Source organism: Kordia aestuariivivens (assembly GCF_014397005.1).
GTDB classification, from domain to species: Bacteria; Bacteroidota; Bacteroidia; order Flavobacteriales; family Flavobacteriaceae; genus Kordia; species Kordia aestuariivivens.
Genome location: NZ_JACGWS010000018.1, coordinates 1 through 57,671, shown reverse-complemented (window position 1 = coordinate 57,671; position 57,671 = coordinate 1). Strand labels below are relative to the sequence as shown.

At 34.5% G+C, this 57,671-nt stretch carries 56 protein-coding genes and 1 pseudogene (1 of these 57 running past the window's edge); 24 read left to right on the top strand and 33 right to left on the bottom strand.

Annotated features, from left to right (window positions below):
- The 6 genes and pseudogenes from H2O64_RS21615 to H2O64_RS21590 form a co-directional block, all read left to right on the top strand.
- A protein-coding gene (locus H2O64_RS21615) for a T9SS type A sorting domain-containing protein (RefSeq protein WP_187564325.1) crosses the window boundary here: on the top strand, nt 1-599 show its 3' portion. Its footprint begins 334 nt before the window's first position; 599 of the gene's 933 nt are visible here — the last part of the coding sequence; the start codon falls outside the window, past its left edge; the stop codon is at nt 597-599.
- Nucleotides 596-1,585, top strand: a complete 990-nt coding sequence (locus H2O64_RS21610; protein ID WP_187564324.1) for a hypothetical protein — start codon at nt 596-598, stop codon at nt 1,583-1,585. The genes H2O64_RS21615 and H2O64_RS21610 overlap by 4 nt, the downstream gene beginning before the upstream one ends.
- Before the next feature lie 27 nt (nt 1,586-1,612).
- On the top strand, nt 1,613-2,185 hold the full coding sequence (locus H2O64_RS21605) for a hypothetical protein (RefSeq protein ID WP_187564323.1): 573 nt from the start codon (nt 1,613-1,615) through the stop codon (nt 2,183-2,185).
- A gap of 3 nt (nt 2,186-2,188) precedes the next feature.
- Nucleotides 2,189-5,230, top strand: a complete 3,042-nt coding sequence (locus H2O64_RS21600) for a type IV secretory system conjugative DNA transfer family protein (protein ID WP_187564322.1) — start codon at nt 2,189-2,191, stop codon at nt 5,228-5,230.
- Between the two features lie 69 nt (nt 5,231-5,299).
- A complete protein-coding gene (locus H2O64_RS21595; RefSeq protein ID WP_187564321.1) occupies nt 5,300-6,784 on the top strand; it encodes a recombinase family protein in 1,485 nt (494 codons plus the stop codon).
- A pseudogene (locus H2O64_RS21590) lies at nt 6,769-6,945 on the top strand (single-stranded DNA-binding protein); the annotation flags it as partial. The gene H2O64_RS21595 and the pseudogene H2O64_RS21590, both read left to right, overlap by 16 nt.
- A gap of 93 nt (nt 6,946-7,038) precedes the next feature.
- Here H2O64_RS21590 and H2O64_RS21585 read toward each other — a convergent pair.
- A complete protein-coding gene (locus H2O64_RS21585; RefSeq protein ID WP_187564320.1) occupies nt 7,039-7,725 on the bottom strand; it encodes a hypothetical protein in 687 nt (228 codons plus the stop codon).
- A 211-nt stretch (nt 7,726-7,936) separates the two neighbouring features.
- On the opposite strand from H2O64_RS21585, the gene H2O64_RS21580 reads away from it, so the two are divergent.
- Nucleotides 7,937-9,619, top strand: coding sequence for a CotH kinase family protein (locus H2O64_RS21580; RefSeq protein WP_187564319.1), 1,683 nt, complete (start codon nt 7,937-7,939; stop codon nt 9,617-9,619).
- A 530-nt stretch (nt 9,620-10,149) separates the two neighbouring features.
- Here the strand turns inward: H2O64_RS21580 and H2O64_RS21575 are convergent.
- Complete coding sequence (locus tag H2O64_RS21575; RefSeq protein ID WP_187564318.1) at nt 10,150-10,827, bottom strand: Crp/Fnr family transcriptional regulator; 678 nt, start codon at nt 10,825-10,827, stop codon at nt 10,150-10,152.
- A 107-nt stretch (nt 10,828-10,934) separates the two neighbouring features.
- Between H2O64_RS21575 and H2O64_RS21570 the strand changes: the two genes are divergently transcribed.
- The 9 genes from H2O64_RS21570 to H2O64_RS21530 all read left to right on the top strand — a co-directional run bounded on the left by H2O64_RS21570 (nt 10,935) and on the right by H2O64_RS21530 (nt 20,981).
- A complete protein-coding gene (locus H2O64_RS21570; protein ID WP_187564317.1) occupies nt 10,935-13,307 on the top strand; it encodes a heavy metal translocating P-type ATPase in 2,373 nt (790 codons plus the stop codon).
- Nucleotides 13,308-13,722: 415 nt separating this feature from the next.
- Nucleotides 13,723-13,893 (top strand): cbb3-type cytochrome oxidase assembly protein CcoS, encoded by a 171-nt coding sequence (gene ccoS / locus H2O64_RS21565; RefSeq protein ID WP_187564316.1) that lies wholly within the window; start codon nt 13,723-13,725, stop codon nt 13,891-13,893.
- A gap of 24 nt (nt 13,894-13,917) precedes the next feature.
- Nucleotides 13,918-16,125, top strand: a complete 2,208-nt coding sequence (gene ccoN / locus H2O64_RS21560; protein WP_187564315.1) for a cytochrome-c oxidase, cbb3-type subunit I — start codon at nt 13,918-13,920, stop codon at nt 16,123-16,125.
- A 5-nt stretch (nt 16,126-16,130) separates the two neighbouring features.
- Nucleotides 16,131-16,319: a CcoQ/FixQ family Cbb3-type cytochrome c oxidase assembly chaperone gene (locus H2O64_RS21555; protein ID WP_187564314.1), complete on the top strand. Its 189-nt coding sequence runs from the start codon at nt 16,131-16,133 to the stop codon at nt 16,317-16,319.
- On the top strand, nt 16,316-17,260 hold the full coding sequence (locus H2O64_RS21550) for a cbb3-type cytochrome c oxidase N-terminal domain-containing protein (RefSeq protein ID WP_187564313.1): 945 nt from the start codon (nt 16,316-16,318) through the stop codon (nt 17,258-17,260). Before H2O64_RS21555 ends, H2O64_RS21550 begins: the two co-directional genes overlap by 4 nt.
- A gap of 15 nt (nt 17,261-17,275) precedes the next feature.
- Complete coding sequence (ccoG, locus tag H2O64_RS21545) at nt 17,276-18,700, top strand: cytochrome c oxidase accessory protein CcoG (protein WP_187564312.1); 1,425 nt, start codon at nt 17,276-17,278, stop codon at nt 18,698-18,700.
- A 303-nt stretch (nt 18,701-19,003) separates the two neighbouring features.
- On the top strand, nt 19,004-19,450 hold the full coding sequence (locus H2O64_RS21540) for a FixH family protein (protein WP_187564311.1): 447 nt from the start codon (nt 19,004-19,006) through the stop codon (nt 19,448-19,450).
- Between the two features lie 9 nt (nt 19,451-19,459).
- Complete coding sequence (locus tag H2O64_RS21535; protein ID WP_187564310.1) at nt 19,460-20,161, top strand: sulfite exporter TauE/SafE family protein; 702 nt, start codon at nt 19,460-19,462, stop codon at nt 20,159-20,161.
- 73 nt (nt 20,162-20,234) lie between these two features.
- Nucleotides 20,235-20,981, top strand: a complete 747-nt coding sequence (locus tag H2O64_RS21530) for a hypothetical protein (RefSeq protein ID WP_187564309.1) — start codon at nt 20,235-20,237, stop codon at nt 20,979-20,981.
- Between the two features lie 130 nt (nt 20,982-21,111).
- Here the strand turns inward: H2O64_RS21530 and H2O64_RS21525 are convergent, their stop codons facing one another.
- Both H2O64_RS21525 and H2O64_RS21520 read right to left on the bottom strand, forming a co-directional pair.
- Entirely contained in the window at nt 21,112-22,245 is a 1,134-nt protein-coding gene (locus tag H2O64_RS21525; protein WP_187564308.1) for a M14 family metallopeptidase, read from the bottom strand.
- 20 nt (nt 22,246-22,265) lie between these two features.
- Entirely contained in the window at nt 22,266-24,128 is a 1,863-nt protein-coding gene (locus H2O64_RS21520; RefSeq protein WP_187564307.1) for a CBS domain-containing protein, read from the bottom strand.
- 121 nt (nt 24,129-24,249) lie between these two features.
- On the opposite strand from H2O64_RS21520, the gene H2O64_RS21515 reads away from it, so the two are divergent.
- Nucleotides 24,250-24,669, top strand: a complete 420-nt coding sequence (locus tag H2O64_RS21515) for a CBS domain-containing protein (RefSeq protein WP_187564306.1) — start codon at nt 24,250-24,252, stop codon at nt 24,667-24,669.
- Between the two features lie 40 nt (nt 24,670-24,709).
- Nucleotides 24,710-25,537 (top strand): universal stress protein, encoded by an 828-nt coding sequence (locus tag H2O64_RS21510; RefSeq protein WP_187564305.1) that lies wholly within the window; start codon nt 24,710-24,712, stop codon nt 25,535-25,537.
- A gap of 23 nt (nt 25,538-25,560) precedes the next feature.
- On the opposite strand, the gene H2O64_RS21505 is transcribed toward H2O64_RS21510, so the two are convergent.
- The 6 genes from H2O64_RS21505 to hemN all read right to left on the bottom strand — a co-directional run bounded on the left by H2O64_RS21505 (nt 25,561) and on the right by hemN (nt 30,148).
- Complete coding sequence (locus H2O64_RS21505) at nt 25,561-26,073, bottom strand: GNAT family N-acetyltransferase (protein WP_187564304.1); 513 nt, start codon at nt 26,071-26,073, stop codon at nt 25,561-25,563.
- Between the two features lie 46 nt (nt 26,074-26,119).
- Nucleotides 26,120-27,154: a hypothetical protein gene (locus tag H2O64_RS21500; RefSeq protein WP_187564303.1), complete on the bottom strand. Its 1,035-nt coding sequence runs from the start codon at nt 27,152-27,154 to the stop codon at nt 26,120-26,122.
- 101 nt (nt 27,155-27,255) lie between these two features.
- Complete coding sequence (locus tag H2O64_RS21495) at nt 27,256-27,573, bottom strand: type II toxin-antitoxin system RelE/ParE family toxin (protein WP_187564302.1); 318 nt, start codon at nt 27,571-27,573, stop codon at nt 27,256-27,258.
- A complete protein-coding gene (locus tag H2O64_RS21490) occupies nt 27,574-27,795 on the bottom strand; it encodes a hypothetical protein (RefSeq protein ID WP_187564301.1) in 222 nt (73 codons plus the stop codon).
- Nucleotides 27,796-27,934: 139 nt separating this feature from the next.
- Nucleotides 27,935-28,768: a universal stress protein gene (locus H2O64_RS21485; protein ID WP_187564300.1), complete on the bottom strand. Its 834-nt coding sequence runs from the start codon at nt 28,766-28,768 to the stop codon at nt 27,935-27,937.
- A gap of 18 nt (nt 28,769-28,786) precedes the next feature.
- Nucleotides 28,787-30,148 carry an oxygen-independent coproporphyrinogen III oxidase gene (gene hemN, locus H2O64_RS21480; protein WP_187564299.1) on the bottom strand — a complete coding sequence of 454 codons (1,362 nt, stop codon included), beginning with the start codon at nt 30,146-30,148 and terminating at the stop codon, nt 28,787-28,789.
- Between the two features lie 201 nt (nt 30,149-30,349).
- On the opposite strand from hemN, the gene H2O64_RS21475 reads away from it, so the two are divergent.
- Nucleotides 30,350-30,910, top strand: coding sequence for a hypothetical protein (locus tag H2O64_RS21475; RefSeq protein WP_187564298.1), 561 nt, complete (start codon nt 30,350-30,352; stop codon nt 30,908-30,910).
- A 181-nt stretch (nt 30,911-31,091) separates the two neighbouring features.
- Here the strand turns inward: H2O64_RS21475 and H2O64_RS21470 are convergent, their stop codons facing one another.
- From H2O64_RS21470 to H2O64_RS21450, 5 genes are all read right to left on the bottom strand, one after another.
- A complete protein-coding gene (locus H2O64_RS21470) occupies nt 31,092-32,204 on the bottom strand; it encodes a metallophosphoesterase (protein ID WP_187564297.1) in 1,113 nt (370 codons plus the stop codon).
- Nucleotides 32,205-32,344: 140 nt separating this feature from the next.
- The gene (locus H2O64_RS21465) at nt 32,345-33,412 is read right to left on the bottom strand and encodes a linear amide C-N hydrolase (RefSeq protein ID WP_187564296.1); all 1,068 of its coding nucleotides are present in this window, start codon (nt 33,410-33,412) and stop codon (nt 32,345-32,347) included.
- A 189-nt stretch (nt 33,413-33,601) separates the two neighbouring features.
- Nucleotides 33,602-34,189 carry a hypothetical protein gene (locus H2O64_RS21460; RefSeq protein ID WP_187564295.1) on the bottom strand — a complete coding sequence of 196 codons (588 nt, stop codon included), beginning with the start codon at nt 34,187-34,189 and terminating at the stop codon, nt 33,602-33,604.
- Between the two features lie 54 nt (nt 34,190-34,243).
- Nucleotides 34,244-34,543 (bottom strand): type II toxin-antitoxin system RelE/ParE family toxin, encoded by a 300-nt coding sequence (locus H2O64_RS21455; RefSeq protein WP_187564294.1) that lies wholly within the window; start codon nt 34,541-34,543, stop codon nt 34,244-34,246.
- Nucleotides 34,536-34,787: a type II toxin-antitoxin system ParD family antitoxin gene (locus H2O64_RS21450; RefSeq protein ID WP_187564293.1), complete on the bottom strand. Its 252-nt coding sequence runs from the start codon at nt 34,785-34,787 to the stop codon at nt 34,536-34,538. Before H2O64_RS21450 ends, H2O64_RS21455 begins: the two co-directional genes overlap by 8 nt.
- 151 nt (nt 34,788-34,938) lie before the next feature.
- Here H2O64_RS21450 and H2O64_RS21445 point away from each other — a divergent pair, with 151 nt between their 5' ends.
- Nucleotides 34,939-35,637, top strand: coding sequence for a peptidoglycan DD-metalloendopeptidase family protein (locus H2O64_RS21445; protein WP_187564292.1), 699 nt, complete (start codon nt 34,939-34,941; stop codon nt 35,635-35,637).
- Between the two features lie 475 nt (nt 35,638-36,112).
- Here H2O64_RS21445 and H2O64_RS21440 read toward each other — a convergent pair whose 3' ends face one another.
- From H2O64_RS21440 to H2O64_RS21375, 14 genes are all read right to left on the bottom strand, one after another.
- Nucleotides 36,113-36,604, bottom strand: coding sequence for a DKNYY domain-containing protein (locus tag H2O64_RS21440; RefSeq protein ID WP_187564291.1), 492 nt, complete (start codon nt 36,602-36,604; stop codon nt 36,113-36,115).
- A gap of 24 nt (nt 36,605-36,628) precedes the next feature.
- Complete coding sequence (locus H2O64_RS21435; protein WP_187564290.1) at nt 36,629-37,057, bottom strand: VOC family protein; 429 nt, start codon at nt 37,055-37,057, stop codon at nt 36,629-36,631.
- 3 nt (nt 37,058-37,060) lie between these two features.
- Nucleotides 37,061-37,720: a hypothetical protein gene (locus tag H2O64_RS21430; RefSeq protein ID WP_187564289.1), complete on the bottom strand. Its 660-nt coding sequence runs from the start codon at nt 37,718-37,720 to the stop codon at nt 37,061-37,063.
- Between the two features lie 58 nt (nt 37,721-37,778).
- The gene (locus H2O64_RS21425; protein WP_187564288.1) at nt 37,779-38,525 is read right to left on the bottom strand and encodes a hypothetical protein; all 747 of its coding nucleotides are present in this window, start codon (nt 38,523-38,525) and stop codon (nt 37,779-37,781) included.
- Nucleotides 38,526-38,635: 110 nt separating this feature from the next.
- The gene (locus H2O64_RS21420; protein ID WP_187564287.1) at nt 38,636-39,499 is read right to left on the bottom strand and encodes an Lcl domain-containing protein; all 864 of its coding nucleotides are present in this window, start codon (nt 39,497-39,499) and stop codon (nt 38,636-38,638) included.
- A gap of 244 nt (nt 39,500-39,743) precedes the next feature.
- Nucleotides 39,744-40,226 (bottom strand): hypothetical protein, encoded by a 483-nt coding sequence (locus H2O64_RS21415; protein ID WP_187564286.1) that lies wholly within the window; start codon nt 40,224-40,226, stop codon nt 39,744-39,746.
- Between the two features lie 32 nt (nt 40,227-40,258).
- Nucleotides 40,259-40,915, bottom strand: a complete 657-nt coding sequence (gene trhA, locus H2O64_RS21410) for a PAQR family membrane homeostasis protein TrhA (RefSeq protein WP_187564285.1) — start codon at nt 40,913-40,915, stop codon at nt 40,259-40,261.
- 270 nt (nt 40,916-41,185) lie between these two features.
- A complete protein-coding gene (gene serA, locus H2O64_RS21405; protein ID WP_187564284.1) occupies nt 41,186-43,078 on the bottom strand; it encodes a phosphoglycerate dehydrogenase in 1,893 nt (630 codons plus the stop codon).
- Between the two features lie 185 nt (nt 43,079-43,263).
- Nucleotides 43,264-43,563 (bottom strand): type II toxin-antitoxin system RelE/ParE family toxin, encoded by a 300-nt coding sequence (locus H2O64_RS21400; protein ID WP_187564283.1) that lies wholly within the window; start codon nt 43,561-43,563, stop codon nt 43,264-43,266.
- A gap of 6 nt (nt 43,564-43,569) precedes the next feature.
- Nucleotides 43,570-43,791, bottom strand: a complete 222-nt coding sequence (locus H2O64_RS21395) for a hypothetical protein (protein ID WP_187564282.1) — start codon at nt 43,789-43,791, stop codon at nt 43,570-43,572.
- Between the two features lie 115 nt (nt 43,792-43,906).
- Nucleotides 43,907-45,022: a 3-isopropylmalate dehydrogenase gene (gene leuB / locus H2O64_RS21390; protein WP_187564281.1), complete on the bottom strand. Its 1,116-nt coding sequence runs from the start codon at nt 45,020-45,022 to the stop codon at nt 43,907-43,909.
- Between the two features lie 2 nt (nt 45,023-45,024).
- The gene (gene leuD / locus H2O64_RS21385; protein WP_187564280.1) at nt 45,025-45,609 is read right to left on the bottom strand and encodes a 3-isopropylmalate dehydratase small subunit; all 585 of its coding nucleotides are present in this window, start codon (nt 45,607-45,609) and stop codon (nt 45,025-45,027) included.
- 9 nt (nt 45,610-45,618) lie between these two features.
- Nucleotides 45,619-47,010: a 3-isopropylmalate dehydratase large subunit gene (gene leuC / locus H2O64_RS21380; protein ID WP_187564279.1), complete on the bottom strand. Its 1,392-nt coding sequence runs from the start codon at nt 47,008-47,010 to the stop codon at nt 45,619-45,621.
- Nucleotides 47,010-48,182, bottom strand: coding sequence for a 2-isopropylmalate synthase (locus H2O64_RS21375; protein WP_187564278.1), 1,173 nt, complete (start codon nt 48,180-48,182; stop codon nt 47,010-47,012). Before H2O64_RS21375 ends, leuC begins: the two co-directional genes overlap by 1 nt.
- Before the next feature lie 159 nt (nt 48,183-48,341).
- Between H2O64_RS21375 and H2O64_RS21370 the strand changes: the two genes are divergently transcribed.
- The gene (locus H2O64_RS21370) at nt 48,342-49,886 is read left to right on the top strand and encodes a hypothetical protein (protein WP_187564277.1); all 1,545 of its coding nucleotides are present in this window, start codon (nt 48,342-48,344) and stop codon (nt 49,884-49,886) included.
- Between the two features lie 108 nt (nt 49,887-49,994).
- Here the strand turns inward: H2O64_RS21370 and H2O64_RS21365 are convergent, their stop codons facing one another.
- From H2O64_RS21365 to metG, 3 genes are all read right to left on the bottom strand, one after another.
- Nucleotides 49,995-50,717, bottom strand: coding sequence for a hypothetical protein (locus H2O64_RS21365; RefSeq protein WP_187564276.1), 723 nt, complete (start codon nt 50,715-50,717; stop codon nt 49,995-49,997).
- A 209-nt stretch (nt 50,718-50,926) separates the two neighbouring features.
- A complete protein-coding gene (locus H2O64_RS21360) occupies nt 50,927-51,442 on the bottom strand; it encodes a ferritin (RefSeq protein WP_187564275.1) in 516 nt (171 codons plus the stop codon).
- A gap of 93 nt (nt 51,443-51,535) precedes the next feature.
- On the bottom strand, nt 51,536-53,584 hold the full coding sequence (gene metG / locus H2O64_RS21355) for a methionine--tRNA ligase (protein WP_187564274.1): 2,049 nt from the start codon (nt 53,582-53,584) through the stop codon (nt 51,536-51,538).
- A 230-nt stretch (nt 53,585-53,814) separates the two neighbouring features.
- Between metG and H2O64_RS21350 the strand changes: the two genes are divergently transcribed.
- Nucleotides 53,815-54,705 carry a S66 peptidase family protein gene (locus H2O64_RS21350; RefSeq protein WP_187564273.1) on the top strand — a complete coding sequence of 297 codons (891 nt, stop codon included), beginning with the start codon at nt 53,815-53,817 and terminating at the stop codon, nt 54,703-54,705.
- A 263-nt stretch (nt 54,706-54,968) separates the two neighbouring features.
- Here the strand turns inward: H2O64_RS21350 and H2O64_RS21345 are convergent, their stop codons facing one another.
- Nucleotides 54,969-55,757 carry a class I SAM-dependent methyltransferase gene (locus H2O64_RS21345; protein WP_187564272.1) on the bottom strand — a complete coding sequence of 263 codons (789 nt, stop codon included), beginning with the start codon at nt 55,755-55,757 and terminating at the stop codon, nt 54,969-54,971.
- Between the two features lie 160 nt (nt 55,758-55,917).
- Here H2O64_RS21345 and H2O64_RS21340 point away from each other — a divergent pair, with 160 nt between their 5' ends.
- Together H2O64_RS21340 and H2O64_RS21335 are read left to right on the top strand one after the other, a co-directional pair.
- Nucleotides 55,918-56,277, top strand: coding sequence for a YraN family protein (locus H2O64_RS21340; protein WP_187564271.1), 360 nt, complete (start codon nt 55,918-55,920; stop codon nt 56,275-56,277).
- 83 nt (nt 56,278-56,360) lie between these two features.
- Nucleotides 56,361-57,020, top strand: coding sequence for an aspartate kinase (locus tag H2O64_RS21335; protein WP_187564270.1), 660 nt, complete (start codon nt 56,361-56,363; stop codon nt 57,018-57,020).
- Nucleotides 57,021-57,671 lie beyond the last annotated feature (651 nt).

Below are 57,671 nucleotides of genomic sequence, written 5' to 3'. Positions count from 1 at the left end.
TCACTTCGCAAGCTATAAATAACTGGGAATTGCAGTTTGATAATTTAGATGGCGGAGAATACTATCTCTACATAATGATTCAAGATATTCCTGAAACTATATTTCAAAAAACCTTTATTCTCAACATTGACGAACCAGAGCCTTTAGAAATTGTGAATAGAATAGCAAACAACGGCAATAGTTTTCATATAGATTTCATTCACGGAACAACTCCATATACGATAACAATCAACGGAGAAGTTATTGGTACAACCAGTGATTCAAGTTTTAACTTTGAAGGGAAACATGGAGATGTTTTAGAAATAACATCCTCAAAAGCCTGTGAAGGAAAATATACAGAAATATTAAACGTATCTGAGATAATTACGCTGTATCCGAATCCAACAAAAAAAATGCTATTCTTTTCAATGCCTGCTTCATACAAAGAAAACGATATCAACATTCAGCTCTTTGATATCAATGGAAAACAAGTTGGAAACTTTACACCAACCATTCAAGACGGAAAAACTAACATTAATATCGAATCACTTCCATCGGGCGTATACATTGTTAAAATCCCTTCGGTTAATAACCAAACGTTCAAAATTATCAAGCAATGAGAAAATTGTTATACATATTCGTAATTGCAATATTTGTGTCTTCATGTACTGATGATGAAATAGAAAACAATAACGTTGCGCCGAATCCACCAAGCTTAATATTACCAAGTAATAATTCAACAGTTTTACAACAATACGAAGATCAAGAAGTGTTTTTTGAGTGGACAAACGCAACCGATCCAGATGATGATATTGTAGGCTATCGTTGGTATAGTGACACAGATCCAAATTTCAATAATCCGTATCATCATTTTACAACCACAAACAGTACAACGGCATATTTTTACCCAAATCAAACGTACTATTGGAAAGTCCGAACCATTGACAGTAATGATAACATGAGTAATTACAGTCAAACATGGTCATTTTATTTAGATGGTTACAACGATCCACCATTTGAACCCATGCTCATTTTTCCAATTAATGAAACAGAATGTTCAAACAGTTATCTTACTTTTCAATGGAATAATGTGAATGATCCACAAGGAGATGCGGTAACATATAAATTACACATCGATACATCCCCACAATTTGATGATTCACCTGATATATATAATACATTTGGGAATAATAATTACACTTTAAATTTACCACAAGGAACGGCTCTGTATTGGAAAGTAGAAGCTTTTGATGGACAAGAAAGTTCTTTCAGCGAAGTGCGAAGTTTGTATACACAAGGAAATGGTGTAGTGAATTCAATTCCACAACTTCAATACCTAAGTCCTCAAGATGAAGCTGTCATTAATGGAAACTCAATAACACTTTCATGGATAGGAAGTGACCTTGAAACCAGCAACTCAAATCTTATATATAGAGTATATGCTTCTGAAATAGGAACAAGTTTAGTTTTACTCCAAGAAAGCAACAACATACAATATACACTTGGTAATCTCTCATCTGGCTCAGACTACCAATGGTTGATATATGTCACCGATGAAGATGGAGCTACCAATGTTGGAGAAATACGAACATTTAGTGTGCAATAAAAAATAACTAAAAACTACAGTAGCCTTATGTTTTCAATAATATACCTATTACAGAATATTCTCTTTATACTCATAATCATTGGAATTTTCCGACTCATTTTTGGAAAAGCCATAAGAGAATATCATTCCAATTGGAGTACGCTCATTGACGGCTTCAAATACTCATCAGAAGATTTTTACGACAAGGTAAAAAAAGAGTTGTTATCTAAAGAAATTCAAGGCATTTCTACAACCTATATTTATCGTAACATTGGTGGATTGACATCAGGACAAAGAAAGTATTTAAGAGTTATGTGGAAAGAGTATGAATATGATATATGTGCATCTCCTTTTGGAACAGGCTTCTTTATCTCATGGTGGTTATTAACTAAAGACTCTTTGGCAAATAGACTCATAAAACGTATTCCGTTTGTGGGTAATTTTTTAGCTGACAAGCTATACCCAAAAACCTATTACAAAATAGATACGGCTTCCATGTTTATGACCTACGCAAACGCAACCGTTCAAAAAATAATTAAAGACATTTTGAATGAAAAAGGAGTACGTGCCTTAACCGAACTTGAAAAGCAACCGGTACTCAACAACATATTCAAACGCTAGTGAATGCTGTCTTTAAGCGAACAAGCAACCCTTAATTTCTATCAATGGGAGTATCAAGGTCGTGGTTACTACCTCTTTGGCACTCCCGTTCATATAGAACCGCGATATCTCCCTTTTCATCATGCTAATCTTTCACATGATGAATATATTGACGATGGTGAAATTCCTTCTCTATTTAATCAGATAGTAAGTATTTTTGATACACCAAAACAAAAGAAACAAACAAAGGAGGTTATCATTGAAGCCAACTTTCTGTCGGTAGATGAAGTTCCTAATCTGTGTGGAATTTCAGTATCATTTCCCAAAGGTTACGACATATCATCAGCCATTACTACTGAATTTCTCAATATGCTTTCATTTAGTGAGCATAACATTTCATTTGAAATAATTGGTACTTACGACAGTATCAGCATTCAAATTGTAAGTAGTATTAATGATATGGTTCGCATCGAATCTCAACTCAAAGCATATTTTCCTCTTGTAATACTCAAACCCATTGATACTAATAACCTTGGATTTGATGATACCCAAACTATCGCAATATGTGACTTTGGATTACAGAATGAATTTGTTCGTCCAATTCAAATATCTCAATCATTCAGTATTGACCCTTTAACGTCAATCATTGCTAGCTTAGACACACTGAAAACAAATGACGTTGTTGTCTTTCAAATAATATTTAAAGGAGTAACCGCTCCGTGGTCACATGACATTCCCTATGCGGTAAGTGATGGAAGTGGAGGATCATTTTTTTCTGATAGTCCTGAAATGGTAAGCTGTGCAAAAGAAAAAGTGTCACAACCATTGTTTAGTGCCGTCATGCGTATTGCGAGTCAAGGAGCTGATGACCATCGAAGTCAGTACCTAGCAAGTGAGTTTGCTCGAAATATTTCTAGCGTGTCTCGTTCCAATTTCAACAGCTTGATTCCAATCTCCAATGAGGGATACGACTATGATTTTCATAAATATAACTTATTAGATAGAATAAGTAACCGATTTGGGATGATTCTCAATAGTAAAGAGTTAAGCACCTTTGTTCACTATCCGAATAAGACAGTGGTTTCTTCAAAACTTGGTATTCAAGGAGGAATGACCAAGCGAGTTCCACAGGAATATATTAATGGAAAATATATTCTTGGAGTTAATCATCATCATGGAGAATCAAATATTGTTGGACTAAATGACCAAGCACGATTACGCCACACACATATTATTGGTTCAACAGGAGTTGGTAAATCGACACTCATTGCTAACATGATGATTGAAGACATGAAGCACGGAAATGGCTGTTGTCTTTTTGATCCGCACGGAGATATTATTGAAGATATTTTACTTAGAGTTCCTGAACACCGAAAAGATGATGTGATCCTCATTGATCCATCAAATTTTGATTTTCCGATAGGATTCAATTTACTGCACGCAACGACTGAGGCGGAGAAAATGGTCTTGAGTTCTGATTTAGTTTCTGCTTTCAAACGTTACGCAACCTCATGGGGCGATAATATGAGTGCAGTACTTTCTCAAGCGGTTAATACATTCCTGGAAAGTTCTCATGGAGGAACGCTCATTGAATTAAAACGATTTTTACTTGAAGATAATTTTAGAAGAGATTTTTTAGAGCATGTTGACGATCCATCAATTCACTATTATTGGAATAACGAATACCAATTTGTGAGAAAAGGCATTGCACCATTGCTTACTCGTATTGATACGTTCCTGCGTCCAAAGATTATTCGCTACATGTTTGCTCAAAAACAAGGCGTTGATTTTAAAGCCTGCATTGAACAAAAAAAGATAGTCCTTATCAAACTATCACAAGGACTTATTGGAGAAGATAACAGCTATCTCTTAGGTTCGTTATTCCTTTCTAAGTTCAACCAAGTAGCACAAGGCAGGCAACAGCTTTCAAAAGAACAAAGGCATCCGTATTACATCTATCTTGACGAGTTTCAAAACTTCATGACCAAATCAATTACATCGATATTAAGTGGAGCGAGAAAATATGGCTTGGGATTAATATTAGCACATCAAGAACTAGCGCAAATTGACGATCCTAAAATACTCAATTCGGTTATCTCTAATCCCTATGTGAGAATCTGTTTTCGATTGGGTGATCGTGATGCGAAACAATTAGAAAATGGTTTTTCTTCTTTTGAAGCATCAGATCTTCAAAGCTTAGGAATCGGACAAGCCATTATACGTATTGGCAGTTCACAACATGATTGTAATCTTGCTACTGAAAGACTATCAGAGACGAGTGATATATCCAATATCATTCGCCAATCAATCATTGAGCATTCTCAAAAAACGTATGGTAAACCAAGAAAAGAGATTGACGAACTATTAGAACGTCTGCTTCCTAAAAAAGGATCTAATCACAAAGACAAAGTTGTAACAAAGACTCAAAAAGAAGAGGTTAAAGAGGGTTCACAACCGCAAGTGACTAAGGAACAAACCACAGTAATAAAAGATGATGAGAATGATCGCAATGATATAACGAGAACAAGTATTTCTGAAGCAGAAAAAAAGAAATTAATAGAAGACGAAGAGGTTTCAATGCGAAATAGAGATCATAGCTATTTACAAAATCTCATCAAAAAAATAGGACAGGAGCGTAACTTTATTTCAACCATTGAAAAAGAAACAAAAGAAGGCGGAAGAATTGATATTACCTTAGAAAAAGGTGCGGTACGAATTGCTTTTGAAATATCCATAACCAATACGCCTCAATATGAAGTGAAGAACATCAAAAAATGTCTAAACAATGGATATCTTCCTGTGGTTATGATTTCAAAGAATAAACATCACTTGGATAAGATTGAAGCATTGGCAAAGCAAAAGCTCTCTGTAAAAGATTTTTCACACGTATTATTTATCCAGCCTGATAGGATTGCTGAGGTACTTGATGGTATTGATGTGAATACGCAACCAAGACAGGAAGTAATCAAAGGATTTAGAATCACAACTGAAGTAAATGCCGCACCATCAACTGATGGAAAAAGTATTAGAGAACAGATTGTGAAGCTTCTTTCCAAGAAAAAATAAAAACAAAATATTCCCTTGGATTCGTTTCGGAGTCTTTGTAAATTGATGTAAACGTAAAATAACGATAATATGAACGTAGGTATATATGTACGTGTCAGCATTATTGACACAAAGAATCAAGAAAGCCCCGAAATACACGAAAACAGAGGGCGAAAATACGCCGAATCAAAAGGATGGAACGTAACGAAGGTGTACATACTTCCAAGTATCTCAGGAAAGTCCACACTCAACCATAGCGAAACTCAGCGAATGCTTGAAGATATAAGAAACGGAACTATTCAAACGCTTATCTTCAGCAAGCTTGCACGATTGGCTCGTAATACTCAGGAGTTAATTCACTACTCAAATTATTTTCAGAAGTATGAAGCCAATATGGTTTCCTTGGGAGAACATATTGATACGTCAACGGCAAGTGGAAGATTATTCTACACCATGATTGGAGCGATGGGACAATGGGAACGAGAAAACAATTTGGAGCGTATGATGGCTTCTATTGAAACGAGGCGAGAAATGGGAAAGTTTGTAGGTGGTAATGTATCGCATGGGTATAAACTTGAAAACGCATTCATCGTGATTAACGAAGAGGAAGCACCCGTAAGAAAACTTATTTACGAACTATTTCTTGAACACAAACGAAGAAGTGTTGTTGCTCGCATACTCAATGAACGTGGGTATCGAACTCGAAAGAATAAAAAGTGGTCAGATATTACGGTTACTCGATTAATAAAAAACTCTGATGCGAAAGGTATTCGTAGATCAAATTACACAGGAAAACGTACTTCAGAAAACCCAAGTGGATTAAAGCCTAAATCCGAATGGATATTTGATCCATGTCCAGCTATTGTTTCTGAGGAATTATGGGAATCATGTAATGCCATTTTACGAGAACAAGAAGCAAAGAATAAACAAACAAAACCCCTCAATCAAAAAGTCCATTTATTTACAAGTTATTTATATTGTCATAACGATCACAAAATGTCGTTAACACGAAAAACAAATAAGTATACCTGTGTACAATGTAAAGTCAGAATTGATAAAGATGATCTAGAAGAAATATTTAAAACACGACTTGAACAATTTATCATTTCCGAAGAAGAAGTGAACAAATATTCTCAATCAAGTAACGAAGAAATTCAATTGAAAAAAGATGAAATTGAATTTGCGGAAAACAATGCAAAAAAGATTGATGAGAAAATGGATCGATTGCTAACGCTTAACATTGAAGGAGAAATTCCGATAAAAGGATTCAAGAAACACTATGAGCAACTATTAGAACAGAAAGATCAAATAGAATTGAATATCCAAACCTTGCAAAGAGAACTCCAAGAAATGTTAGATGCTAAGAATTCCTTCTCAGAAGTGTTACATCAATCAAAAGATTTATACAGTAAATGGCATACGCTTGATCGTCCAGAGAAACGATACATCGTACAATCAGTAGTCAATCGAATTGAATTCGATGGCAAGAATATAAACTTCAACTTAAAGCAAATAGCTCCGCTATCTTCTTTGGAATTAAGTCAAAATGGTCAACGTAGTGGCACAATATCGTAGTTCGTGGTGCACTTGTGAAAATTGTTGAAGATTATGTGCTTAAAGGAAAAGAAATTGCGATCGAAGGAAAGCTAACAAACCGTTCGTATGAAACACAAGAAGGCGAAAAGCGGTACGTTACGGAAATTATCGTGAATGAATTATTAATGTTGGGGAGATAGATTTGGGAAATCTACATGTGGGTTTGTGAAGCGGTTGATTCTTTGGAGTCAATCGCTTTTCTACATACTAAAACCTACCTATTTTATATTGAATTACTCCTTCTTCTCCAAATCAAAAATCTTTGAAGTATCGATGCTTTCTGGATCAAACTCTAAATAAAAACCATGCATATTTGTAGCTTCATTCATAATTTTTGAATGAAATTTATCAAATGTGATAGAATCACCTTTAATGGTCATCGAAGTAGCACAGAAATTCGATAATTCTTTTTGTAAATTATCATACTTAATATACGTATCTGCATTTTGATCAATGCTTATTTTTTGCTCAAAAGTACTCAATGACAATCCAAAGAAAGAAGCCAATGCTGTAAAGCTTAGAAATACTGTTTTGACAAAATAGGATGTGTTTTTCCAACCTTCTTGCGTAATTACAAATAATGCCATTGCAGACAGAATAGAAAAGATTAAAAACAACGTTGAAGACGTAAAATGATAGGTATACAATTTCAAAAAAGTAATCTCATGCTGCTCCTTATATTTTTGTAATTGACTATTTAAAGTGATCAACCGATCTGCCTGCATTTCCGTAATATTTACACAATTTTTAATGCCTTTATCAGCGTAAATACGACTCGCTTCGTCCATCGGATTCATCAATTCACGTCCTTCTTTCGATGCATGATTCCTCAAAAAATAAAGTCCTATAGCGGTAAGTATAGTGATTACGATAATGATCGCAATGTTTTGCTTTAATTGCTGTTTTTTAGTAGCTTCCATAACAGTTTGTCTTCAATTTGTAGAATTAAAGGTAATAAAAAGATTAAAAACTATACTCAAAAACATTTCAAATAGAACAGCATACACTTCTTATTCGTGTATTTTAGTGCTATTTCAAATCCAAGTAGAAACACCTGTTATTGATTGATTTTCAGATTCTTACTGTTAATTTCATTTTTTTTCTTCTATATTTAAAACTTAAACTTATTTTATGAAACTTTCATTTCCTTCTATTTTTCCGGTCTTACTAAGCTTTGTTTTTATAACACTAAGTATATCATGTAAACAAACTGAACCAAAACTATCATTTTATACAGAGTATAGTATTGCTGCCGATTCTACATCTATAATTGATGCTGATCATACCATCGTAAATATCAAATTGACAGATCTAGCGGATTATTCACATTACACATACACGTTGAGTAATGATTCAGGGAAAATACATTCAAATGATACACTTCAATTGTCAAAGGAAATTTCAATTGATTTAAAAAATACGCCACAACTTAAAAAATATCAAAACCAAGAGTTAGATGTAAACCTAACGTTACTTGGTGACGGAATTAGTAAAACTATCGAGCATGATGTTAAGTACCTGTTTGATGCGACTTCACCAATACCGTATGTAAACATTACGACCAAAGATGGAAAAATGCCGAAAAATGATAAAATTAAAGTAGATGCTGATTTTGCTTTCTATGATGTTCCTATGGAAGATGGATGGTATAGCATGTCTGGAGAATATCAATCGGGCAAAGGAACAATTCATGCTAGAGGACAAGGAAGTTTGGGTTTCCCAAAGTTGAGTTTTGCGCTGAATTTAGGAAAAGACAATCCAATCTCAATCATGGGAATGCCAGCGAGTCACAAATGGATCATGATTGGAAACTGGATAGATACATCGCACTTATGCAACAAAGTATCGTACGATACGTATGCCGAAATGGGTCACTATGGTCCGCAAAGTCAGCATGTTCAAGTTTTTATAAATAATAAATATTGGGGATTATACACGTTTGGTGAAAAAGTACAAAGAGGGAAAGAACACGTAGATACAAAAAAGAAAAGTAAAGGTGGTTTTATCGTAAAAGAAGTCGATAACGATTTTCCAAATTTTAGAACGCTAACTGGAAGAAGATTCGATTATGAATATCCAGATTATGAAGAAGTAACGGATGAGCAAAAAGCGGATATTCAAGAAAAAATAAACCTGTACGAAGCGAAAGTTAAAAAAGGGTTAGATTGGCAAGAAAATGTAAATGAAGAAGCGGAAATAGACTATTTTATAGTAACCGATGTCTTTGCAAACCCCGATAGTTATTACAATGGGAAAAATGTCTTTTACTTTTACAATAGAGACAACGAGTTAGAGCCTGTCATTTGGGATTTTATATGGTCATACGGAACTCCATACTATGTATGCACAGGCAACAATCCTTGGTGTTATATTTATTCACCTGTTGGTTATGGTTATTGCAAACCTGATATGCCTTGTTCTTCGTGGGCAATCAATGTACCACCAGCTAGCGAACTGATGTACGGAAATGCAAAATACAGCGATCATATAGGTTACAATCGATTTCTACTGATGGAAGATTACATGAAGAATGCCCAAAATGTAAACATGTTTAAAGATAGATACAACGATTGGCGAACTGGTAAAGATGGAAAAAATGCAGTATTATCAGACACGGAAATTCTATCTAGAACAGATGCTTTAATCAAAACCTTACGATCTGGTGGGATCTATAAAAAAGATAGCCTAAGATGGCAAGGTGAAGATTCATATCAGTACGGAATGCGCTTTACACCTGAACAAGTAAGAACCAAAATAAAAGAACGCTTACTATTTATGGATACAGCTGTGAAAGCGGTGGAAGTGCAAAAATAAATGGTACAACAATTCAAAAAACTATTCTCGATACAATTTTCTGTCTATTTCGACTGCGCTCAATATGACAGAAAATCACTCGAATTGACGTTTTTTGAATTCGAATCACCCAAGATTTAGATAATTACCTTGAGTTCGATATAAAAATTATAGGCGTGAACTCTTTTTCCGCAGTATAGCAATCATTTTACGTTAAGAATTTTCGAAGCCTTGGAGAAAATTTAGTAAAATGATTGCGGTTTTAACTTTTCGATAGAGAAAGTTAAAAATACCTCTGGAAATCGAAGATTCATGAATACTTTAGTTTAAAATAGAAATGCATGAACTAAAAAGCGCATTTTCTTTTGTTTCTTTTCTTTGTGCGAGCAAAGAAAACGAAAATAAATAATTGAAAAATAAATATTTAGATATAATTTTTCAAAAAAATACTCAAATTTTAATCTTTTGAAAGTTATATCTAACTCACCTTAATTAAAAAAACAAAAAAAGCGAGCTAAGCCTGTCGAAAAGCTAGCAGAGCGAAGTCGAAGCTATTCCACACGCTTCAAACCATTCATATTCTCAATCCTAATTTGTTTTCCTTTAGTAGAAATAAAACCATCTTTCTTAAACTGTGATAAAATCCGAATGGCAGATTCGGTGGCGGTTCCCACAATATTTGCATAATCTTCGCGAGAAAGAATAACCGAAAGCATGTCTTCATCGGTTGTACCAAATGTAGTATGAATATATACAAGGGCTTCCGCCAAACGCTGCTTTACAGATTTTTGCGCCATATTTACAATCACGTTATCGGCTTCTTTCAAATCTTTTGCCATTTGTTGCAAAACGTCCATCGTGAAATTCGGATTCTTCTGTAAATCTCTCATAATTTCATGCTTTGGAATAAAACAAACTTCCATGTCGTTTAAAGCTATTGCGCTTAAATTAGTGACTTCATCGCTAACTAACGATCTTTGCCCGAGCAAATCACCTTTCACCACCAACTTCACAATCTGATCCTTTCCATTGGCACTCAACTTAGTCAACTTGCAAACGCCATCTTTCACACAAAAAACACCATTTATATTTTCTCCTTCATTAAAAATTAATTCGCCTTTCTTGATGGTTTTTGAAGTTTTGCAACCCGAAATACGAACCAATTCATCTCTCGTCAAAGCTTTTAAAGAATTAAACTGTCGTATGATACATTGTTCGCAATTACTCATCGTTGTTGTTTTTTGAAGTACTGTAAAACTAATCAAAGCATGACAAATATCATATTTTAAAATCAATTCATTTGTAACCTTTGTTACAGGTATAAATGAGCAATACTATGAAACAAACTACATGTTTTCATTGTGGTGATGCGTGCGAGTCAGAAATCATTCAACTAGAAGAAAAATCTTTTTGTTGTTTTGGATGCAAAACGGTGTACGAATTATTTTCGGAAAACGATTTGTCGTGCTACTACGATTTACAAGCGTCTCCAGGTGCAATTCCAAAAGAAATAGCAGGGAAATATGACTTCCTAACACAACAAAATATCATTGACAAGCTGCTGGAATTTAATGATGAAACTACGCAAATAGTCACGTTGTACATTCCGCATATTCATTGCAGTTCGTGTATATGGATTTTGGAAAACTTACACAAACTCAATCCAGAAATCTCAACTTCACAAGTCAATTTTGGCAAAAAAACAGTCCGAATCACCTACAATGCAACGACTTTTTCACTAAAAGAAGCCGTTTTATTACTGAGCAAAATAGGCTACGAACCGTACATAAGTTTGGACGATTATGCAACTGGAAAAAACAAAATCAACCGTACGCTCATTTACAAACTTGGAATTGCCGGATTTGCGTTTGGAAATGTGATGTTTCTATCATTTCCCGAATATTTTCAAGTCAGCGGATTTTGGATAGAACAATACAAACCACTTTTCCGTTGGTTAATGTTTGCCTTTTCGCTTCCTGTAGTTTTCTATGCTGCGCAAGATTATTTTATCTCAGCCTACAAAGGCTTGCGCGCAAAATTGCTCAACATTGATGTGCCGATTGCGTTGGGAATTTTTGTGTTATTCATAAGAAGTGCTGTGGAAATCATATTTGATCTCGGTTCAGGTTTTTTTGATAGCCTTACGGGATTGGTCTTTTTTCTATTACTGGGTAAATTTTTCCAACAAAAAACATACACATTTCTATCCTTTGAACGTGATTACAAATCGTACTTTCCAATTGCAGTCACGAAAATTTTGAACGGAAAAGAAACGCCAATTCAAGTCTATGATATTGAAAAAGGCGATCGGATACTCATCAGAAACGAAGAACTCATTCCTGTAGATGGAATCCTGATTAATGGAAATGCTTCTATCGATTACAGTTTTGTCACGGGCGAATCGGAAACGGTTCAAAAACAATCGGGAGATAAAGTATTTGCAGGCGGCAAACAAACCTCAGGAATCATTGAAATAGAAACGATCAAATCGGTAGAACAAAGTTATCTCACACAATTATGGAGCAATGCAATATTCGACAAAAACAAAGAAGAAAGTTTTACAACACTCACAAATGCGATCAGTAAACACTTTACGATTACGGTCTTGACAATTGCGTTTGTAGCGACTTTATTTTGGTTATGGTTTGATGCTTCCAAAGCGATGAATGTATTCACAGCAGTCTTAATCATTGCCTGTCCATGCGCGATTGCGTTGGCAGCACCATTTACGTATGGAAACCTATTACGAATCTTCGGAAAGCTAAAATTCTATGTAAAAAATGCGAGCGTTCTAGAAAAACTAGCAACCATCAACACGATTATATTTGACAAAACAGGAACGATTACGTCCAATCAAAAAAGTACGGCAAGCTATGAAGGCGAACAACTAACGACTGCCGAATCTACCTTGTTGAAAAACACCTTGCGCGGTTCCAATCATCCGCTGAGTAGAACACTATATGACATTTTAGACGAACAAAATATTGTCACACTAGATCAATTTGAAGAACATGTAGGCAAAGGAATGACGGCACGTTACCACAACGATCATATCAAAGTTGGTGCGGCGAAATTTGTTGGTCATGAAGACAGAACAACCATTCTAAACACAACGGTTCACATTAGTGCAAACGATACATACAAAGGAAAATATACGTTCTATAATTCATATCGAAAAGGCTTATCTAAACTATTCAATAAACTCAAAAAAACGTATGATTTGGCAATCCTTTCGGGAGATAATGAAGGCGAACGCGAAAACCTTAAAAAACTATTGCCGTCTAAAACAAAATTAATTTTCAACCAAAAGCCAAACGATAAACTAGAATATATAAAATACCATCAAGCAGAAGGCGCAAATATCGTAATGATTGGCGATGGACTAAATGATGCAGGTGCGTTAGCGCAAAGCGATGTTGGAATTGCCTTGTCGGAAAACGTAAACGTATTTTCTCCTGCGTGTGACGCGATATTAGATGCTTCTAAATTCAATCAATTAGATCGCTATCTGAACGCTTCCAAATCCGCCATAAAAATCATCAAATGGAGTTTCGTGCTCTCATTCATTTACAATACAATCGGATTATACTTTGCCATCACAGGACAATTAGCACCTGTCATCGCGGCTATTTTAATGCCATTAAGTTCTATAAGTATTGTGCTATTTACAACGGTTTGCACAACGATTGTAGGGAGGAAGCTAAAGTAATTATAGTTTCATACAGTTCTAGCTAATTATAACAAATGTCAAGTCGAGCATTATTGAAATCAAAATATATTTTGATTGAAAATACCTAGCGTAGCTATCGAGACTCAATAAAAGCAATGAGTCAAATTACCTCTCGACTGCGCTCGAGGAGACAATTTTATTATGTATTTCAAGAAGCTTAAGCGACGAAGGAATCTGCTTCTTAAGAAACAATTTTCATAACAGTCGTAATGCTTGTATGCTGAGTTTATCGAAGCTCAACATCTCATTACAGTATTCAAAAAAGTTTAGATCATAATTTCTTATAAAGAATCATCCTAAACTAAATCAAACTATGAATTAAACCTAAAACATGATAAAAGTCATTTTTTAGGAATCTATGCAAACGTAATTTTGAACCATAACTTCAATAGGTATGAGTGTTATATATGTTTTACTAACCATCAGTATTGTGGTCGCAATATTCTTTTTTGTCGCATTTATCATAGCGGTTAAAAACGGACAATTTGACGATAGTTACACGCCATCGGTGCGCATGTTATTTGAAGATGAATTGGTAAAAGACAAACCAAAAAAAGAGAACTAACCACAAAAATAAATAAGTATCATTATGGAAATACAACAATTTTATTACGATAATAAAATCGTTAAAAACTTCATCTACGCCACCATAATTTGGGGAATAGTAGGAATGTCAGTTGGGTTATTATTAGCATTACTATTTCTATTTCCAACGATAGGGGAAGGAATTTCTTGGTTAAGTTTTGGACGTTTGCGTCCATTACATACCAACGCAGTGATCTTTGCCTTTGTCGGAAACGCCATCTTTGCAGGTGTGTACTATTCGTTACAACGACTGCTAAAAGCGCGAATGGCAAGTGACTTACTAAGTAAAATTAACTTTTGGGGATGGCAAATCATCATTGTTGGAGCCGCAATAACCTTACCATTAGGCTATACAACCTCTAAAGAATATGCCGAATTAGAATGGCCATTTGATATTGCTATTGCAATCATTTGGGTTGCTTTTGGAGTCAACATGATTTGGACCATCTTAAAAAGAAGACAACGTCACTTATATGTAGCGGTTTGGTTTTACCTTGCCACCTTTGTAACGGTTGCTGTATTGCATATTTTCAACAGTTTAGAATTGCCAGTAAGTGCATTAAAAAGTTATTCAGTATACGCAGGTGTACAAGATGCTTTAGTGCAATGGTGGTACGGACACAACGCGGTTGCGTTCTTCCTAACAACACCATTCTTGGGATTGATGTATTACTTCATTCCGAAAGCGGCAAACAGACCTATTTATTCGTATCGACTATCTATTGTACACTTTTGGTCACTAATATTTATCTATATCTGGGCAGGACCGCATCACTTATTATATACGGCATTACCAGAATGGGCACAAAACTTAGGAGTTGCCTTCTCTGTCATGTTATTAATGCCTTCTTGGGGAGGAATGATCAACGGATTGCTAACGCTCCGTGGCGCATGGGATAAAGTACGAACCGATCCTGTATTAAAATTCATGGTCGTTGCGATTACTGGATACGGTATGGCAACCTTTGAAGGGCCAATGTTATCCTTAAAAAATGTAAATGCTATTGCGCACTATACAGACTGGATTATTGCACACGTTCACGTTGGAGCCTTGGCATGGAATGGTTTCTTAGCCTTCGGTATGATCTATTGGTTGGTACCAAGACTCTTCAAAACAAAACTATATTCAAAAGGATTGGCAAATGCGCATTTCTGGATAGGAACCTTAGGAATTGTAATTTATTCATTACCAATGTATGTGGCAGGATTTACACAAGCATTTATGTGGAAACAATTCAATCCTGATGGAAATTTAGTCTACGCAAACTTCTTAGAAACAGTTACGGAAATAATGCCAATGTATTGGATGCGAGCTATTGGAGGTTCACTATACATATTTGGAATGTTCTTCTTAGCATACAACATAGTAAAAACGATTGTAACATCAAAAAACAAAGTAGCAGACGAATTAGCAGAAGCTCCAGCATTGCAACGTGTATCTAAAAAACGTACCTCTGGAGAAGGATGGCATACATGGTTAGAGCGTAAACCAATCAAACTGACTATTTATGCTACGGTTGCCATCTTAATTGGTGGAATTGTACAAATAGTGCCCACATTAATGATTGATTCTAACATTCCAACAATCACGGAAGTCAAACCATACACACCATTAGAACTCGAAGGGAGAGATCTCTACATCCGAGAAGGTTGTGTCGGTTGTCACTCACAAATGATTCGTCCGTTTAGAAGTGAAGTAGAACGCTATGGCGAATATTCCAAAGCAGGAGAATTTGTGTACGATCATCCATTCTTATGGGGAAGTAAACGTACCGGACCCGATTTACATCGTGAAGGAACAGATAAGCTAAAGAAGTCAGATTCGTGGCACTTTAAGCACATGTACGATCCTAGAGGAATTGAAGAAAAATCGATTATGCCAGCTTATCCATGGTTAATTCGAAATGAACTCAATACATCAATGACGCAAGCTAAAATGCGCGCTATGGTTACGCTTGGAGTTCCATACACAGAGCAAGAAATTATAGATGCCTTACAATACATGGACGAGCAAGCTATTGGAATCGTTAAAAACCTAAAAGAAGATCCAGATTTGGCAGCTTCTTTTGAACAAGCAGAACAGGAAGCTACTGCTGAAGGAGCAGCATTCATCGCAGTAAAAGATCGTGAAATCATTGCATTGATTGCATACTTGCAACGATTAGGAACAGACATCAAAGTAAAAGATTCAAAACTAACCACTGAAAAATAAACACCATGCTAAAATTTGTAAAAAATCACATGGAAAGCATTACGGGTATTGAAATCTACCCATTAATTTCCTTACTCATCTTCTTTACCTTCTTTATGGTGTTATTTTGGTGGGTAATCACAGCAAAAAAAGAATACATCACGAAAGTGAGTAATATTCCATTAGACAACCAACAAAATAACGAAACGCTATGAGAAATTTAATTCCATCCTGGATTCGTGTCTTGGTCATATTCTTTCTGATTTTTGGCGCTATTGAATATTTTGTCGACTCTGGAGATCAACCAGCATATATGGCAGAACCAATGATAATGCTATTCTTACTATTAGTCATATTAGTACTAATAGCAATAGAAGGTATTGTGGCTGCATTAGAACGCATCTTATTAAACGGTTTAACAGAGGAACAAAAAGTGAGTTACCTCGAAAAGAAAAATAAAGTTCCAGAATACAAATTGATCAACTGGGTTAAGAAAACCTACAAAAAATTGCTAGGATCTAAACCTATTGAGGAAGAAGCTGAAATTATATTAGATCATGATTATGATGGCATCAAAGAGCTAGACAACAACTTACCACCATGGTGGATATACAGTTTTTACATCTCCATAATTTTTGCGGTTGTGTATCTGCTCAACTATCATGTATTTGGCGGTCAAACGCAAATTGAAGCCATGGAAGTAGAATACGTAGAAGCAAAAGCAGCGTATGAAGAATACCTAAAAACAGCAAAAGACCTTGTCGATTATAAAAGTGTTGTATTGCTTACAGAAGCTTCTGATTTAAGAGCTGGACAAGAAATTTACACTGCAAACTGTGTTGCGTGTCACAAAGCAGATGGTGGTGGTGGAATTGGTCCAAATTTGACGGATAAACATTGGATTTTAGGCGGCGGCATCAACAATGTATTTAAAACGGTTTCCAAAGGTGGACGAAGCGGAAAAGGAATGGAAGCGTGGTCTAAAAAAGGACTCAAACCATCTCAAATAGCGCAAGTGTCGAGTTATATATTGTCGTTTCAAGGAACGACGCCAGCCGAACCAAAAGCAGCAGAAGGCGAAATTTGGGTCGCACCAACAGCAGTTGATGAAAATATAAAGGCGACAGATTCTATAAAAGTAGAAGTCAAAGAATAAACAACAAAAATAATTTTGGAAACACCAAAAAACGAAATATTTAGAGATTCCATTGGAACAATAAATGAAGATGGAAAACGTGCTTGGGTGTATCCAAAAAAACCGAGCGGCAAGTATTATGAATGGCGAAAAATCGTCAGTTATGTATTGTTAGTATTTCTATTTGCCGCTCCGTTTGTAAAAATAAACGGAAACCAGTTTTTACTAATGAATGTATTGGAACGTCGTTTCAATATTTTTGGATTTCCATTCTGGCCACAAGATTTTCATTTGGTAGTAATCTCCATGATTATTGGCGTTATTTTCATTGCGCTGTTTACAGTAGCATTTGGGAGAATATTTTGCGGTTGGATGTGTCCACAAACGATCTTTTTGGAAATGGTTTTCCGTCGGATTGAATATTGGATTGAAGGCGATAGAGGAAAACAAATCCGATTGGAAAAACAAGCTTGGAATGCTGAAAAAATTAAGAAACGGCTTTTAAAATGGTTTATTTTCTTGATCATTTCTTTTGCAATTGCGAATGCATTCCTAGCCTATTTAATTGGAAGTGATGAACTCATTCAAGATATTGTTGACGGACCTTTTAAACACTTGGGAACCTTATTTCCATTACTGATCTTTACAGCGGTATTCTACTTTGTATTTGCATGGTTTCGTGAGCAAGTATGTATTATTGCGTGTCCTTACGGAAGATTGCAAGGCGTGTTATTAGATAATAAATCGATTATAGTAGCGTACGATCACAAACGTGGAGAAGGCGAAAACGGACGTAAAAAGATTCGGAAAAATGAAGACAGAGCCGAATTAGGTCATGGTGATTGTATTGATTGTTTTCAATGTGTGAATGTGTGTCCAACAGGAATTGACATTAGAAACGGAACACAACTCGAATGTGTTAATTGTACCGCGTGTATTGACGAGTGCGATGACATTATGGAAAAGGTAGACTTGCCAAAAGGATTGATTCGTTTTGCAAGTGAAGATGAAATTGAAAAGAAAGAGAAGTTCAAATTTACACCACGATTAAAAGGATATACGGCGGTTTTAGTCATTTTAATTGGTGTGTTGATCGGAATGTTGCTAATTAGAAATGATGTAGAAGCAAATATTTTACGTCTATCAGGACAATTATACGAGCTAAAAGAAGGCAACCGAATCAGCAATGTATTTACCTATAAATTGGTCAACAAAACAACAGAAGCCATTCCAGATGTTCAGTTTAGAATGCGAAAGGTAAAAGGAACTATAAAATTGGCAGCAACAACCAACGAATTTATCATTCCGAAACAAGGAATTGCAAAAGGAACTTTATTTCTGGAAATAGATAAAAGCGATTTAAAAAGCGGGAAAAATTATATCACAATTGATATATACAGCAAAGACAAACTTATAGAAACCACTTCGGTGAATTTCTTAGGACCCACGAGTTATAACTAATTAGTTGCTGCTTTTTGGTTGTTTGTTTAGCGTAGTATAAATGAACGTCAGGTTGAGTGATTTTTGAGAGAAAATCGTATCGAGAACTACTTTGAAACAGAAAGACTAAAATGTGAAAATTTTCGCAATGGTAATATAAAAGCTAAAACCCGCATTAAGGATAGAGGCATTGTTGGAGCTCTTTGTGAGATGCTGAATTAAATTCAGCATGACGAGCAAAAGCGACTGCCGAAAGCCTGACCGGAGATTGTACTGCGCAAAGCAGCAGTATAATTGGAGGAAATGCCATAAAAAATAGAACAGATGAAAATAAATTGGGGAACAGGAATTGTATTAGCATTTATAGCGTTTATAAGCTTTATTATGTTTTTTGTAGTGCGCATGAATGTGCAATCAGAGTACGATCATGATTTGGTGACAGATTCCTATTATGAGGAAGAATTAAAATATCAAAAAGATATTGATAAGCAACGAAATGCACAAAAGTTACTGCAAAATGTGACATCAAAACAAACAGCAGCAGGGATAGAAATTACCTTTCCAGAAACGTTTGCTGTTGAAAATATAAAAGGAAAAGTGTTCCTATATAGACCATCTAATAGACAATTCGATTTCGAGATTCCAATCTCGTTATCAAACCACACATTGCTCATACCTGACAATCGTTTATTAGGTGGTCGCTGGAACATTACCGTGGATTGGAATTACAAAAAAGAGTATTATTTATACAAAGAAGAAATAACATATTAGGCATAAAAGATGATCGCTACGGGATTTTTATTAGGACTTTTGGGAAGTTTTCACTGCGTAGGTATGTGCGGGCCAATTGCGTTTATGTTGCCCGTAGATAGAACGAATAGCTATAAAAAAGTAGCACAAATTTTACTGTATCATACAGGAAGATTGCTTTCCTATGCAACGATCGGGTTTATTTTTGGATTGCTTGGCAAAAGTCTGTACATTTTTGGAATGCAACAACGTTTATCTATTATAATTGGTATTGTGATGATTGTTGCAATTAGTATTCCGTATAAAACATTCAGTAAGTACAACTTTTCAAAACCTATTTACAGAATCATTTCAAAGGTAAAATCGAGCTTAGGAAAGCAATTTAAAAAGAAAAGTCTAGATACTTTTTTCACCATCGGATTTTTAAACGGATTGCTCCCTTGCGGATTGGTCTACATGGCAGTTTTTGGCGCCATTGCTCTTGGAAGTATGTGGCAAGGAAGTTTATACATGCTCTTTTTTGGTTTGGGAACCATTCCGTTAATGACCACTGCAATTTACGTTGGAAAATTCCTGAACACTTCTATCAAACAACGCATTCAAAAAGCAATTCCCGTATTTGTAGTAATTATTGGTGTGTTATTTATTCTTCGTGGCTTAGGTTTGGGCATTCCGTATATTTCTCCAGCTCCAAATGCTGGAATGGTTACGAATGTGATGAATTGTCATTGAAAAGTTTATATCTTTAGCTATAAGAGAAATAATAGGAGTTCCTGTTATATATGTTAGCAAAATACAGAGTAAAATGAGTGATAAACATGATATAAATACTTATGAAAAACTTGCTCTCGGAGCTTCTTTTTTTTTGGAAGAATCTTTTAAATATTTAGATTTAGCACTTAGAGATGAACTTACAACTATTCTCTTCTCTGAACTATTAGAAAACATTGAACCTAGTAAAGAAGATGAAAAAATATTTGATAAATTAAATTTACCTGAAACTCCAATCGGATTATTACAATCTGATTCACTTGAGGTAATTTCAGATGAAACCACTAAAATTATGTTTGATGCATGGGATAATGCTCAAGCTCGAGCAGAAAAAGAAAAGTATAAATTCGGATTAGACCATAAAATTGATTCTATTCAAATATTAGGTCATTTAAACAATTTTGGTTTCTTTATGGAGACGATAATTAATAGGCACTTATTGTTCTTAAATCAATCAAAAATTATAGATGATCCTAGCTATTCTAAAATATCAGTTTCAAGAATTATGGAACGAATTAAATATATATTTAAGGATGAATCAAATGAAAATAAAGTTCCTCTAAACGAGGTTCAAAATCTATTTAGATTAAGAAATAAAACTGTTCATTTTACTCCTGACAATGCTAAGCTGTTGAAACCAAAAATATCTCAACTGATGAAAATATGGACTCAGTGCACTAAACTCGTTGAAAAACTTGAGCAGAAAGAGAATTTTAATGAGTTGAATTTCTCTAAACAGATAATTAACTATTCAAGAGGAATTCAAAACAAATGGAATTAAAAGTCATCAAAATTTTCGTTTATAATTTGAATTCAACACAAGTAAACAAAATAAGAGTCTAATAATGAGGTTTTTAACTCGAAATTTCACTTTTGTAGAAGTTATATTGAACTTAGCTTAGTCTAACACTTCAATCTCGTTTTATAAAATACCAAACACCCGTTTTTATAACTTTTTTTCGATAGCCGAAAAGGTGAAATATTTTGGTGGTTAAAAATGCCGCAATTTTAGGGTTTACGAAGAGTGCATTTGCATTCTTTTTATCTTGTTGCACGCCTGGTAAAACGCGAAGAATATGATGTAGTTTTAATTTTCTGAATACACTTGAAAGTTGTAGCCAAAAAACAGAAATCTTTGTAATGATAAAAAAACCATCATCTCCTTGTGATTGGTACAACGGCATAAATATTTTCCCGCTAACACTAGCTTTGATAGCTTCTTCGTTGCTTGTCGCGAGTTTTTGAGATTTCTTTACGGAATCAAAATTCTTAAATCCTGCGTTCATGGTAAAATGTTCTCCCTTTTTCAGATGATAGCGATCACTTATTTCATAAAAATCAGTGGACAAAGAATCTTTGGACAGCGTTTGTTTATAAAACTCGCGGTGTTCAATGTTGCGTTTATCAACAGCATTGGAAGCGAGAAGCGTTTGCCAAATAAAGGCTTCACAATTTTCTACAGCTTTTGGATCTTCATGCTGACCCGCTTCAAATCCTAAGGCAATATGACCAAATTCATTAATGTAAGTTAATAACGGACCATCCAGATATTCTTCAATTCCTAAAATAATTGGAAGCTTAAAATTTGACACAAATTGTCGGTTGAGTAACGAATCACTTATCGTGACAAACGGAATCGTTTCTGCTGAGGTTGTATGCAAATCAATAAAAATAAAAGTGCCTGTGTGTGAGTTTAGAATGTTTTCGATACAATTGTAAAGCTCCGATTGTTCTTTTTCTTCCTGAGAACCAAATGTCGTTTTCGATTTAATTTTCTGGATATTCTCACGTGTCCAAAGTCGATTCAAATCTGAAGTTTCATAGCGAATATTTTTTTGAATTGCGTTTAAATTTCCTGCCAATGCATAAAAATTACAGCGTAGTTGGATGTCATTTTCACGAATACTTTTGATCACTTTTTGCAGCCCATAAATTCCAGCAGGTTCGTTTCCGTGAATTCCACCAATAAAAATTAATGTCGTGGTCGCTTCAGGGTTTAATTGATTGTAAATAATGCGGTTTAAATCTAAAATAAGATGTTGCATAAAAAGAATTCCAAGATGAATTAGTTGTTTTGGATCTTTAGAAGATCATTTTTTGTAAAGATACCTACTAAATAATCATTGTCTAAAATAGGCAAACAAGCTACATTATTTGCTGTCATTTGTTTTTCGGCTTCTTCCACAGTCATCTCAGGATAACCGACAATTACATCGCTGCTCATAATGTCTTTTACAAACGCATCGGGTTGTGTATTTGCAGCTAAATTTGTCGCAGATATAATCCCTACAATTTTATTATCGACATTCACTACTGGAAGATGGTGAATATTTTTCCAATCCATTATTTTTTCAATTAACGAAACCAAATCATCTTCATTCACAACATACACTTCTTTCGTCATTACTTTATACATTTTATTGTGTGAATGTGTTTCTTCATTAGCTGAAGATGTTGCCAATTCCCATTGATGGACAGGAATATTTTGAAGTTGATTTTTATGTAAATTATACGTCAATAAAATATTTGTTTCTTCAGCAGAAATGGTTTCTTTAAGTTTTCGAGAACTGCGAATTTGCCATTTACTTCCCGTGATATTATTTTTGATCCGTTGTGTTATAATGCCTAAATAATAAACAATATCAACATCACTAACATTCGATTTTTTCAATCCTTTTTTTGCCATGGGAATCAAAACTTCTAATGCTAGTTCCTTTGCGGACATTCCTTTGCCAAACCAATTAAAATACGAATCGATTCCCGTACGTGCTGCTTTGATAAAATTTCCACGCGCATCTTTAAAATCCATTTTTTCCCAAATGTTTTTATAGTTATCAGGCATTCCTTGCATGACACCAACCCAAAACAATGCATTTGCAATTTCATCTTTAATACTTGGTCCAGCTGGAATGTATCTGTTTTCAATACGTAAGTGTGCTACGTTTTTGGCAACTCCATAACAGACTCTATTCCACTTGTAAAGTGTGCCGTTATGAAGATTCAATGCTTTTAACTTTGGTTTTATTCCATTGGCTAAATCGTCCACGGAGTTTCCTTCAAAATCGGTGGTGACTAATGCTTTATAGCGTGTAATATCATCCGTAAAAACATCCAAAATAGAATTTCGAATCCAATCGGTTCCAAAGGAAACTCTCGGTTTTTGTTCTCGTAATAAATGGGAAGTATTTCGTTGATCTACACTTTGCTGAAAAAGCGCAATACGTGTTTCACTCCACAATTCTTTTCCTAACAACATGGGCGCATTTGTCATGACGGATAAAACGGGTCCGGCAATGGCTTGCGACCAATTGTACTTATCAATAATATCGTCTAATCCGATTTGTAAATGCACTTGAAAACTGGTGTTGCACGCTTCAAACAATATGGATTCGTGATGTAAAATAAGTTCGTCAACACCTCTAATTCGCAACTTAAAATCATTGCCTTTTATCTTTTTCAAGATATCATTCAACGTTCTGTAGCGTTGATGTGGTGTCATATTTTCAAAAATTAAATCGCTACGCTTGAAAGTTGGTAATATTCCAGCGAGGACAATTTTATTGTTTTCAATCTTTTCAGAAGCGGCATGTGCTTTTGCGAGTAAATCTGTAAGATCATTTTCAAGTTGAGAAAAACAATTGCCTTCAAGTTCTAACGGATCCAAATTTGCTTCCATATTAAACAACCCTAATTCTGTAGTAAAATGTGGATCATTAATTTCGTCCAAAATTTCTAAGGCATTAAAAGAAGGTCTGTAAAATGGATCTACAATACACATTTCTTGTTCGGCACCAATACGTTGAATTCCTTTTTCAAAATCATCTGTTTCTATCATCGTAGCTAAGGCTTCAATATCATGCAATAATTGCTTCGTGAATTCCTTTCGTTGTGCTTCTGTATCAATCGCTTTTACTGATTGTGATCCCATAGTTGAAATGTATTAATATTTTAAAATTACTATTTAGTTTTGTATCTTAACATGATAAATGTCATAGTGGTTTTTCAACTTCATTACTACCTTTAGTATAGAATTTAAAGCAAATATCATTATGAAAAAAAGAACACCAGTTTCAACAATTATGACGGCAGAGGTTATTACCTTAAACCATACAGATAGTTTAGATACGGCAGAACGTTTATTTAAAACGAAAAACATTCGCCATATTCCTGTAGTTAGTGGTGATGCTATTATTGGAATGTTGAGTTATACCGATTTACTGCGTATTAGCTTTGCAGATGCAACGGACGAAGGCGATGAAGAAGTAGAAACTATTGTATACAATATGTTTACCATAGAACAAGTAATGGCTAAAAATTTAATCAGCATCACTTCGGATACATTGATTAAAGAAGCGGCAGAAATTTTGGCTAAAAAAGAGTTTCATGCATTACCAGTTGTAGATAATGGAAAGTTGGTTGGAATTTTGACAACAACCGATTTAATTAACTACTTATTAGATCAATTTTAAACAATAAAAAGCAGTAGCGAAATACATTAAAAAACACATCATGAAAAATGTTTTAATACTTACCGATTTCTCTCCGTGTTCACGTAATGCGGCGCAGTATGCGATCAATTTTCTAAAAAACCAAACCTGTTGTTTTTATGTGATGCACGTTCACAAATCGGGAACTTTTACCATGGATGATTTAATGTCTACCGCTACTGCTAATGTTTATGAAAGTATATTAAAGGCTGAAAAACAACGCTTGCATACTTTTAAAGAAGAGTTGGAAAAACTGTCTGACAATGACAAACACGAGTTTCATGGTATTCTTGATTATAATAGCTTTATTGAAGCAACCGATAGTATTATTGAATCGAAAGAAATTCAGTTGTTAGTCGCTGGATATAATGGTGCTTCCAATGCAGCTGAAATCATCTTTGGAAGTCATACCTTAAGTATTATTAGAAGAATCAATTGTACAACGTTGGTCATTCCGGAAGATGTAAAATTTCTACCACCAAAAACCATGTTATTACCGCTTGACACGAAAGATGACATTCAAAGTGAAGCATTCACAACTATTTTAGAGACAGCGAAACATCACAATATAGAAGTCCATATACTGCGTGTGTATGAAAAAGGAATGGATGGCGATCGCTATGACGAATCGTATTTAATGAAACACTTCAAAGAGGTAAACTATACCTATCATGTTATTGAAAATGTGCCGTTGCATTACGTAAAAACGGTGTACATGCAAATGCATACTATTGATATGATTGGACTCATTGTACAAAAAGAATCGGTCTTTGAGCGTTTATTCAAACATTCATCTACTACAGAAATCAGCAAATCGTTAAAAAGACCTTTGTTGGTAACGCATCCATGATAATAAAATTTTCGTAAATCGAATTATGCTACTATAATCTCAAAAAAGCACACGTCTGCGTTGTGATAATGTGATGGCAATTCAGAAGTATTTTTTAGTTTTTTCATTCCTAAAAAATCAAACCCACAATTTTTGTAATGATTAATTAACCGTTCATTTTTTCCACAAGTATCCATTCTGATGAATTTTGCATGTTGCTTGATGGCATACGTTTTAGACCAATCAACAATTGCTTGCACAAAATTATTTCCTCTAAATTCAGGATTTGTGGCGATCCGATGAATGTATATCGCAGCATCATTTTCGCTACCTTCCCAAATTTGCGGATCACTATTAGTTATCGCCCAAATACACGCTATCTTATCTTCAATGACTATTTTAAACTGTCGATTTTCAACAACTTCAGTCGTTATCAATCCTTTGTCGAACTCTGGCCATAGGTTTTCTGGAAATTTTAGTTTCTGAAAATCGGTAGCTAGTTTATACAACCTGAAGATTTCTGGGATATCAGCTATAGTACTGTTTGTTATGGTCATTTTTGGGTTCGTATTAAAAACTGATTTTCCTTTTAAGTTTGTTTTTTTAATTTACTTCGTCTTTTGTGAAATTGGTAAATATTTGTTCTAATTCTTCAGAGTATTCAACTTTATTCACAAACAATTCATTTTCTTCTTGATCTGTTACAATCATTTCGTCTTTATCAATTCTAAATGTCAAAGCAATAAAATTTTGCTCTTGTGTTAAACCATGTCTTCGTGATCTTGATAGTATGAAAGTATATAAAGATTGTCCTGCTCTCAATTTTTCATCAAACTTCTTTTGTCTTAACTTACTAATTAAGTTTAAAACTTTAGGAGTGAAATTTTCATTTATTTCTTTATAAAATCTTTCGATAGAATTCCAACTCTCTATAAATTCTCCTTTAATGCCTTCACCATTCTCATAGTGTTTTGCTAATTGTCCAACGTCAATCCAATCGTACTGACTTTCTAATTTTGAAGGTTCAATTTCATCAATCAACCATTTTTTTAGGACTTCTGCTAGTAGCGACAAATTATGATGTTCAACTACAAATAAATCGCAAGAATCCCATTGCATTTTAAAACTAATTGGATCTTCTTTTCCGTAACCATTTAATTCGCAAGAACGATTTTTAAAATTGATATAATATTGATACATACCTGAACCCCATGGTGAAATTGTCCTTCTCTCGGTTTCTTTCAATTGTGGTTTACTCTCAATAAGCAGTTTTTCGATTTCTTGAATCTTTCTTTTATACCAATCGATAAATTCATATTTACCGTACAAATAATCAATTCCTTTATTATTTATCCATTCGCCCGCACTATGAATTGTTTCTTCAATATTATATGTTCTTCCCCAAGCTTTATTTTGTCCTGATTCTTCAAATGATATTAGATATTCGGGTTTTATATCTTTGTAATATCTATATTCAAAACAATGAATTTTAGTTTCTCTAGTATTCGATTTCAACTTGCAATTCCAATGAACTCCTACTCCTTCAATTAATATTTGAATTGATTCACTCTTTTTAGTGAAATATCTTTGGAGATTTTCATGTAGGTGTTTTGCTATATATTCTTGTTCGAATTTCATTTTTTTTCTTAATGAGAGTACACATATAGCAAGAATCTTTGTGAGTTCTATTATATCTATACTTAAAAAATTACCATTGCTAAATCTATAAGAATTTAAACTTATTTATCCCTTTCTATTTTTAGAGGATTTTGTCGAGTATCGAAAACATCAGCTATTTTTATAAAACTGTTTTCTACATCTACAGAATATATCAGTTTATAATTTTTGAAAATTAGATATCGATATTCAATTTTTCTGTGTTTAAGTAATTCTTCTTCTTGTCCAAGAAATGGTGTTTTTAGTAACTTCTTTGATTTTTTAATAATTCCTGTTACGAGTCTTTTAGCAGTTTTGGAATTTGCTTTCTTTTCGTAATACGTGTAGATTTCATCAAGTTGAGTTTCAGCAAACTCAGACCAAATAACTTTCAATATCATTTATTCGTATTTGGCTAAAAGTGCTGAACTACTTTTGAATCGATTGTTTTTAAAATCATCTTCAGATTGATCAATTCGTTCATTCAACTCATCTTGAGTCATTGGCTCAATTGAGACATCTTTTTCTTTTCTCAATATTTTTTCTAAACGAGAAATGGACGCTTCACTTTGAAGTTTTAAAAATTCTTGTATAAACTCTATTTTCCGAGCCTCTAAATTCATTTTATATTGCTTTTAATCAAATATACAAACTAAAACTTTATATTTCAAAAAATGTAAGAGTTTGAATTATAACCAAAAAAGCAGGAAATCTGGAAATTTTCCTGCTTTTTAAACAATAAATAAAGATTAACTAACAATCTTATATCCTAAATGTCATTACGGGCAATACCGAATGGTTTGCAATATCTTCTGAAATGCTTCCTTCAAAAAAGTGTGCCAATCCTTTGCGTCCGTGTGTTGCAACAGCAACTAAATCTGCATTTTCGGCACTGGCAAAGTTTAAAATACCTTGCTCAATAGAATAATCGTTTACATAATGAACGTTATTCATATTGTCTAAATTCCCATCGGCAACTTTCAAGAAATCGGCAACTTTAATTTCTATTTCAGACGAACTCTTGAAACTTGACCCTGGTAAGTTAACATAGACCAAGTGTACCTTTGCGCCAAGCTTTTTAAATAAACTCGAAGCGTTGATATAGGGTTTGATTGCTTCTTTTGAAAAATCACTCGCAAAAACCACCTTTTCAAAGTCCATCAAAATAGGATTGTGCTTAATGACCAATACCGGAATGTCTGAATGACGCACTACTTTTTCTGTATTCGATCCTATAAAAACTTCTTTTATTCCGCTAGAGCCATGTGAGCCCATTACAATTAAGTCTGCATTATGTTCTTTAGCCACATCATTGACTTCGCTAAACACTTTAAAATGTTTTACAATAGGCGTTACGTCTACGCCTTCTAAAAATGGTTTTTCTAAAAATTCAGTAAACTTCTGCTCGGCTAATTTCAAGTAAAAAACAGCTTCAGCTTGTTTCGAATTCATATCTTCAGAAATCAAGGCGTTTGATAATTCTAACATGTGTAATGCTAAAATTTCCGCGTTGTGCTTGCGCGCCAAAATAGCTGCAGCTTCTAATGCATATTCTGAATGTATCGAGAAATCTATGGGTACAATAATTTTTTTCATCTGTTTCGTTTTTTAAGTTTAAATAGTCATGGAAAACAACTGTGTACCAGGTTTTTTTCGTTGTAAAAGCACGTCAAAAGCCATACAAATATTGCGGACAAAAGGTTTTCCTTTTTTAGTAATGATTAAAGTGTTGTTGTTTAATTGGATCAATTCATCACGTTGAAATTCTTTTAATTTCTCGGTAATATTTGATAATTCAGGAATCTGAGTTGTTTCATGAGTCCACGACGTTCTAAAGTTACACATCAGATTTAAAATATGTTTTCTGATGATTAAATCTTCTTCGCTTAAAAGATGTCCTTTACTTAACGGAATGATGTTTTCTTGCAGCAATCCGTAATAGGTTTCAATATTCTTCACATTTTGTGCAAAACCATACCAACTATCACCAATAGATGAAACGCCTAAGCCAATCATCACTTGTGTTTTTTGTGCTGTATAGCCCATAAAATTTCTGTGCAATCGCTTTTCGATCATGGATGTGTACAAACTATCGGTTGGCAATGCAAAATGATCCATTCCAATATCTGTATAATCAGCTTCTTGCAATAATGTCTTTCCTAAATTGTATTGTGCTGTTTTTTCGGTTGCTGTTGGCAGATCTTCATCGTTAAAACCGCGTTGTCCGTTTCCTTTTATCCAAGGAACATGCGCATAGCTATAAAAAGCAATCCGATCGGGTGCTAATAATTTTGTTTTTGTAATGGTTTCCTGTACATGTTCAGTCGTTTGAAACGGCAATCCAAAAATAAGATCGTGTCCTACGGATGTATAGCCAATTTGTCGAGCAAGCTCCGTCACACGTTGTACATTTTCAAATGGTTGTATTCTATGAATTGCTTTCTGAACCGTTTCATTGTAATCTTGCACACCAAAACTCACACGTCTAAAACCTACATCATATAAGGTTTGCAAGTGTGCTTCGGTAGTATTATTTGGATGACCTTCAAAGCTAAATTCGTAATTTTCTGCCAACGTTGCATTGCGAAGCAAACCTTTTATCAATTGTTGTAAATGTTCTGGAGAAAAAAACGTGGGTGTTCCACCACCAATATGTAATTCTTTAATTTTTGGAATTGCGCCTAATACATCACAATACAACGACCATTCTTTTAATAATGCGCTGATGTAAGGTTGTTCCACTTCGTGTCGTTTGGTAATGCGTTTATTGCAACCGCAAAACGTACACAAACTTTCGCAAAAAGGCAAATGGATATACAAACTGATTCCTTCTGCATTATTACTTTCGTTGAATGATTGTTGCAAAGATTGTTTCCACTTTTTCAATGAAAACGTGTTCATATTCCAATACGGAACCGTTGGATAACTTGTATAACGTGGTCCCGCTACATTATATTTATTTACTAAATTACACATACCTAATTTTATTATACTCCAAAATTAGGAATCCATACGCAGGGAATTTATGACATATATCATATTTGGGAATTATTCAACTCAATTAAAAAACGAAAGTGAATTACTAACATTCAGATATAAAGAATTAAAAAAGACCAACGCTAGTAACGTTTGGTTGCGTTTTTATACTTATAATGGATACAATAGAAATCTATAGCAATGGAAAGAATCGCTTTTGACTTAGTAGTATTTAAAAAAGGAATTTTCTTTGATGTGTTCAATTCAAAAATAATTCCGAGCATAGGTTTAATAGGTCTTATTTCATTATTTAGTTTCGTTGCTATTTATTATATGCTATATGGAGTACATCTTTTTGATTACTTCGTATTTAATTTTATAGGGTTTCTGTTTTTTGTGATGGCATTTATTCAAATAATGAAAATTTTTGGCGATGCAGATGGAACATACCTAAAAAAGGAAGGATTGCTCCTTATTGACGAAAATGAAATTACCATTGATTACACCACTAAATACCCGATCACTGAAATTACCTATGTCAAGTTTAAGATGATGAATTTTATAAAACCTAGAATGTTTGTCTATACTGACAGACGCATAAGGCGCTATACAGCAACAGATAATTACTTAGAATTTCAATACAAGAATAAAAAATATAATTTTCAGTTTATTGTTGATTCAGAAGGACATAAGCAAGTACTTATTGAAAAATTAATTCCACAGTTGCGAACAAAAACGGAAGCGAGTTATATGATTTACTAACAATCAGACGTAAAGAATTAAAAAAAGACCAACGCTAAAGTCGGTCTTTTTTAATTTATAAATTTTATAAGTCACCCTTCTACAAATATAGGAGGACGTTTTTTTCAGTTGGTTACTAAACTAGTCTTTACTCTATAATCTAACAGCCTAGCGGTCTTTTATCTTTTATCGGACACCAAATTTAATTAGTACACGGATACGGATTTGCATTCTTTGTGGCTGTCAACATCGTACGATCTCTAACCGTTGAAGGTTTGTCACTTACTTTGTTATAAGGAGTTCCCACATCAAAACCTTTAGAGACTAATTCTACATTTCCATCATCTAAAATAGTAATGGTAGAATAGCCAAAAAACGTTGCAGCACCTTCGCTTCCGCCATTTCCAGCCACAATTTGGTATGGACCTTCATCTCCCGGTTGCGAACGTTGATAATCATGTACATGTGCAGAAAGCATTGCGGTAACGCCACCAGCTTTCATGGCTGGCCAAATAACTGGACCTTCAGGCAAGCCTTTGTGATCAACTCTTGGAACACCACACACATAATACGGTTTGTGTCCTAAAAGAAAAATATGTTTGATGGTTTCGTCTTTCTGGTATTCTTTAATTTTATTTAAAATCCAAGGTGTTGGCACCATACCTTCTTTACCATGAGTCTTTCCTGTTGGTGGCGCGTTGTAGGTATCTGTGTTCATCACAATGAAACCTGTATTATGTCGCGTAAACGAAAACGTCATGCTATTGATGTGACTTTCTTTTCCTCCAACAGTATCACGGTTTTTAGGCATATATTCTCCCATATATTTCAACCAAATATCGGTAGCGCCTTTTAATGGATATTCTTTATATTTTCCTGATTTATCTTTTTCACTATACAACATTTCATGATTCCCAGGAACGGCAACCATTTCTATACCCGATGTACTAATCGGATTTGCGTCATACAATTTTTTCCAAGCAGCTAATTGTGTATTCAATTTTGGAAGTGTACTTTCTGCAAGGACCAAATCTCCCAAAAAGAAAAATAACTCCGTTTGTTGTTTTTCGGCAACCATTTCTTTAAAAATGCGTTCCAATACGCCTCTATTTGCGGTGGAAGGAATACTATCTGTAACATCGCCCCAATTGACACGATTACAGCCTACAAACGAAAAACTAAAAATAGGTTTTGCGGGGATTACTACTTCTGCTTCGGCTTGTCCTGCTTTTTCTCCTTCTTTCGGTTTTTTGTCTTTACAATTCGTAAATAAAAATAGACATGATAAGATGGCTACGTAATAGATTGATTTCATGTGAATTGGTTTTGGTTAGTTAGTGTTTCAAGATACAAAACAAAATACGAAAAATGTTCTGATGTGACTATGCGTGTTTTTACGGGTTTTAGGATAAAAAAAACCGCTCATTATAAGCGGTTTTATCTAAATATGGTTGTCTAGTGTTTACATTTTATTTTGAAAGGCCCGTATGGATCTTTCGTAGCTTTTAATTTATTATTTATACATCCAACATATTTCATGTTTGTAAACTCTCCATCATGTTCTGTCACAAGGTCTAATTTGGAAACTTTAGCAGCAGGTAGTTTTCCATTCATATCTACCCAAACTACATTTGGAGTTCGTGCGTTGCAGAAATAATATTTTAATTGTTTATGATCTGAAAGTGTCGACCATAGTGTTGGTGCAATATTAGGATGTCCTTCAAAACCTAGCATTCCAATTGGTACGGAAGCATTTGCTACGACAGATTTTGCTTGCGATAAAGACTCAAGTATGTTTATAGGCGCTTCTAAATGATTATAATAGTAAGATGCTCTTTCAAAACGATCTGATGCAAAAGGACCTCCAGGAATGGTGTGACTTGGAAAATCGTTGTTGTCATTCCATTGCCATGACCAATATTTATTCAATTGAAGTTGAATTTTATAGGTTGGTTCATTGGTCATTACACTATATTCTTTTCCGTAATGAACATGATATTTTCCTCCATATACTTCCACAATTGTTGTGTATCCTTTTCTATCTGATACGGAAAGATGAAGCGCTGCAGTAGATTCACTTCCAGGAACTTTTGTTTCAACAAGTTCTACTTCACCGTTTTCAAATTCATTGCGAACTTCTTTAGCAGTTTTAAAGTTGTCTAAGACATACTGTACCCATCGCAATACATTGAGTGGATTGTATTCCTTCTTCTTTTCTAGTTCATAGTCAGAACCTTTCGCGTAGAGAACATTCGCAACCAATCCTTGCGAATTTATTCCGTCTGAAGCTGCATATCCATGATCTTCATTTCCGACCATAGTTACTAGACTACTATACTTAGAAGTCCATTTCCAATTCTTGTTCTTAAATTTCTTTTTCTTAGCTTGTTTTTTGTCTAGCGCATATTTTATCAATCCACTTTGGTATGAAAATAGACTTGTAGGAAGTTGGGTATTCCAGTCCATGTTTCTAGCGGTTGTTAAATACGCTTTGTTTCTGTTGTTAAATACTCGTGTACACATAATATATGATAGGTTAATGGATTACTAAAGGGCTTTTTTTAAGAACCTAATGATAATACTATTTAACCTATAAGTTCAGCGTGTAACTACCCGTTTATTTTTTTTTGGAGGAATTAATTGTTAGCTAGCGTAATACAAGTGTAATTCGTGCCAAATTCATGTAGATATGAATTTCAAAGAAGATTATTTTTACTTCAAAACGGTCGTTAGATATACAATTCCGAAGATCCAACCAATATACAAAAATGTGTAGGCAAACGCGTAGACTGTTGATAATCCGAGATCGTTTTGTGTGTGATGCGCTTTTGAAAACACCAATCGCATGGCTCTAAAAAACACCCAATACAACATGGCTAGAATCATAAATAGTGAAAACCAAAAGATGGTCTCTAGTACGACAAGTAAAAACACCAATACGATTGACATTAGAATCCATAGAATAATAGAAATAATCACTCCGCCAATACCATCGCCAATGTCAATACCAATATCAGGTACGTCGCCTACTGTTCCATTTCCATTTCCGAACCATTCAGGACTTTTAAAATCTTTCAGTTTGGGAAAGTTGTCGGCAATACGTGCACCTTTGTACAATCCGTATGTTAAAAACAGAAACAGTGTTGCAGCAATAATGCCAAGTGAAATGTAAAAATTGGAAGTGATACTTCTATGAAAATTGATTCCTGTAAGATATACCGTCAACGCCGTTGCAACAATAACAAGCAACGAAACGATGAAAACAGATTTTCCTTTGAGATATGTTTTTTTGGGTTTCAAGAGGTTGAAGATACTTATTTTCTTTGAAGTTGAGATATTGGGTTGGTGGTTTTTTTATTCAGTTAATTTGTTCTTTAAATCCATTCTTTCGTGTAATATTCTAATGACTTCAATTTCGTTATTAGAAACGATTTGGTAAAAAATAATGTGTTTCCCAGTGCTATGCCCCAATAAATTATTCTCAATTTTATCATAGCTTCTTCCGATTGTAGCACTTTTAGCGATTTCTCTACAAGCAGATTTTATCATGCCATAATATTTATCAGCTTGATTTTCCGACCAAGTTTTTGAAGTATAATCCCAAATATCTGTTAGATCATCAATGGCTTTTTGCCTCAATATGAGTTTAGCCATTTTTTCTTTTTTCAGATTTTAGTTTTGCTAGGTGTTCATCAAAATCAAAGTTTTCCACTATTGGACTATTCAATCCTTCTTGAATAGCATTTCTAAGAGCAATTACCTTACTTTCTTCGTCTTCTAAGAGTCGAAGTCCAGCTCTAATTATTTCGCTAACATTTTTATACCTTCCAGTAGAAATTTGGGTTTGGATAAATTGATCAAAATAATCTCCAAGTGATATAGATGTATTTTTACTCATTTTTCAATCGTTTTATCAAATGTACCAAAAATTGGTAAAACGTCCAAGTTTGTTTGGTTGTTCAAACTATAACTAACGTGTTTGAAACGTTCCCGCAGACCTGCGACAGGCTTTCGGATAAAAAATAATTGTATTTTTGAAATAAAAATTGATGTCTACAACAACATTCACACAATTGCTACATCGTTTAGGGAATCAATCATTGTATGTGTTAGATGCTGAAATTCAAAAGTCAGCCTATGTCGCGCTGGATTTATCCGTGACAAATGAAATGCTGCAAACTGTGGATGTTTCTTCTTCGGAGAAGTTAGGAATTTATGTTGACAATCATATAAAAGCGCACGATGCAAAAGTTGCTTTTGGCGGGTATTTGGAAACGCGCGGTATTTATCGACGCAGTGATTATTTCAACGATACAAACCCTGAAACCGAACGCAATATTCATTTAGGACTCGATTTGTGGATTGCTGCCGAAACGCCCATTTATACACCTTTGGATGGCGAAGTGCATAGCTTTCAAAACAATACCAACTTTGGCGATTACGGACCGACAATCATTCTAAAACACACGGTTGATGGTTTTGAGTTTTACACCTTATATGGTCATTTAAGCTTGACTTCAATTTCAACCATACAAATAGGTGAGAAGTTTGAGAAAGGTGCGCAAATCGCAACCTTAGGCGATGCGTGTGTGAATGGAGATTATCCGCCGCATTTACATTTTCAAATCATTAAAGATATGCAAGGGTATACAGGCGATTATGCTGGTGTTGCTTCTAAGAAAGATGTAGAATTTTATAAAGAAAATTGTCCTGACCCTAATTTGTTGTTGCGATTAACGAGCGTTTGATATAACTTCTACAAAATGAAAATTTAAGTATTTCTTGAAAAATTAGAACTAAGTATTTGATTTCTATTTTCTTTTACTTTGCTCGCACAAAGAAAAGAAACAAAAGAAAGTGCGCTTTTTACAGAGGTGTTTTTAGCCTTCTCTTCGGAAAGCTAAAACCGCAATCATTTTACTAAATTTTCTCCAAGGCTTCAAAAATTCTTAACGTAAAATGATTGCTACACTGCGTAAAAAGAACCCGTCGCTTATAATTTTTATATCAAACTCAGATTAATTATTGTTTTTCAATTTCAGTAATCGTGCTTGGTGGAGTGAATTCCCATTCTTTATTTTTATCTCCAATGATGTATTTGTGAAGGTAATTTTGATCAATATTTCTTGTGTCAGATTTGTCAAAGTAGAACGTACTAGGATCCGCATCTTTGAAAATTGTATTATGTTTATAAACAACATTTTTATCAGTTGCAAAATAGAACTATTCAGGACCGTCAATTACTTTAAACGTTGCGCCGTCAGCATTTTTTAGTAGTTCTCCTCTGAAATAAACATTCTTACCATCGGTTGCATATTCTTTTCCTAAATATCTAAAATTTTCTACATTAGCAGACGTTATAATTATGTCACTGTAATAACATACACCACAATCAGTATAGTCAATACAAAGCTGACGTAGCGGATAATACACGTGATTTTTGTCTTTGGCATAACTTGTTCCCGCAAACACTTTAAAGGTTTGTACATCTATACCTTTTAGAGGTTTAACGTTACAAGCAATTTCTCCACCAAAAATAGCATCTCCAATTCTGGTATATCCATCAACTCTTTCTTTATCGTTTAGTGAAGTCCACTGTTGCTTTTTTTGTATGAGTTCTTCGGTTTTGTCAATTATTCCTTCGGGTGTATAGTATTCGTTTTTACAACTTGTGATACACAGGAAAAAGATAAGAACGATAAATAACTGTTTCATTATTGCTTTTTTAAATTAAATAATTTATGCTTCTTCAATCGTATTTCCGTCAGCGTCTAATGCTAAAAACGGATTATACGCAATTTCCCATAGGTTTTCATCCGGATCGGCAATGTAACCACTGTAACCGCCCCAAAAAACATGTTCGGGTTGTTTGACCACTTTTACGCCTTTGAAAGCCAAATTGGTAATGATTTCGTCAACTTCCTCTTTAGAATGAGTGTTGTACGCGAGTGTAAATGCTTTGAATCCTGAACCTGTTGGATCAACCGTAGCATCTTCGGCAAGTTTGTCTTTTGGATATAAGGAAAGTAACAAACCGTTCAATTGAAAAAACGAAATATGTTCATTGCTTGATTTCATCTTTTTCCAGCCAAATTTTTCTATATAGAAAGCGGTAGAAACTTCTAAGTTAGTAACTCCTAACCCGATAATGGTAACGCGTTGTTGCATGGTTTATTTGTAATATATTTTAAATTTGTCAAACGTTTTTTGCCCAGGAATATTCACACTCATAAAATAGAAATCTTCTTCTTTGGACAAAACTTGATACACGAATTTATCTCCTTTGGCACTAAAGTTTGACCTCGATTCATTGTTGCTTTCTATAAAAATTAATTCAAATTCAGTATCATTAATCCAATTATAAGTGAGTTTAGAATACGTTTTATTAGTAAAGGAGTCTGTCCAAAATCCATCTTTCATTACGACCTTAGTTGTGTCTCCAGCAACTTCAAAATAATAGAATTTTTTTTGGTTTTTAAATTCCTTGAGTTGTTTTCGAGAAATTTCTGGTGTAGGTTTTTCTGTGATTCTTACCACAGCTTCTTTTGGCGGTTCTAACCTGTCTAACAATTCACGAAATTCTAAACAGTTTCTTTGAAGTCTATAATAAAGCTGGTTTCCAACTTTATCTACTTTCGAACTTTCAACATTTCTTAGATATGTATAAAACTGCTTTTCGTAGAGTGTATTTATTTTTAACGTATCATTTTTAATGTCAGATTGTTTCAGGTAGTCACAGAAAATGTTCGATATAGAATCAATTTGTGTCATCGTTTGTGAAAATGCAAGATTGGACATTCCAATCAAAAAGAGTAAGACTATGTTTTTCATGAATATAAATTGAAGATGTTAAAAATAACTTTTTTATAAGCAAAAACCATTATTTCTTTTATTCTTCTAAATATGTATTTATTTCAGTGCGCAACGCTTCACCTGTCTTAATAAGCTTTGTATAGTTTTCAATGAGCGTAAGCGCATCAAATTCGTACTTATGCAATACGGCTTGTAGTGGTTTGTTATCGCGTAAAATTTCATCAACCTCAAAATGTGGTAATGCTGTTTTGTACTGCGCAATGCCAAGTTTCATTCTAACATAATCAAATACTTTTAGCAACTCTCCATTTTTAGACATTTCTAGCGATAGCGAAGTGATATAGGTGTTGATAAAGTTTTCCGTAAATCGTAAATCTGCTAAGATGCCGTTATAGGTTCGTATTTTATCTCTTACCGAGAAAAAATCATCGGATTCATACAAAGGAGAAGATTTAATTCTATCAAAACCACTTTGATCGTTTACAAATTTATTGGTCTTAAGAATGCTCACAAGCGTATTCAGAATGTCATCGGAATGCATCGACTTGTGTTGTTTGTAGTTGTCAATAAGTTCGGTGCATGCAGCAATCGATTTTTCTTTTACTTCTTTTATGGCTAGCAATGCTTTTTTGTTATTGTTTAAATCTTCAATGACATAATTCAGATTACTTTTCAGTGTATTTGTATCCGCGATATCACCTACGTAACCATCAATTTGAAGTGCTAGCAAAATTCCTACGATTACCATAAATGTTTCACGCAATAAGGAAAGGATAGCGGATACAATTTTATTTTCTTTTGGTTCTGTAGCTTCTTCACTCATTGTTGTATATGATTTTGTTTAAATGTACTAAAAAATATAACTGTCTTAAAGTAAACCCATAAAACTAGGCGAACCTAGCTTTATGGTTTTATAAATTATAATGGATGCTCTTATTCGGCTTTAATGTCTCTAACAGCACGCGTATTATATAAATTGACTTTGTGATGTGCGATAGCCGTTCCATGATCCTTAAACTTAAAAGTCCAAGCATGCGTTTTATCGTGGGCTTTAGAACTCCAATAAGGTTTCTCTTGATTAAAATCTCCCAAACCTGCACTGTCTAAGTTAAATTCCATGTATTTTAAATCGCTAATAGAAGGTGCGTACCAATCGGAAAATCCATTTAGTTCTAAGTTTTCACAAAGCTCTTTAGCTTCTGACCAATTGATTTCATTGTCTTGATCTTCTAATGCAACTACGCGTCCTTCGCTGCCATCATCATTCACCCAAAATACAATACCACCACCAACATGGTCGCCTACTTTATAAGGTAACGGTTGTAGATTTCCTTTTGGTATAAAGTGTTGAAATATAGGTGTTTCGTCATTTGGAAGTAATAAATGATATATACCAACGTCACCTCGAGCAGTTAGCGAAAGTGCTCTGCTTGAATGATTATCTATACCAGAAGTAAGTACAAAAGTAGTTGAAGATTCGCTTGGTGCTCTAGCATATAAAATAACTGCATGCGCTTCATCTTTTACTAATTCTATGGCTTGGGGCGACCTATATAGTACTTCAGTAATTTTAGTAGATATATAAAAACCGTCATTAGAAAATCGATTTCCTTTTTCGGGTTTTCCAGCTTCTACGGGATGAATTTCCCACCATGAAACCTTTCCAATATCTCCAAATCTATTATTTTTACCTTCAAGAAATTTTTGACTACTTAAAGATCTTGTCAGATACAAATTTTTATCTTTAATATAAAGTCGCACACGCGCCTGACCTTCTAGGGTATTTACTATAACCATACTCAATTGTTTTTTTGCTCCATATTTTTTACAGCATTGTTCCGTTTTTTAACGTGGGATCTGGACTCCAACAGCTATTTTTTGCAAAGCTCGACGGATGTGTAAATTAATAGGGAAGTCTTACGTTGTGCAGGAACTAAAGATACTGAAAAGATGAATTGGGTTAAAGCAGAATCGTGAAAACGCGTGTTTATACTTAGGGCTTTATGGTGAAGAAAAGTGGAATGGTTAGCTATTAATAGTTTTAATTTTCTATAATTATATTTTCACCAGAAAGAAGGTCTTCCATTCTTAACAAATCCATTGTTCCGCAATTTGGCGCTAAATATTTTTTGGGATTTGGAATACCTCGCTCATCTTTTTCCCAGCTTGTATTGAATTTAAAACGAGTTGTATCAAGCTTATTTTCAATAATAATAGCGCGATCATTGACAATTTCCCATTCGTAGTTTCCATTATGCCAACAAACTCCAATCTCATCTCCCAAACTATCAATATTTCTAACGTCAAGTTTTATATAATTAGAAGTTGGTACAATACTATGTTTCCCATCAATAATATATCGAAAATAACCTTTGGTAATAATAGTAACACATTGACTTTTGTCAGAAGAGTAAATTTTGAAATGTGTTCTATTTGTGTAATCGCCAAATGCAACTAAAAATAAGGTTATAAATATTGTAAATAGCACCACAACTATTATGAATGCTTTCAATAAGATTTTCATAATAGATTATTTTTAATTTGATTAATGAATGACTAACCTCTCGGCAACACATACCAATACACAGAAATAAAGTGACAAACACTTCCAATTAAGACAAAAACATGGAAGATAGCATGATTAAACTTTAAACTGCGAATGCTGTATAAAATTGCGCCAATCGTATACGCAGCGCCACCAGCCATCAACCAAAATAAACCTTCACTTGGTAAATTCGCGATGAGCGGTTTGATAGCAAAAACAATAATCCAACCCATAAAAACATACATCATAGTGGAAAGCTTGTCAAATTTGCCTGTAAAGAAGAGTTTCATCGTAATTCCAATCGCGGCAAATGCCCAAACGGTTCCAAAAATAACCCAGCCTGTCGTTCCTTTGAGTGTAACGAGCGCAAAAGGTGTGTAGGTTCCTGCAATAAGCACATATATCGCTGCATGATCAAAAATACGCAGTCGGTTTCGCAGTAGTGGTTTTGTTGCTTTGTGATATAAGGTAGAAGCCAAATACAAAATGATAATACTAAAACCATATATTGTAAAACTTACAATGTGAACGGTTTCACCATGTTGCGCCGCATGAATGATTAAAAACACCAACGCAATGACACCCAAAACTACGCCAATTCCGTGCGAAACGATATTGAGTTTTTCCTCTAAAGGCGAATAATAGACAACTTCTTTTTTAGGTTTCAAAGAGTATTTTTTTGTGGATTAAAAAGGTAACTTCGATTTCTATGATGTTACCAAGTGGTTTTAATTGAAAGTTTGTTTCTAGTTGATTCCGCACTTGTTGCGGAATCTACCCTTATTCTTGATGGATTCCTGCCTTCGCAGGAATGACAGAAATTAGATCTCGATACAATTTTTTTCATTTCGATTGCTCTCCATGAAAAAAACCACTCGATCTGACGTTCCTAAGTGTCTATTTTCTATAAGCAAAGCGATCTAGGCTCTTTTCTCTTTTTAATACAATATCCGAAACTTAATCGTATGCTCTACATTCTTCAACGCTGAGGTTACTTTTTTGTTGTACTCTTTGTCTACATCCACAATTACATACCCAACTTTACTATCCGTAGATAAATATTGTCCAGTTACGTTCAATTCGTATTTTGCCAATACTTTGTTGACTTTCGCCATGATTCCAGGTACGTTTTTGTGAATGTGCAAGAAACGATGCGCATTGGTTTGTCGTGGTAAGCGAATGTTTGGAAAGTTGACGGCATCAACTGTATTTCCAGAGTTGATGTATGCCATAATTTTATTCGGAACAAAATCGGCTATATCACGTTGTGCTTCTTCCGTACTTCCACCAACATGTGGCGTTAAAATTACATTGTTGAGTCCTTTCAATGGTGTTTCAAACGCTCCGTTAGCACGTGGTTCTTCTGGATATACATCTACAGCAGTACCTGCAATTTTACCACTTTCAATTGCCGCTTTTAAAGCTTCAATATCTACCACAAAACCTCTAGCTAAGTTGATTAAGATAGCACCATCTTTCATTTGGTCAAATTGAGCTTTGCCAAAGAAATTTTTATTCGCAGCATTATCATCTACGTGTAATGAAACCACATCTGAAATCGCTAATAATTCTTCCAAAGAGTTACATTTTCGAGCGTTTCCAAGTGCCAATCGATCTTCAATATCGTAATAATGAACCACCATTCCCATGGCTTCTGCTAAGACAGATAATTGCTTTCCAATGTTTCCATATCCAATAATTCCGAGTTTCTTTCCACGTACTTCACGTGAACCTTTTGCAGTCTTATTCCATTGTCCGTTGTGCAATTCGGTACTTCGAGGAAATACACTTCGCATCAACATAATAATTTCTCCAATTGCCAATTCAACCACCGAACGCGTATTGCTGTATGGCGCGTTGAATACGACAATTCCGTGTTCTTTACACGATTCTAAATCTATTTGCTTCGTTCCGATACAAAAAGCACCAATCGTTAATAACTTTTTAGCCGCTTTAATGACTTTCGGTGTGACTTGCGTTTTGGAACGAATTCCCAACACGTGAATGTCTTTTATTTTTTCGATTAAATCGTCTTCTGATAAACTGTGCGATAATATTTCTACACTAAATCCATCATCTGCCAAACGGTCAAACGCGTCAGAGTGAATGTTTTCTAGTAATAATATTTTGATTCTATTTTTTGGATACGAGATGTTTCGCGGTAATTTATTTACAAATAAAAACTCGTCCAAATTTGGAGTTACATGATCAGCTTTGTCTACCGCTTTGTCTCTAGAAACATTTTCTGTAAAGGCAAAAAACTTATCGGCAACACCAGCTTCACGCATCACATAATCGCTATATCCATCGCCAATTACCTGAATTTCTCCTTCGAGCCCCATGTCTTTTAAACATTGAATTTTCCCGTTGTGTTGCGAGAGTACATTTTCGGCATCAAACCCAATAATATGACCTTCTTCATCAAACGTAAATGTATTCGCATACACACGATCGGCAGGAATATTGTATTCTTTCACAATAGGTTCGATAAACTCTTTGAATCCGCATGAAATTACATAAATATCATCCGCATAGTTCTCAAAAAATTCTTTGTTACTTTCAATAGAAGATGATAATTGTTGATGCAATCTGCGGATTAATTCATCCAAATTAGATTTGTGCGCATGCAATAACTTAATGCGTCGCTCTAACGATTCCGTAAAGGAAATTTCGCCGTCAATTCCTAAGTTGGTAATTTCTTGAATTTCTTCAATAATTTCGTTTTTCTTCGGATTGTTTACCAAAGTGATTTCGGCTAAAACATCCAATGCTTCCACACTCGTAAGTGTGCTGTCGAAATCGAAAATATAATTTTTTTGAGCGATTTTCATGATCTATTAAATATAGCTGTAAAAGTATTAAAATCATTTCACAGGAACGATGCCTTTGGTAAGATTCAATGAACAATTCTAATAGTTTTGTTGATAAGAATGTTTCTTACTTTCAGATTGAAAGTTCTCGGTGTGATTTGTGGTTTTTTGTCATCTCGGCTGTGCTCGATGTGACACATTTTATTTTATGAGTTTTTCAAATTTGATGGATTTTGTCTTGTATCAAAAATGGTAACTATGAATATTGTTTCCGTGTTAAATCGATAATACAAAGGTGTTAGCTTAGTAATTGCGCATCTATAAAGTCCACTGCCTTTCTGTACTTCGGGAAATATTTTAGGGTGTAATTTTATAACCTTAATAGACTTATCTAATTTTTTTATAAAGTCAAACTTTACCTTTACAGACCAATTTTTGAGTAGAGAATCAAAAAGTTTTTCAAGTTTTCTTTCTGCAGTTTCTGAAATTTTCACTTTTCTGTTCATTCTTACTTATTTATGGTTTGCCATAAATGAATTGTAATCAGTAACATTTCCGCTTTCAATTTCAGAAGTAGCTTGTTTAATTTCAGCTTTTTGCTCCGCAGTTAGTTCGTCCCACAAATCAGTAGCATTTTCTTTTTCAAAGATTTGCTTGATTGCTTGAATAGTTTTAGGATTATCGGTATTCGATAACAATTTCAATAATTCTATTTTTTCAGCTTGAATATTCATTTTCAATCTTTTATTGATGCAAAAATAGAGAATATTTTCTAGATGCTTGAGAATGAATGAACTAAAAAGTATCCCCTTTCGGGCAAACGAAAGGGAATACTAGGTACTCTAATCACTAAATTATGGTAGATTGACCTACTTTTATATTTCCTGAATTGATATGTATTCCACCGCTATTTGCGATGAATTCTTCTATAAATGTTCCTACATTTTCTGTGGAATAGCCGCCATCTTTATTTAGATCGGGTGTGCAAATTTCTAAATTGATGGTATGTTCTACGGCACTTCTAACGGTTTCGGCTTCTTCCGACAATCCAAAATGATCTAACAACATCGCTGCCGATAGAATAGATGCAACCGGATTTGCAATTCCTTTTCCTGTAGCTTGCGGATACGAACCGTGAATTGGTTCAAACAACGCATATTTGCTTCCGATAGAGGCAGACGCTAATAAACCGATTGATCCGCCAATAACGCTGGCTTCATCCGAAATGATATCACCAAACATGTTCTCCGTTAAAATGACATCAAACTGACTCGGATTTAACACCATTTGCATCGCAGCATTGTCTACAAAAAGAAAATCTAAAGCAACATCAGGATAATGTGAAGCCATTGCCGTCACCACTTTTCGCCACAAACGAGAAGTTTCTAGTACATTGGCTTTGTCAACTAATGTCAACTTGTTTCTTCTGCCTTGAGCAGCTTTAAAAGCCAAATGCGCAACGCGTTCTATTTCTCCTCGGCTATACTCACATAAATCAGAAGCTTTTGTACCATCTTCACTTAATGTTTTTTTACCAAAATAAATTCCGCCAGTCAATTCGCGATAAATAACAATATCTGTATCTTGAATGATATGTTTTTTTAAAGGCGATTTGTCCAATAAAGTATCATACGCTTTTACAGGACGAATGTTGGCAAATAAACCCAGTGCTTTTCGCAAGGCTAATAAACCTTGTTCGGGACGTACTTTCGCTGAAGGATCATTATCGTATTTTGGATCGCCAATAGCGCCAAATAATACGGCATCTGCATCCAAACAAAGGTCTAATGTTTTTTCGGGCAATGGATTTCCAGTTTCATCGATGGCAATAGCGCCAACCAATGCATTTTCAAACGTAAAGGTATGCTGATATTTCTCTGCGATCGCAGTTAATATTTTTATGGATTGACTCGTAACTTCAGGACCAATTCCATCACCTGAAAGGACTGCAATGTGTAAGTTCATAACTAATATATATGTTGTTTTTCAAATGCTTCAATGTTGGATAGTTTACTGACTAAAAAGTCAATATCATCATATCCATTTTGTAAGCACAGTTTTTTATACGGATCAATGTCAAACGTAACTTTGTTTGCTCCAAAAGTAACCGTTTGCTCGTCTAAATTGACTTCAATCGCGGTTTTTGGATCTTCTTGTATGGTTTGTAATAGTTGCTCTAAATAGTCAGGTGTCACCTGAATTGGCAATACATGATTGTTTAATGCATTTCCTTTGAAAATATCTGCAAAGAAACTCGATATGATAACGCTGAATCCAAAGTCTTTCAATGCCCAAGCCGCGTGTTCTCTACTAGAACCGCAACCAAAGTTATGTCCAGCTACCAAAATTGCACCTGAATAGTGCGTTTGATTTAATACGAAATCAGTATTTTCGCTTCCATCATTGTGATAGCGCCAATCTCTAAATAAATTTTCACCAAAACCTTCTCTGTCGGTCGCTTTTAGAAAGCGCGCAGGAATGATTTGATCGGTGTCTATATTTTCTTCGGGTAATGGATACGCCGTAGATGTGATTTTTTTGAATGTGCTCATACTCTATTTTTAGGCTTCTTCCAATACTGGAACGTTAACATCAATTATTTCTCCTGCAATGGCAGTTGCCGCTGCTACTAACGGACTCGCTAATAACGTACGCGAACCTTGTCCTTGTCGTCCTTCAAAATTTCGGTTAGACGTAGAAACGCAATATTCGCCTTCCGGAATTTTATCATCATTCATTGCCAAACACGCTGAACAACCTGGTTGACGCAACTTGAAACCTGCTGCTTCAAATACTTTGTCTAAACCTTCTTTTTTTATTTGTTCTACAACCAATTGCGAACCTGGCACTAACCAAGCATTAATATTTGATGCTTTTTGCTTGCCTTTTACATAGTCTGCGACAACTCTAAAATCTTCAATTCTAGAATTGGTACAACTTCCGATGAAGACATAGTTTACTTTTTGTCCAAGCAACGAAGCGCCTTTTTCGAAATTCATGTATTGGAGCGATTTCTCTAAGTTGGCATCTTTTCCTGTCGGAATGTTTTCTGTAAGTTGAATTCCCATCCCTGGATTTGTACCAAACGTAATCATTGGCGTAATGTCGGAAGCGTCAAACGTAAATTCCGTGTCAAATTCCGCGGAATCGTCCGTTTTCAACGTTTTCCAATAGGCAACTTTGGTGTCAAAATCAGTGCCTTTTGGTGCAAATTTTTTGCCTGCTATGTATGCAAAAGTGGTTTCGTCAGGCGCAATCATGCCGCCACGCGCGCCCATTTCTATACTCATGTTGCAAACCGTCATGCGTCCTTCCATAGACATATTTTTAAATACGTCGCCAGCGAACTCTATAAAGTGTTCGGTTCCGCTATCCGTTCCTAATTTTGAAATGATATATAAGATGACATCTTTCGGAAGTACGTTTTTGTGCGTTGTACCATTTACGGTAATGCGCATCTTTTTTGGTTTCTTTAATAATAATGATTGACTTGCAAATACTTGTGCAACTTGACTTGTTCCAATTCCGAAAGCAATCGCGCCAAAGGCACCGTGTGTGGAGGTGTGACTGTCGCCGCAAACCATCGTCATTCCAGGTTGTGTGATTCCCAATTCGGGTGCCATCACGTGAACGATTCCGTTGTATTTGTGTCCTAATGCATATAATTCTATGTTGTGTTCGTCGCAGTTTTGTTGTAATTGTTCCAGTTGATTTCGAGACAAAGCGTCTTTTACAGGCAAATGTTGATCTACTGTTGGTGTATTGTGATCGGCAGTTGCTACAATTTGTTTCGGTCTGAAAACTGGAATGTCTCGTTTTTTTAATTCATTGAATGCTTGCGGACTCGTTACTTCATGAATTAAATGTTTGTCAATGTATAAAATTTGTGGTCCATTGGGAATGCTGTCTACGACATGTGAATCCCATACTTTATCAAATAATGTTTTTCCCATTATGCGTACATTCTTTTTGAAACAGCATTCATTTTTATAATCTGATGAATATCTGTATCGGTTACTTCTTTGTTTTTGTCAGCAAAATTTAAAAAGTCTACATATATGGTATCCAATTCTCTTTTGGTTAGGTCGTACCCAACATTTTTAGCTCTGTACGCCAACGCAGCTCTTCCGCTTCTTGCAGTTAATACAATAGCCGAATCTGCAGCACCAACATCTTTTGGGTCCATGATTTCATAGGTTTCTCTATTTTTAATCACACCATCTTGATGAATTCCTGAACTGTGCGAAAATGCATTTGCACCCACAATCGCTTTGTTTGGTTGCACAGGCATTCCCATCGTATCAGAAACTAATTGACTGATACTTGTCAACATTCTTGAGTTGATATTTGTATTTAATTCTAAATCGGGATGTTGTTTTAGAATCATAGTTACTTCTTCTAACGAAGTATTTCCTGCACGTTCGCCAATTCCGTTGATCGTACATTCTATTTGTCGTGCGCCATTTAAAACACCTGCAATAGAGTTTGCAGTAGCCAATCCTAAATCGTTATGACAATGGCAAGAAAGTATGGCGTTGTGAATTCCAGTAACGTTTTCTTTTAAGTATTTTATTTTGGCTCCGTATTCATCAGGCAAACAATACCCAGTTGTATCAGGAATGTTCAACACTGTTGCGCCAGCTTTGATCACAGCTTCGCAGACTCTAGCTAAAAACTCATTGTCGCTTCTTCCAGCATCTTCTGCATAGAATTCTACATCTTCTACAAACGTTTTTGCATACGCAACCGCAGCAACTGCACGTTCTATAATTTGTTCAGGTGTTGCGTTAAATTTATATTTCATGTGTGATTCAGAAGTTCCGATTCCTGTGTGAATTCGTGGTCTTTTAGCGTACACTAATGCTTCTGAAGCTACTTTTATATCGTTTTTTACGGCTCTTGTGAGTCCGCAAACTGTTGCATTTTTTATCAGTTTTCCAATTGCTTGAACCGATTGGAAATCTCCTGGACTCGAAACTGGAAACCCAGCTTCAATGACATCAACACCTAAATTGTCTAATTGCGAAGCAATCATTAACTTTTCATCGGTGTTTAGTTTACAGCCTGGAACCTGCTCACCATCACGTAAAGTTGTATCAAAAATATGGACTCGATTTGAACTCATGTATTAATATTTTAAGCGTTTATTTCTTTTTATCCATACGAATGTATACTTTGTATCTTCGAAAGTATAAGATCTATTGTTTGATTTTACACTCGCTAAAACACTAAATATGCAATTTAAAATATTGATAATCAGTATTTTAAAAAATAATTTTTTACAATGCCAAACCCACAAAAGGAATCCTTATTTGTATTGATTAAATCGTTGTCTAAATCGGAAAAGCGACAATTCAAACTATATGTTGGACGATTTGAGGGAAATGCCGATTCTAAATACTTGGCATTATTCACTTTTTTAGATAAAAGTCCAGTGTATGACGAGCAAGCTATCTTGAAGAAGAAAATTGTCACCAAACAACAATTATCAAACTTAAAAGCTAATTTATATAAGCAAATTTTAAAGAGTCTACGCTTAAATCCTGCACAACATAATATCCGAATTACCATTCGAGAACAATTAGACTACGCAACTATTTTGTACAATAAAGGTTTGTATTCGCAAAGCTTGAAACTGCTCGACAAAGCTAAGTTGTTAGCGATGGAACATGAAGAAAAAAATATTGCGTATGAAATTGTAGAGCTGGAAAAAATTATTGAAACACAATATATTACAAGAAGTATCAGAAGTAGAGCCGATGTGTTGTCTGAGCAAGCCAAATCGTTGAGTATACAAAATGTTTTGACGAGTAAACTGTCTAATTTGTCGTTGCAATTGTATGGCATTTTGTTAAAAACGGGTTATGTAAAGAACGAAGAAGATTACGAAATTATTAAAACCTATTTTAACAATCGCTTGCCAAAATTTTCAATGGATCAACTTGGATTTAGAGAGAAATTATGGTTGTACAAAGCACATTTGTGGTATAGTTTTTTGACACAAGATTTTTTATCGAGTTATAAATACGCTAGTAAATGGGTTGATTTATTTCGATCATCGGAGAAGATGATTACCATTAATCCGGTGTTTTATTTGAAAGGAAATCATTATTTATTGGAGTCGTTATTTTTCATTAAACACGAATCAAAATTTAACGAAGTGTTGTTGCAATTGGAGCAAGATATTGAGAATGAAGTGATTCCTAAAAACGATAATACAGAAGTTTTGGGCTTTTTGTATGTGTATATGAATAAACTGAATTATCATTTTCTAAAAGGCACATTTAGCGAAGGTTTGCACTTGATTGCTGAGGTAAATGAAAAGATTGCTACGTACGAAAACAGAATTGATCAACATCACGTGATGGTGTTTTATTATAAAATTGCCTCGTTGTATTTTGGCGCAGGCGATAACAAAAATTGTATTGCGTATTTGCAGAAAATTATCAGTAATAAATCATTGAAAGTGCGTGAAGATTTGGTGTGTTTTGCCCGAATTTTGAATTTGGTGGCGCATTACGAATTAGGCTTGGATTATCATTTGGAAACCCAATTGAAAAGCACGTATAAGTATTTATTGAAGATGAACGATTTGCAAGATGTTCAAAAGGAAATGATTAAGTTTTTACGAAGTTTAGGTGATATCTATCCGCATGAAATTAAGAAAGCTTTTGAAGGTTTGCACGCAAAGTTGAAGGAATACGAATCGGATCCGTACGAACGCAGAGCCTTTTTGTATTTAGATATTATTTCGTGGCTCGAAAGTAAAATTGAGAATAAACCTGTTGCCGAGATTATTCAAGCGAAAGCTAAGGAATTGGTGCGATGATTTGGATTTTTAAGATTTTTGTATAGTTTGTAACTTGTGATTAGCTTGTATGGTTTTAGTTAATAGTGATGAGTAAAAAAGATTCTAAATCCCATACAAAAGTCAAGATCATCGTAGGTCAGATAATACTAAGAGATTTACTAGATTAAATAAATTAGTTTGTTTCTGAACTGTTTTCAATATATCAATCGAGTTCCTTTCTGAAATAAAAGTATGTACATAAGGGACAGTTGTCATAATTAATACATCCACTATGTCATTTACTGAAACTTTTCGATTTTGATCTGAAAAAAATTTATAATAGATAGAATAAGCTAGAACTTCAAGTGATTTTAGTTTTTTCAGTTTTGATAAGTCTAGTTCTCGGTTCTCAGGAAATAAAAATCTCTCTTTCATTTCATAACGAATAAACTTTTTAATGAAAACATTTTTTTTGTTTTTCATATTATTCTTAATACTTAGAAAGTCTGTATGATCAAGTAATTTCGAAATTTCCTCAAAATAATTAGATGTGTAAGATTCAACATTTAGAAACGCTTCTTTAACAGAACTTTTGTTTAAAAGAATATCTAATGAATCAGGATTCATATTTTTTCCTTCGATGTTAATACCAACTGGAGCTAACATAATTGGGTTTACGATTTCGGCTTTATTTTCTATGGATGCTAATTCCTTTACCGCAAGTGGAAAATACGACATTACGATAACACAAGGATATAATGAGTATAATTTCTTGAATTGATTATAAAACTTATCACTTTTGCTTATTTCATACAAAGTGTAAGTGCTAAAGGAAAGCAAGTAGTCTTTATTTGGAGGAAACCTAGTCATGAATCTATTTAGCAGATTTCCCGTTTTGCATAAGTCACTTACTATATTAGTGTCTAAATAAATAAGCTTGTAATGTGAAAGATTGTCCATTCTGTAAATATAATTAATTGTTATATAAATATAAATCTAGCCCAATGACGATATTTAAACACACAAAAAAAAGCGACTGAAATTTTCAATCGCTTTTGTGCTTTATAAATCCAGTGTTTTTATACTGCTGGACCTGTAGAAGGTTGCACGGTAATTGCTTGAACATCTCTGTCAAACAAGTACAATCCACCTTTATCGTCTCCAATTAGATTGATTTTATCTAAAATAGTACGTGCCAATGCTTCTTCTTCAATTTGCTCCGCTACATACCATTGTAAAAAGTTGTGCGTTGCATAATCTTGTTCTTGCAAACTGATATGAACTAAATCGTTGATACTTTTTGAAACTTTTACTTCGTGTGCAAATAACTCTTCAAACATTTCTTTTAACGAACCATATTCTAATGGTGGCTTCGATAATTCTGAAATCGTAGCATGTCCGCCACGTTCATTTACATACTTCACAAATTTTAACATGTGTTGGCGTTCTTCATCAGAATGCATGTACATAAATGATGAAACACCTTCAAACCCTTGCGTTTCAGCGAAGCTTGCCATGGCTAAATATACTTGTGAAGATTCGGCTTCTATTTTGATTTGCGCATTTAACGCATTTTGCATTTGTTCTGATAACATAACTCTTTTCTTTTTGGAATTGTAAAAATACGCATTACCCGTGAGTTATACTCACAAGCAGTGTAATTTTAATTTATTCTAACTAAAGGGAAATTAACTAATTACCGCTCCGTTAGTTACGTTTTCTTCGTCAGGATTTACAAAAACAAGTTTTCCTTCGGGTGTTTCCGTCATTAAAATCATGCCTTCACTTTCCACACCACGTAATTTTCTTGGTGCTAAATTGATCAAAACTGTGACTCTTTTTCCAAGAACTTCTTCAGGCTTGAAACTTTCTGCAATTCCAGAAACAATCGTTCGTGTGTCTAATCCGGTGTCTACTTTTAAGACTAGAAGCTTCTTTGTTTTTGGCATTTTTTCAGCTTCTACAATGGTTCCAACACGAATGTCTAGTTTTGTGAAATCATCAAATGTTGACGTTTCTTTTTGCGGTGTTACCACTTTATTTGCGGCTTCGTTCGCTTTTTTCGTTGCTTCTAGTTTGTCCAATTGTATTTGAATGTCTTTGTCTTCAATCTTCGCGAATAATAATTCGCCAGGATTAATTTTATGTCCTGCAGGAATCAAAACGTCTTTTGTTGCAACGTCATTCCATCCTAAATCAGCGTCAAGCGCTAAAATATTTTTTAATTTGTTGGATGTAAATGGTAAAAATGGTTCTGATAAAACCGCAAGTGCTGCTGCAATTTGAAGCGCTACATACATGATTCCTTTTACTGTTTCAGGATCTTCTTTGATCTTTTTCCAAGGCTCGTTGGCTTGTAAGAACTGATTTCCGAGTCGCGCTAAGTTCATCAATTCCTGGCTTCCTTCACGGAAACGGTAGCGTTCTATAGAACTTGAAATGGTCGCTGGAAAATGCTTAATGTTGCCCATTTCTTCATAATCACCTGTATTCTCAGGAATAATTCCGTCGTAATATTTATGCGTCAATACCACCACACGATTGATAAAGTTTCCTAAAATCGCAACTAATTCACTGTTGTTGCGCGTTTGAAAATCTTTCCAAGTGAAATCGTTGTCTTTCGTTTCGGGTGCATTCGCGGTTAACGCATACCGCAATACATCTTCTTTTCCAGGAAAATCTTCTAAATATTCGTGCAACCAAACTGCCCAGTTTTTGGACGTTGATAATTTATTTCCTTCTAAGTTTAAAAATTCGTTAGCAGGCACATTGTCTGGCAAAATATAATCGCCATGCGCTTTTAACATCGATGGGAAAATGATACAGTGAAATACAATATTATCTTTTCCGATAAAGTGTACCAACTTTGTGTCTTTGTCTTTCCAATACAATTCCCAATCTTTTCCTTCACTGGCTGCCCATTCTTTCGTTGCCGAAATGTATCCGATAGGCGCATCAAACCAAACATATAATACTTTTCCTTCTGCACCTTCCACAGGAACTGGAATTCCCCAATCTAAATCGCGAGTGACAGCGCGCGGTCGTAAACCATCATCAATCCACGATTTTACTTGTCCGAGCACATTGGGTTTCCAATCTTTTTTGTGACCTTCTACAATCCATTCGTTGAGAAAATCGCTGTATTTATCTAATGGTAAAAACCAGTGTTTTGTTTGTTTTAAGGTGGGAACGTTTCCTGTAATCGTTGATTTCGGATTGATCAATTCGGTGCCGCTTAACGAACTTCCACAGTTTTCACATTGATCGCCGTATGCTTCTTCATGACCACATTTTGGGCAGGTTCCTGTAACGAAACGATCGGCTAAAAACTGATCGGCTTCTGCATCGTATAATTGTTCGGTTACTTCTTCAATAAATTCGCCGTCGTTGTATAATTTTTTGAAAAAGTCAGACGCAGTTTCGTGATGAATTTCCGAAGAAGTTCTTGAATAGTTATCAAACGAAATTCCAAAATCATGAAACGATTGCTTGATGATTCCGTGATATTTATCAATAATGACTTGCGGCGAAACACCTTCTTTTTTGGCGCGCATCGGAATGGCTACACCGTGTTCGTCGCTTCCGCAGATAAAAGCAACATCATTGCCTGTTAATCGTAAATAGCGTGCATAAATATCAGCAGGAACATACACACCAGCCAAGTGTCCAATGTGGATAGGACCATTTGTATATGGTAATGCAGCAGTAATAGTATAACGTTTTGGATTCTGAGTCATTTCGTTTCAATTCAATAAGTTTCGATTTTAAATTCACTTTAGTGATGAAAACCGTATAATTAACGTGCAAAAATAAGGATTCCTTCATGATTTTTATGCTGAAATTTGCTGGAAATGGCATTAATTATAGATTAAAAGTCACAAAAACGAGTTTTTTTGCAGATCATCTAAAAAAGAATTTTGTTTATATTGAAAAACACGATCTATCTATTTTCTACTACTTTTAATATATGAACCAACCCAAATCATTACACAAAGGAGCTACTGTCGGTATTTTATCAACCGCACGCAAAATTTCCATTGCGGAAATTGAAGCTGCTATTGAATTACTACATAGTTGGGATTTAAAAGTTGTTCTAGGAACAACGATTGATCTAGAAGAAAACCAGTTTGCTGGCGATGATATGACACGTGCATTGAATTTCCAACAGTTTATGGACGATGAAAATATTGATGCAATTTGGTGCGCACGCGGCGGCTATGGAACGATTCGTATTATTGATCACTTAGATTTTTCACGATTTGCGCAAAAACCAAAATGGATTATTGGCTATTCTGATATTACCGTTTTGCATGCAAAGGCACAGCAATTGAACGTTGAAATCTTGCATGCAACCATGCCGATTAATGTTTCAAAAAACACATCAGAAGCTATTGAAAGTTTACGCCAAGTACTATTCGGCGAAAGCCTACAGTATACAATTCCGAATGTTTCTTATCATAGAAAAGGAACTGCTACTGGCGAATTGATAGGAGGAAATTTGAGCATGTTGTATAGCATGACAGGTTCCGATTTGAGTTTAAGTACCAAAGGAAAAATTCTGTTTTTGGAAGATTTAGATGAATATTTGTATCATATTGATCGCATGTTGATGAACTTGAAACGCAATGGTTATTTTGACGGTTTAGCCGGATTGATTGTTGGCGGAATGACCGATATGCATGATAATTCAGTTCCTTTTGGAAAAACTGCACACGAAATTATTTTGGATATTACTGCGGAATACGATTTCCCAATTTGCTTCAATTTTCCAGCAGGACATTTGGATGACAATCGTGCGTTGATTTTTGGAAGAGAAGTTACTTTTTCTGTTGATGATGAAGTTAAACTTACTTTTTGATATATTTAAAATAAAAATGAAGTATTTATTCGCGATTACAGTTAAATAGGGAATTTGTAGTTTTTTATTTTCATTTTCTTTGCTCGCACAAAGAAAACAGAAACAAAAGAAAGTGCGCTTTTTCTAGAGGTATTTTTAGTTTTCTCTTCGGAAAACTAAAACCGAAAAACTTTTGCTAAATTTTTTCCAAGGCTTCAAAAATTTTTAACGCAAAACCTTTTCTATACTTCAGAAAAAGAATCAAAAAAACCTTCACAAGCTATTTAACCTTCTTTTTGACTTAATAGAAATAAATAATCACCATCCTTGTTTTCATACGTTTTCATGATCGTATTGATTTCACCAGAAGCGATATCTTTTTCAAGCTGTGTCAAGCCTTTTTGTACTTCATCTTGATGTGCTAAGTGTGAAAAAGAAGAAATGCCATTGCGAACATTTTCATCTAAGTATAATGATGGATTTTGCTTTCCAGCGTATAAAAACTGATCTTTTAAATTGGGTTGAATGTTATATTTTTCAATGAAAATATCGTTAAACCCTGCGGCATTCATTGCGTTCGTAATTTTTTCCATCGACGGCATTTGTTGCATAGAATCTGCTAACATTTTCGGGAAATAATGATTGAGCCAATATCCTTTCATTTGTTTTGGTGTAGCTGTAAAAAAGACCACGTTTGTATAGGGTTTCATCACACGAAAGAGTTCGGAGAATCCTTTTTCTAAATTATCCCAATGGTGTAATGTTAAGGTTCCGACAACACCTTCCATACTATTGTTTTCAAGTGGAATGTTTTCTGCTTTGCCTAGTTTCCATTCAATCTGTGGAACTGTTTTTTTTGCCTTATCGAGCATTTTTTCAGAAGGATCAATCCCAATAAATCGTATTTCTTCATCATGTAATTGTGACGTGTAATTTCCTGTGCCGCAGCCAATATCTAAATATAATCCTTCGTTAATTGGGTTTAAGTGATAGTGAAGTCGTTCTAATAAGTAAGGATCTGCTCTTCGAGTAGTGTTGTACCCTTTTCCAATGTGATTGTATTTTGCTTCCATCTGGAATTATTTAGTATGCACTAAGATACTAAATATAAAATTTCGCATATTGTAGGTAATCATCACAAAAACTGATAGTTGTATCTTGTTTTTTTGAGAATTACTGTTGATTTTTAGGTGTAAGATGTGTATTTTATGTAAAATTTTAGAAGTATAGTTTATGGCAGCACATAATGATTTAGGAATTGAAGGTGAAAAGTTGGCGGTACAACATCTGATAGCAAATGGCTATGAAATATTGGAGACCAATTATCGGTTTCAAAAAGCAGAAGTTGATGTCATTTCACGAAAAGGAGAAACTTTGGCAGTTGTAGAAGTAAAAACGAGAACTTCCTCAGATTTCGGAAATCCAGAGGAGTTTGTAAGCCCTAAAAAGATTAAATTATTGGTCAAAGCAATTGATCAATACGTAAATGAGAACGACCTGAATGTGGACGTCAGGTTTGATATTATTGCCATTGTATTTGATAAAACGAATGTCACAATAAATCATATAGAAGATGCCTTTTATCATTTTTAAAAAATGATGTTATAATTATAACAAATTGTTTTGAAACTACTTTTTATGTTTGTATTTTCGCAGTCTACTAAAATTATAGACTAATGAAAACCATTTCTTCAATTGTAGAAGAGTACATAAAAACTAAGCCATTTTTATCGAGTGCTTTATCACAAGGAATCATCAATTTGACATCGTTATCACGCTTGATAAAACCTGAAATTGAACAGCAATTGGGGAAAGAGGTGAAAAATGGTGCTATTGTAATGGCATTGAAGCGATTGTCTTCCGAATTGGAGTTTCGTGTCACACACAGAGTATTGAAATTTGTCCGCAATATTGGAGAAATTACCGTACGTTCAGCGTTGAACGATTATACTTTTAAAGTATCGGACACTTTATTAAAAAGTCAGGCAGCATTTATGTCTGAAATTGAAGGTTTGAATACTGTTTTTTATACATCGTCTCGTGGTGTAAACGAATCTAATATTGTGGTTAGTAATGAAGTTTCGGAATTAGTAGGAAAGTTTTTTCAGCATGAAATCTTATTGGAAAAACAAGAAAATTTATCTTCAATCACAGTCAAATTGCCAAAAGATAATGTAAATGTTCCTGGGATTTATTACTTTATTTTTCAGCGTTTATCTTGGGAAGGTATCAATATTTATGAAGTCATTTCAACAACGAATGAGTTTACAATTTTAGTAAATGATGAACAAGTAGATAAAGCTTTTACCGTCATTAAAAACTTGAAATCACTCTAGGAGTATACCTTGAAAGTTCCGCGTGTGTTTCTTCTGTAATTATTAAAAAAACAGGTATTTATACGCTATTTAGGATCGATATAAATTCGGTTCTTTGTTTTGTAGTTCGATTACATTTGTATAGATTTAAGAAAAATTAGAAGGTGTTTCAGCCAAAATACGTTTCTAGTATTTAGATTTTAACGTGTAAAGACTACACAAAACGTTACCCCTAACGTCTACCTTATTTGCAGGTTCTGTAAAGAACTAATCAAAGATTATTTAGTTACATTTCGATTTTGCCAACGTTTATATTATCAATAGACATGATATGTATTGTCTGTTGTTTTGTATAAGAAACTGAAGTAAAAAACACCATATATCTGTTGTAAAATGTATGTTTTATGACATAGAAGAGCTTGCGTGGAAGAATTGCTGATTTCTGTTTAGTAGATAGATAAATTACAGGGTATTTTTCTTTTAGAGAAATTAATTTATCAGATCTGAAATTTACAAACTCTTAAACGTAATTTTAGTTTTACGAGAAGAGGTCGTCTAAAAAGTAATTTTTAGGCGATTTTCTTTTTGGTCTAATTTTGTTTTGATCTCAAGCTTTGATTAATTGAGATTAAAAACGGTCACAATAAAAAAGCGAAGTTAGTTTACAGTGTT

Excerpts from the sequence above, each read along its gene's own strand:
- ccoS (WP_187564316.1), top strand. The coding sequence starts at position 13,723 with ATGAGTGTTATATATGTTTTACTAACCATCAGTATTGTGGTCGCAATA.
- H2O64_RS21425 (WP_187564288.1), bottom strand. The coding sequence starts at position 38,525 with ATGAGTGAAGAAGCTACAGAACCAAAAGAAAATAAAATTGTATCCGCT.
- H2O64_RS21515 (WP_187564306.1), top strand. The coding sequence starts at position 24,250 with ATGAAAAAAAGAACACCAGTTTCAACAATTATGACGGCAGAGGTTATT.
- H2O64_RS21585 (WP_187564320.1), bottom strand. The coding sequence starts at position 7,725 with ATGGAAGCTACTAAAAAACAGCAATTAAAGCAAAACATTGCGATCATT.
- H2O64_RS21340 (WP_187564271.1), top strand. The coding sequence starts at position 55,918 with ATGGCAGCACATAATGATTTAGGAATTGAAGGTGAAAAGTTGGCGGTA.
- H2O64_RS21610 (WP_187564324.1), top strand. The coding sequence starts at position 596 with ATGAGAAAATTGTTATACATATTCGTAATTGCAATATTTGTGTCTTCA.
- H2O64_RS21555 (WP_187564314.1), top strand. The coding sequence starts at position 16,131 with ATGCTAAAATTTGTAAAAAATCACATGGAAAGCATTACGGGTATTGAA.
- H2O64_RS21375 (WP_187564278.1), bottom strand. The coding sequence starts at position 48,182 with ATGAGTTCAAATCGAGTCCATATTTTTGATACAACTTTACGTGATGGT.
- ccoN (WP_187564315.1), top strand. The coding sequence starts at position 13,918 with ATGGAAATACAACAATTTTATTACGATAATAAAATCGTTAAAAACTTC.
- H2O64_RS21575 (WP_187564318.1), bottom strand. The coding sequence starts at position 10,827 with ATGAGTAATTGCGAACAATGTATCATACGACAGTTTAATTCTTTAAAA.
- serA (WP_187564284.1), bottom strand. The coding sequence starts at position 43,078 with ATGAAAATCGCTCAAAAAAATTATATTTTCGATTTCGACAGCACACTT.
- H2O64_RS21445 (WP_187564292.1), top strand. The coding sequence starts at position 34,939 with ATGTCTACAACAACATTCACACAATTGCTACATCGTTTAGGGAATCAA.
- H2O64_RS21360 (WP_187564275.1), bottom strand. The coding sequence starts at position 51,442 with ATGTTATCAGAACAAATGCAAAATGCGTTAAATGCGCAAATCAAAATA.
- H2O64_RS21370 (WP_187564277.1), top strand. The coding sequence starts at position 48,342 with ATGCCAAACCCACAAAAGGAATCCTTATTTGTATTGATTAAATCGTTG.
- metG (WP_187564274.1), bottom strand. The coding sequence starts at position 53,584 with ATGACTCAGAATCCAAAACGTTATACTATTACTGCTGCATTACCATAT.
- H2O64_RS21415 (WP_187564286.1), bottom strand. The coding sequence starts at position 40,226 with ATGAAAATCTTATTGAAAGCATTCATAATAGTTGTGGTGCTATTTACA.
- H2O64_RS21335 (WP_187564270.1), top strand. The coding sequence starts at position 56,361 with ATGAAAACCATTTCTTCAATTGTAGAAGAGTACATAAAAACTAAGCCA.
- H2O64_RS21395 (WP_187564282.1), bottom strand. The coding sequence starts at position 43,791 with ATGAATATTCAAGCTGAAAAAATAGAATTATTGAAATTGTTATCGAAT.
- H2O64_RS21475 (WP_187564298.1), top strand. The coding sequence starts at position 30,350 with ATGGAAAGAATCGCTTTTGACTTAGTAGTATTTAAAAAAGGAATTTTC.
- H2O64_RS21550 (WP_187564313.1), top strand. The coding sequence starts at position 16,316 with ATGAGAAATTTAATTCCATCCTGGATTCGTGTCTTGGTCATATTCTTT.
- H2O64_RS21365 (WP_187564276.1), bottom strand. The coding sequence starts at position 50,717 with ATGACTAGGTTTCCTCCAAATAAAGACTACTTGCTTTCCTTTAGCACT.
- H2O64_RS21435 (WP_187564290.1), bottom strand. The coding sequence starts at position 37,057 with ATGCAACAACGCGTTACCATTATCGGGTTAGGAGTTACTAACTTAGAA.
- H2O64_RS21420 (WP_187564287.1), bottom strand. The coding sequence starts at position 39,499 with ATGGTTATAGTAAATACCCTAGAAGGTCAGGCGCGTGTGCGACTTTAT.
- H2O64_RS21570 (WP_187564317.1), top strand. The coding sequence starts at position 10,935 with ATGAAACAAACTACATGTTTTCATTGTGGTGATGCGTGCGAGTCAGAA.
- H2O64_RS21505 (WP_187564304.1), bottom strand. The coding sequence starts at position 26,073 with ATGACCATAACAAACAGTACTATAGCTGATATCCCAGAAATCTTCAGG.
- H2O64_RS21440 (WP_187564291.1), bottom strand. The coding sequence starts at position 36,604 with ATGAAACAGTTATTTATCGTTCTTATCTTTTTCCTGTGTATCACAAGT.
- H2O64_RS21430 (WP_187564289.1), bottom strand. The coding sequence starts at position 37,720 with ATGAAAAACATAGTCTTACTCTTTTTGATTGGAATGTCCAATCTTGCA.
- H2O64_RS21465 (WP_187564296.1), bottom strand. The coding sequence starts at position 33,412 with ATGTGTACACGAGTATTTAACAACAGAAACAAAGCGTATTTAACAACC.
- H2O64_RS21345 (WP_187564272.1), bottom strand. The coding sequence starts at position 55,757 with ATGGAAGCAAAATACAATCACATTGGAAAAGGGTACAACACTACTCGA.
- leuC (WP_187564279.1), bottom strand. The coding sequence starts at position 47,010 with ATGGGAAAAACATTATTTGATAAAGTATGGGATTCACATGTCGTAGAC.
- H2O64_RS21510 (WP_187564305.1), top strand. The coding sequence starts at position 24,710 with ATGAAAAATGTTTTAATACTTACCGATTTCTCTCCGTGTTCACGTAAT.
- H2O64_RS21485 (WP_187564300.1), bottom strand. The coding sequence starts at position 28,768 with ATGAAAAAAATTATTGTACCCATAGATTTCTCGATACATTCAGAATAT.
- H2O64_RS21520 (WP_187564307.1), bottom strand. The coding sequence starts at position 24,128 with ATGGGATCACAATCAGTAAAAGCGATTGATACAGAAGCACAACGAAAG.
- H2O64_RS21600 (WP_187564322.1), top strand. The coding sequence starts at position 2,189 with ATGCTGTCTTTAAGCGAACAAGCAACCCTTAATTTCTATCAATGGGAG.
- H2O64_RS21455 (WP_187564294.1), bottom strand. The coding sequence starts at position 34,543 with ATGGCTAAACTCATATTGAGGCAAAAAGCCATTGATGATCTAACAGAT.
- leuB (WP_187564281.1), bottom strand. The coding sequence starts at position 45,022 with ATGAACTTACACATTGCAGTCCTTTCAGGTGATGGAATTGGTCCTGAA.
- H2O64_RS21580 (WP_187564319.1), top strand. The coding sequence starts at position 7,937 with ATGAAACTTTCATTTCCTTCTATTTTTCCGGTCTTACTAAGCTTTGTT.
- H2O64_RS21525 (WP_187564308.1), bottom strand. The coding sequence starts at position 22,245 with ATGCAACATCTTATTTTAGATTTAAACCGCATTATTTACAATCAATTA.
- leuD (WP_187564280.1), bottom strand. The coding sequence starts at position 45,609 with ATGAGCACATTCAAAAAAATCACATCTACGGCGTATCCATTACCCGAA.
- H2O64_RS21605 (WP_187564323.1), top strand. The coding sequence starts at position 1,613 with ATGTTTTCAATAATATACCTATTACAGAATATTCTCTTTATACTCATA.
- H2O64_RS21495 (WP_187564302.1), bottom strand. The coding sequence starts at position 27,573 with ATGATATTGAAAGTTATTTGGTCTGAGTTTGCTGAAACTCAACTTGAT.
- H2O64_RS21350 (WP_187564273.1), top strand. The coding sequence starts at position 53,815 with ATGAACCAACCCAAATCATTACACAAAGGAGCTACTGTCGGTATTTTA.
- H2O64_RS21490 (WP_187564301.1), bottom strand. The coding sequence starts at position 27,795 with ATGAATTTAGAGGCTCGGAAAATAGAGTTTATACAAGAATTTTTAAAA.
- H2O64_RS21535 (WP_187564310.1), top strand. The coding sequence starts at position 19,460 with ATGATCGCTACGGGATTTTTATTAGGACTTTTGGGAAGTTTTCACTGC.
- H2O64_RS21500 (WP_187564303.1), bottom strand. The coding sequence starts at position 27,154 with ATGAAATTCGAACAAGAATATATAGCAAAACACCTACATGAAAATCTC.
- H2O64_RS21400 (WP_187564283.1), bottom strand. The coding sequence starts at position 43,563 with ATGAACAGAAAAGTGAAAATTTCAGAAACTGCAGAAAGAAAACTTGAA.
- H2O64_RS21530 (WP_187564309.1), top strand. The coding sequence starts at position 20,235 with ATGAGTGATAAACATGATATAAATACTTATGAAAAACTTGCTCTCGGA.
- H2O64_RS21470 (WP_187564297.1), bottom strand. The coding sequence starts at position 32,204 with ATGAAATCAATCTATTACGTAGCCATCTTATCATGTCTATTTTTATTT.
- H2O64_RS21595 (WP_187564321.1), top strand. The coding sequence starts at position 5,300 with ATGAACGTAGGTATATATGTACGTGTCAGCATTATTGACACAAAGAAT.
- H2O64_RS21540 (WP_187564311.1), top strand. The coding sequence starts at position 19,004 with ATGAAAATAAATTGGGGAACAGGAATTGTATTAGCATTTATAGCGTTT.
- hemN (WP_187564299.1), bottom strand. The coding sequence starts at position 30,148 with ATGTGTAATTTAGTAAATAAATATAATGTAGCGGGACCACGTTATACA.
- H2O64_RS21450 (WP_187564293.1), bottom strand. The coding sequence starts at position 34,787 with ATGAGTAAAAATACATCTATATCACTTGGAGATTATTTTGATCAATTT.